The following is a 57,671-nucleotide window of genomic DNA, read 5'->3' as shown; positions in this document are numbered from 1 at the left end:
TTTCATAAGAAACCGCTTACAGTATTTTGGAGTTCCGAATGTTGAAAAAATCGAAAACCTTAATGTCCCTTTTATCATCAATCAAAAAAGGCTGGGAGGAAATGCACGCTCAACAGTGGGAACAGCAACCGATATTTATGCCTCCCTCCGGCTACTTTTTTCCAGGATAGGTAAACCATTTGTGGGATATTCCAATGTGTTTTCTTTCAACAATCCTCAGGGGATGTGTCCTGAATGTGAAGGCCTAGGATATGTGCAGACCGTGAATACGGAAACTCTTTTTGACAGAAACAAATCACTGAATGAAGGCGCGATACGGTTTCCCACATTTCAGCCCGGAGGCTGGCGGCTGACACGTTATATTTATTCCGGGTATTTTGACAATGACAAAAAGCTTAAAGACTTCACAGAAAAAGAATGGGAAATGTTGTTGAATGCCAAAGAACATATTCCCAAAAATCCGACCAAAGAATGGGGAAAAACAGTCCGGTATAAAGGCGTAATTCCCAGAATTGAAAGTTCATTTCTGAAAAAGGATTCTAAAGAGAATATTACGCGAAAAGATACTTTAAAAAAAATCATAATTACTAAACCATGTCCGCTTTGCGAGGGGAAACGGCTCAATTCAAAAGTTCTGTCCTGTAAGATTGAAGATAAAAGCATTGCAGACTGTACCTCACTCTCCATTGATGAACTTCTCCTTTTTATTCAGAGCTTGTCATCTGAAATATATTCTTCTATAATTAATGAGTTGATAAAAAAGCTTCAGAACCTAATTGATATAGGTTTGCAGTATCTGACCCTGGACAGACAAACTGACACGCTATCAGGAGGGGAATCCCAACGGATAAAAATGGTAAAGCAGCTGGGAAACAGCCTTGTGGATCTGCTGTATATTTTTGATGAACCCAGTATCGGCCTCCATCCTAAAGATATTGACCATATTGTAGATATCATCAAAAAAATAAGGGATAAAGGCAATACCGTCTTAATTGTTGAACATGACCCGGATCTCATCAAAATAGCCGATCTTATTGTGGATATGGGACCTGATTCGGGGAAAAACGGCGGTGAAATTATGTATCAGGGAACTTTTAATCATTTAAAAAATGCAAAAGGTAAAACAGCCGATTATTTTAACAAAGCCCGTACTTATAATAACGTCCCTAGATCAGCAAAAGGCTATCTTGAAATTAAAAATGCTCATCTTCATAACTTAAAAAATGTGAGTGTAAAAATACCTACAGGCATCATGAATGTTGTAACCGGTGTGGCAGGATCAGGGAAAAGCACTTTGATCAATAAAGTTTTACCCTTATCCTATCCGGTAACCGTAGTAGATCAATCTGTTTTTACAGCCAGTATCCGTTCAAATCTGTTAACGTATCTCAATCTGTCAAATACTGTCAGAAAACTTTTCTCCAATGCCAATAATGTTTCTGAAAAGCTTTTCAGCCGCAACGGTGAAGGCGCCTGTTCCAATTGCAGGGGATTGGGCGTGGAAAAAATAGACCTTGCTTTTATGGATGATATTGAACAGCCCTGTGAAGTCTGTCACGGATCAGGGTATAAACCTGAAGTTTTACAATATCTATACAGGGGTAAAAATATCGCTGATATCATGAATATGACCGTTCTGGAAGCCCTGCAGTTTTTTCCCGGACCCGGATTTGAGCATGAACTCAGTCTAATGATTAAATTAGGACTGGATTATCTGACTCTGGGGCAGCGGCTGGACAGCTTCTCCGGAGGTGAAAGACAGCGTTTAAAACTGACCAAAGAGCTGAACCGTACAGATAAGATTATTGTTTTGGATGAGCCCAGCACAGGCCTTCATCCTATTGATAATGAAAAGCTGCTTTCTTTCTTTGATGAACTGATACATAATGGGAATACCTTAATCGTTATTGAACATAACCTGGACATCATCGCTCAGGCAGACTGGATTATTGATATCGGTCCTGGAGCCGGAAAACTGGGCGGCAGTATTGTATTTGAAGGAACCGTGAAAGACCTCTTATCAGCACAGCATTCTGCAACTTCCGTATATTTAAAGAAGCACCTTCGAGGTCAATAGAAGCTGAAATGGCTGCTTACTGTTTATTTTGCGATAAAGATTCTCTGATTTTAAGGGAAATTTAAGGGCTTGTTGAAAAAGAAATATTAATTTAGCATTTATATATAAGGCCTATCAGACCCACATCATTAAATATAATAGAGAAGATATTCCCATGCAGAATCCTAACATTACTATTCTTAAAACAGAAATTTTATCAGACAACTGGTATACACTTAATAAAGTCACTTACAACATTATAAAAAAGGACGGAACCACAGAAACCCATAGCAGAGAAGCTTACGACAGAGGAAACGGAGCGGTTATCCTCCTTTATAATAAGATTTCAGGTACTGTGATCTTAACCAGGCAGTTCAGGCTTCCTACTTTCATCAATGGAAATGCCACAGGAATGCTTATTGAAGCCTGCGCCGGCCTTTTGGACAATGATAACCCCGAAGACTGTATAAAAAGAGAAACGGAAGAGGAAACCGGTTATAAAATTTCTAAGGTGGAAAAAGTGTTCGAAGCCTATATGTCTCCTGGCTCCGTAACGGAAATCCTGTATTTCTTTATCGCTGAATATTCTTCTGAAATGAAGATCGCAAACGGTGGAGGACTCGAAGAAGAGGGAGAGCATATTGAAGTTTTAGAACTTCCTTTTAATGATGCCCTTACCATGATAGACAGCGGAGAAATCATGGATGCAAAAACCATCATGCTTCTGCAGCATTTACGCATCAAAAGTATTGTATAGAAATAACAAACGGTGTGAAACATGCTTCTAGCCGCCTATTGCTAAAACTATTTTAAAAGGATGACAATTAGGATCATCAGGATATTTGCTGCCGTAGCCATCTTTATTTTCAGTATTCTGATGCTGAAAACGATCTCCCAATATACAGGTTTTGATAAAAATGTGGGTTTTCTCATGTTTAAACAGAAAGTGGTCAGTAATCCCTATTGGATAACATTTTTTTACATTCACATTTTTTCAGTCACGCTTTGTTTATTGGCTGGACTCACTCAGTTTTCAAACCGGTTTTTAAGTGAAAACACAGCACTTCACAGATGGATAGGAAAGATTTATGTTTACAATATTCTGATCATCAATGTTCCGGCATGTTTTGTATTGGGATTATTTTCAAATGGTGGAATCATCGGGATTACAGGGTTTATGCTTCAGGATATTCTCTGGGCTTATTTTACGATTGCTGCCGTTCTCTTCATTAAAAAAGGGAATATTGCAGGGCACAAAAAATATATGATCCTAAGCTATGCAGTTACCACCACAGCTATCACTTTCAGGATTATAAAGAATCTGTTCTATCAGGAAAATCTGCATGATTATGAGCTGTTTTATGGACTGAATGTCTGGGTTTCCCTGATTCTCAATCTTGCAGCAGCTTATTTTATTATCAGAAGCCAAGCATTATCTCTCAAAACTTACGTTCATCGTCAAAATAATAAATGAGATAAACAGCAACAATGCATAGGACACAATGAAGATCAAACCATTCAAGACTATTCTGTGCTGAGATTTTGATGTCCAACGGTTAAAAAACCGCATCACCAGATAAGATAATCCAGCCAGGATCAGTAAAGTAAAAATAAAAAAAACAAAGCCCGAGTCCATAGATATTAATTTATGTCAAAACTATTATTTTAAAATTAAAAAACATAATAAAATCTCTAGATTAAACTCAGGTTCAGAATATTTCCGAATAAAGCTTATAACAAAATATATGAAAAAATTACTTTTTACACTTTCATTGGCTCTTTCTGCAGCAGTCTTCGGACAGAAAACAAGCAGTAAGAACAACAATCTGGTACTCTACCCTTACCAGACTTTCAACTGCGATAATAAAGGATATTTTGATCCTGGAAAATATAAAAAAGAGGAAATAGACGGGATTTATAAGCTCCTATATCAATTCAACAGTGGTTTGTTCGACAATCATGCGGTCTTTAAACTTTCGGATCTTGAAGATATCCGAAAAAATAAAAACATTTATCTGCAACAATTGGAAAAACAGTATCAGGAAAAGAAAAGCCAGCTGTATAACCTTAAAGTTATTAATCTTCCCGACTGGAAAAAGCTTCACCAGGAAACCATTCAGACTTTTGAAAATGAATATCAACTGAAAAAAGAAGAGCTTATCGCCTACTCTGATCCTGCATCACTTAAAAATAGCAAATATTACAATACCTGCAAACAATATATTGATGCTGTTTCTTCTCCGGACAAACAGAAAATGTACACCGTTTGGAAAAACTTTGTTGAAACCAAAAGCAAAGATAATGCTGATCCACAATCTGTAATAGATAGGTTCAAGGCTCAATTCAACGATCCGAAGAAAGATGATTATGCACTGATTCAATTAATTGGTTTCGGCTTCTACAACTGTGCCAACGGCAGTTTCAGACCAGATCCTAATGATGAGGGAGCGCTCTATGAAAAGTTTGATAAGATCTTTACCAAGCTGAAACAGGACTGTGATGAGCCATAATTTTATTTAAAGATTGAAAAATTTAATGATTTAAAAATCAGTCAGCATTCGTTTTCGGGTGCTTTTTTTTGTTTCCGTAAGAAATTTCTCTTATTGAGCCTGAAAAAAATGATTCGCTTTTATTTCAGACAGCTGTACTGATGTGGAAGGAATTCCAAATTTTAACAGCCTGTCAATAATATGTTCAAGGTGGGCACTGTCTTTTAACACACATTCAGCAATGAGACAGTATTCTCCTGTGATTCTTTTACAGCTGATGATCTCGGGGAAGTGTTTCAGGTGGTCAATAAATATTTTAAACTCATCATTTTTAAACTTCAGATGAATAATGACTCTCAGGCTATATCCGAGACGGCCATAATCAATATCTGCTGTAAAACTTTTGATAACACCGGTATCGGTAAGGTTCTGTACTCTCTCTTTTGTAGCAGACTGAGAAAGGGAGATGTTACGCCCTATTTCAGCATAACTTAACCTGGAATTTTCAGTCAGTAACCGTAAGATTTTATAATCAAAATCGTCTAAAACTATTTTCATTGTATTTTTAGATTAAATCAGTAGAAATAATCAAAATTATAAAATTTAACCATTAAATCCATTTTATAACTACATGAATTTGACAGAAATTTGACATAAAAAAATATGACAACAATTGAATTTTCAGACAATGGAAATACACCATTTGAAAAACTTATTGGCCATAACCCTGAAATACTATACCACTGGAACAGACTTGAAGAGACTTTCTTTAAAAATACAAGTTTAGACTCTGATTTACTGGAACAGATCCGAAGAACACTTGCATTTGGCAATGGCTGTGAATACTGCATGGTAAAAGGCGGAAGACCCGATTTCAGCCAGTCAGATCTTAAAATTTCCGTAACTGTAAGCTTCGCAGAGCTATTCTCTAAAGATCACCGTTCCATACTCAAGAGCCATTTCAGCATGTTGAGAGAATTCTTTTCCGAAAAAGAAATTTCGGAGCTCTGCACCTTTATCAGTTTTATCAGTGCTTCCCAAAAACTGGGGAAAATATTTAATCTGACTGAAGAATATCAACAAAATGCAGTAGTGAGAATGGAGCAGTTAATTTTATTTAAAGATTGAAAAATGTAATGATTTAAAAAATTATAATGGCAGTATCCTATGGGTGCTGCTTTTATTTTTAAATACTTACTCCGTGAATATTTTTAACCTCGGCCATCACAAAAGTGCTGTGTGCACTTCCTATAGAATCTAATGAACCCAGCGTATTGAACACAAAGTCCTGGTAATGTTTCATATCTCTTACCTGAACTTTCAGGAGAAAATCGAAATCTCCTGAAATATTATAGCATTCAGCAATTTCATCAATCTGTAAGATATCTTCAACAAACTGATTTCCTACAGAACGGTCATGGATTTTAAGTTTAATCTGGCAAAAAACAGTAAACCCGCGGTTCAGCTTTTCTGCTTCCAGTACAGCTGCATAATGCTTGATATATCCTTCCTGCTCAAGTCTTTTCATCCGTTCGAAAACAGGTGAAGGTGAAAGATTGACTTCTTTTGCAATCTCTTTTACAGTCAATTTAGCATTCTTTTGCAGGATTCTGAGCAATTGAAGATCCCTTTCGTCAAGTCTTTCCACAGAATAATATTCTTTTTGAGGTTTATGTTTTTCAAATTTACAGAATTTTTAACTTTAAAATAAGACCAAAACAAAATAATATTCCTAATTTTTACAAATTAACCAATCAATTCACTTTAATCAATACCTTTGACATAGATTTTGTTCTTTAACATACTTCATCAAACAGAATAGGTTTTACATAACGTAGATTAATAGGGAATCGTGTGAGAATCACGAGCTGTCGCGCAACTGTAAGTAACACGACAAAGGTTTTTATCCAAGTATATCCACTGCCAGAAGCGGGAAGGATGATAAAAACTGTTACAAGTCAGGAGACCTGCCTATTCTGAATTGACAATGCTTTCGCGGTCTGAAGCTTCAGCTCATATAGATGATACTTTGAACGTCCCTGCATTACCGGGAAATTACGTCCTCACTGTATCCATTTATATCCTAAAATTCTTTCCAAACAGCATTGCGGAGCATCTAAAAGAGCCTTTAAAATCCTAATTGTCTAATTAAAAGTTTAAAAACATGCAAACGCACATTCTTGGCAGCCCGCGTATTGGCCGCCACAGAGAACTCAAAAAAGCCTGCGAACAGTATTGGTCAGGCAAAACATCATTAAACGAATTACTGGAAACCGGGAAAACCATTAGCCGGCAGAACTGGAAAATGCAGCAGGAAGCAGGAATTGACCTTATTCCCTGCAATGACTTTTCTTATTATGATCAGGTTTTGGACATGACTCTAGCTGTGGGAGCAATTCCCGAACGCTATAAAGAAATTGCCTCAAGAGCATCCAATTCTGAGCTTGATCTATATTTTGGCATGGCAAGAGGCTACCAGAAAGACGGCCTCGACATTACCGCCATGGAAATGACAAAATGGTTTGATACCAATTACCATTATATCGTTCCTGAATTTCAGAAGAACCAGCAGTTCGGATTATTTTCCAAAAAGATCATCAGTGAATTCATCAGCGCAAAAGAAGCCGGAATAAATGCCAAGCCTGTGATCTTAGGCCCTCTTACCTATCTTCTTCTGGGAAAAGAGAAAGAAGACGGGTTTGATAAACTGGACCTCATAGAAAATCTGCTTCCGGTATATATCGAAATTTTAAAAGAACTGGAAAACCATGGTGCCACATGGATTCAGCTTGATGAACCTTTTTTAGGTCTGGATCTTACTGAAAAAGCAAGAGAAATCTACCCATCTGTTTATGCTGAAATCAGAAAACAGTTCCCGAATCTTACATTTATTCTTGCTACTTATTTTGAAGGTTTAAAAGACAACCTTTCATTAGCAGCTTCACTTCCTGTAGATGTCCTGCATATCGATCTGGTACGATGTCCTGAACAGCTGGATGAAGTTTTACGTACCATTCCTCAAACATTGAGTCTATCCTTAGGTATTGTAGATGGACGGAACATCTGGAAAAATAATTTTGAAAGATCTTTAGGCTTTATAGAAAAAGCGGTCAGCACCATTGGTTCAGACAGGGTTTTTATTGCCCCTTCATGTTCTCTGCTTCACTCTCCTTTTGATCTTGAATTGGAGACGAATGAAGAAACATTATCTCCTGAAATTAAGCAATGGATGGCTTTTGCCAAACAAAAAGTTGATGAAATTGTTACCTTGAAAAAGCTTGCTTCCGGAAAGGCAGATTACCAGGCTCTGCAACAGTATGCCGAAAATAAAAAAGCAATTGACACCCGTAAAATCTCAGCTTTGATCCACAATCAGGAAGTAAAAGACCGTACGGATGTAACAACTGAAGATGATGCAAAGAGAAACAGCCCGTTCAGCATAAGGAAAGAAGAGCAGCAAAAAGTTCTACAGCTTCCCTTATTTCCTACGACAACGATTGGCTCTTTTCCTCAAACTAAGGAAGTAAGGACATGGAGATCAAAATTTAAAAAAGGGGAACTGACCGCTGAACAATATGATGATCTTCTTAAAAAAGAGACAGAAAGAACCATCCGCTGGCAGGAAGAGATAGGTATTGATGTGCTGGTTCACGGAGAATTTGAGCGAAATGATATGGTAGAATATTTCGGGGAACAGCTTTCCGGATTTGCTTTTACTCAAAACGGATGGGTTCAAAGCTACGGCAGCCGATGCGTAAAACCTCCGGTGATTTATGGTGACGTTCACCGTCCGCATCCAATGACGGTTTACTGGTCCCAATATGCCCAATCTTTAACTCAAAAATGGGTAAAAGGAATGTTGACCGGCCCCGTAACGATTCTTCAATGGTCTTTTGTACGTGATGACCAGCCTCGTTCTCTTACCTGTAAACAGATTGCACTGGCAATCCGTGATGAGGTGAATGATCTGGAAAAAGCAGGGATCAGAATCATACAGATTGATGAACCGGCTATCAGAGAAGGGCTTCCGCTCAGGAGATCCGATTGGCAGCAATATCTTGAATGGGCTGTAGAAGCCTTCAGGATTTCATCTTCCGGTGTGGAGAATGCAACACAGATTCATACGCATATGTGCTATTCTGAATTTAATGATATCATCGAGAATATTGCCGATATGGATGCCGATGTGATTACGATAGAATGCTCCAGAAGCCAGATGGAACTGTTGAATGCTTTCGCAGATTTCAAATATCCGAATGAGATTGGTCCGGGGGTTTACGATATTCATTCACCCAGGGTTCCGTCAAAAGAAGAAATGGTTGAATTGCTGAAAAAAGCGCAAGCCGTTATTCCAGCACAGCAGCTTTGGGTAAACCCTGACTGTGGTTTGAAAACCCGCCATTGGGATGAAACAGAAAAGGCGTTGATTGCCATGGTGGAAGCTTCAAAAGAAGCAGCAGAAACTTTTGATAAAGAAGGAAATTTAGTTAAATAATAGGATTTGTGCAGGAGTTTTTAAGCTCCTGCTTTTTTTTGTTTTGCTCAAAAAAATTATAGCATCTTTATGACTACTTTTCCTTTTGCACGGCCACTTTCTACATATTTCACTGCTTCATTTGTATTTTCGAACGAAAAAACTTTGTCGATGACAGGTTTTATTTTTCCTGCTTCTATCAATTTTGTAATTTCTGCTAATTGCTTTCCATCAGCTTTCATGAAAAGAAAAGAATAATTAATATTTTGCTTATCCGCCTTTTTTCTGATTTTACGGCTCAACAATTTTGTCACCAATTTTATATACCAAGGCAGGTTAAGTTCATCTGCAAATGCAGGTGTTGGCGGACCGGAAATTGAAATAATTTTTCCTTTTGATTTCAGGATATTGAATGATTTTTCCAGGGTTTTGCTGTCCTGGCTATTCAGCACTGCATCATAATCCATCAGAATATCTTCAAAATTTTGTGTTTTATAATCGATTAGTACATCTGCACCAAGGCTCTTCAAAAGTTCGAAGCTTTTTTCACTGGCAGTAGTAGCAACCGTTGCCCCTAGATATTTTGCCAGCTGTATAGCAAAAGTCCCTACACCACCGGATCCGGCCTGAATAAAAACTTTCTGACCGGCCTGAACATTAGATTTCTCAATCAAAGCCTGCCAAGCCGTTAAACCCACCAAAGGAATTGAGGCCGCCTCTTCCATTGTCAGGTTTTTAGGTTTTAAAGCCACATCCTTTTCATTAATAGAAATAAATTCTGTAAAAGTCCCTATATGAAAATCTGCTACCCTTGCATAAATCTCATCCCCTACTTTAAAGCTTTTTACTTTTGAACCTACTTTTGTGATGACTCCTGCCACATCATGACCTAAAATCAACGGCATTTTATAAGGTAAAATGAGTTTAAATTCACCGCTTTTTATTTTAGAATCCAGGAGATTGACACTTGCTGCATAAATCTGAACTAAAACCTCATTTTCTTTGACAACGGGTTCAGGCAGATCGATAAGTTGAAGCGCACTGTCTTTTTTATAACGATTGATACCGTATGATTTCATAATTTGAGCTTATTTATGGTTTAAGGTATTGTTCTGATCTCTTAGGGTTTACTAAACCAAATGTGAATTTAGGAAAAAATCTGTGCAGAAAATAAACCAGTTTTGTATCACCTATCCGAATTGTATATTGATCTTTCTGTAATCCTAAAATCAAACCTTTTACGAGTTCTTCCGGTGTCATTTTCTTATCTTTCCTTGCGGCAGTCATTTCCGTATCCACAACCGGAGGAAGTAATTCAAATATCCTGATTTTGCTATCGATAATCCGTAAATGTTCTCTGAGTGATTGGGTGTAAAATGCCAGCGCCGTTTTAGAAGCCGAATAGGTAGCTTCAAGAAATGACGGTACATAGCTCAGGATGGAAGTGGTATTGATAATAGCACTTTCTTTTCTTGATTTCAGCATCTCCAGAAAAAGATTATTTAAACGTATTACCCCTAAATAATTAACTTCCATTTCGTATACAGCATTTTCGATATGTTTTTCGGTGGGAATTCCCAAATTGATGGGCGCCGCACCAACGCCGGCATTGTTGTACAAAATATCAATCCCACCCATTTCTGAAACTTTATCAAAAAGTAGTTTAGCATCTTCAGCAACAGATACATCACTTTGGATGGCAATGAGATTTGGAAACTGTTTTTTTGCAGCATCAAGTTTATCCTTACTTCTGCCTGTAATAATAACCTTCGCACCTATTTTTAAAAACTGCTTCGCTGCTTCCAGCCCTATTCCTGAAGCTCCTCCTGTTATCAGAATTGTTTTTCCTTTTAATTCCATGATACTCTATTTAAAATGAAACCCCTCTTTTTGTCAGACGATCTGCTCTTCTTATTATCAGAAGATTGTTTCGATCTAAATGGATATTACTATAAGAGTTAAAAAGAGTATTTTTCATTGTATTGTAAAATTAATTTGTTAAATTCGCTTGCATTTTACAAGTACAAATTTATACAATAACTTTTAAAATGCAAGTTATTTTTTTTTAATTATTAAATTTATTTTATGTCAATTTCAAAAAAGAGATCAGATTGTCCTATCAGCTGCTCACTGGATATCTGGGGAGATAAATGGTCACTGCTTATTATAAGAGACTTGATGTATGCCAAACAGTGCACTTATGGAGATTTCTTAAAATCCGAAGAAAAAATAGCAACCAATATTCTGGCTTCCCGCCTTCTCATGCTGGAAGAAAACAAGCTCATCATCAAACTGGACCATCCGGAAAGTAAGGCTAAAGTGTTATACAAACTCACCCAAAAAGGTATTGATCTACTCCCTGTCCTGATTGAAGTTAATCTATGGGCCGAAAAATATTCTGACATTCCGGAAGACCAGAAAATGATGTTAAAAGAAGTAAAAAAGGATAAAGAAGCTTTTATAAATAAACATATTAAGGGGCTGAGTGGACTATAAGCTTCGGAGGATTTCATGTACAACTTGAGGCTCCTGTGCTGATCACGTTGGCGGATGATCTAAGAATTGCCTGTTAATATAGCGGACGAGAAACTGAAGAATCATTAACTATAAATCTACTATTCTTAAATCCCAACTTTCTTTCTAATAAATAATCGCATTAAACGCAATTAATTGATAATATTCATAGCATTTGCTATTAATTAAAAAAAAATTTAGTTTAGACAAAAAAATGAATGACTAAATATTTTAATCAAATTTGCGAATTTCGTCAAAAAAATCCTATAATCAAAGGTTCTGCTATTAGAACTGACAATCCGATTCTACATGATGTTAAAATTGCTCTTAGTAATTTAAAAGATGAACTGCATAAAAGGTATAAAAAATTTGAAGGTATTGATTTTACAGTAGAAATATCTAAGGGAGCTGCTAATTTTCCAAATATAACTCATGTTTGCATTCTTCCTCCAGGGCAAAAAGTATCGGACGGAATATATGTTGCGATTTGCTTTGATAAACTAGGGAAAGGAGCTGTAGTTGGTTGTGCAGAATCAAAAACTAATTCTAGAAGTTTAAATATTGTGGTTAGAAAAAAAGGAAAATATATTCCGATTTTAGACATTGACGGAGGAAGTGAAAAAACCAAATATAATAATGTGTATGAAAATCCAAAAGATTTTTATTACAAGTTAGAAAACGAAGTCGAATTAGAAAATCATATTAAAACATCATTGAGTCTATGTCTATATAATCTAAAATTGACAAAACACTCACAACATCTTCAAATTAAAAATTATTTGAACTCTACAATTAATGAAAATGAAATAGAATATTTTAATTTAAATAATATTCAAGACGACAGAAAAAAAATTGCTATTCAAATTCATGCGAGGAGAGGTCAAAAACTGTTTAGGAAAAAACTTATTGATACTTATAATAAAAAATGTGCCGTAACAAATTGTGAAATTGTAGAAATGTTAGAAGCAGCGCATATATATTCTTTTAGAGGCTCCGATACTGATAAAATACCTAATGGGCTTTTATTACGCTCAGATATTCATACGTTATTTGATTTGGGACTAATTAGTATTAATCCTAATAATTATCTTATTCAAGTTAGCAACAAAATAATTAACGATGAATATTATGCTAAATTACATGGAGTAAAAATTAATTTGCCTAAGAGAAGTGAAGATTATCCAAATCAAGATTCCCTTAAACACCATTTTGAAAATGTTTTTGATATATAAAACGGCCACAAGATTATACCGATAGTATAATATTTATTTTAGTTCTTTATGTAATTTATTCCAACCGATTGCCTTCAAAACAAATTACTAATCAAAAACTTACAGTTTCTCAATTAAAAACCTTAATTTTGCACCCCGAAATAAGGATTCTACAGTTATGAAAAAATTAGGCGAATACAGAAAGCTTCTTGAAGTTGATAAAACCGTTACTTTAAAGGAATTAAAGACCATTTACAGGAATACAATGAAAGATACGCATCCTGATAAATTTGCCAATGACGAAGCCGGAAAGTTGGAAGCAGAGGAAAAAAGCAAGTCTATCATTGAAGCCTATCACTTTCTGGTGAGCATCAACCCGGAAACACAGGAAAAATATAAGGAAGAATATACTGAAACGATTACAAAATCCAATATTCAGGATTTTTACCTTGAAAAAGCAGTTTTGAAAGTTCAACACCTGAATGGAAACATGTATGAATACCTTGGAGTTCCGAAAAATACATATATTAAAATGGTGAATTCCGATTCTCCAAGCCGTTTTGCAAGAAGACATATCTACGGTAGTTTTATCTACAGAAAGGCTGGCGAAGCTATGGCAGATTAATTTTCTGTATAACAATAAATAAGCGAAGGCTTTCAGTTCATTCTGGAAGCCTTTTTTTATGATTAAAGAAATTAAACGATCATCTTTTTGAAATGTATACTTTCAGGATTTTTTTGACGCAAAGGATTAATTATTATACTTCATAAGAAGGATGCAAAGAAGGAATCAATCAAAGATTGATTTGATTAAGGAAACGTAAAGCGCATCAGAAATCTAATGCGCTTTAATTAATTGAGATCCGGACTCCCGAAAAGATACTTTCAGTTTTATAGTGTGACCACTATTTTACCTACTACCCTTTTTGTTTCCATTTCCAGATGGGCTTTAGCCATTTCCTCAAAAGAAAAAGTTCGATGGATATGAGGAATCAGGGATTTATTCTCAAGTAAGCCAGCAATGGACTGAATCGTTTCTTTTTTGGAGGCCACCATCATGAATTCAAGATTAATATCCTGTTTTTCCGCTTTATCCTGAGTTTTTTGAGGAATTTCAGGCGAAGGCAATGTTACAATAATTCCTCCGGAACGCACCACATCAATTGATTTCAACAGGGTTTCTCCCTGAATGGTATCGATAACAATATCTATATCATTAGCAATATCGAGGCTGTCTTTTTGGGTATAATCAATATGCTCATCCGCACCCATTGACAGAACAAATTCCTTATTATTTGCGGAGGAAGTTCCTATCACATAAGCTCCAAAATATTTAGCGATCTGTACTGCAAAATGGCCAACTCCTCCTGACGCAGCATGGATCAGAACCCTGTCGTTTTTCTTAATTTTAGCAACATCCACCAAGGCCTGGTAAGCTGTTACCGCTGCTAAAGTAGCTGCTGCAGCCTCTTCAAATGTATGATTGTCAGGAATCAGGGCCAGATGACTTTCAGGAGCAGCCACATATTCTGCATAGGCTTTTCCGTTCCCGAAAAAGTTTACCATTCCGAAAACTCTGTCCCCAATTTTAAAATCGGTTATATTTTCTCCTATCTCACTCACTTCACCTGCAATATCCCAGCCTAAGACCACCGGTCTTATATCACCATATATCCAACTGAGAACACCATCATATGCTCTGGCATTTACATCAACCGGGTTGATTCCTATTGCTTTTACTTTTACTAATACTTCGTTACTTTTTATTTGGGGTTTTTCTGTATCAGTCAGCTGAAGCTTATCAACACCTCCTGCTTCATTTAAAATAATTGTTTTCATTATATTTTTACTTTAAGGTCAAAACAAAAGTAAATTAATGCTATATTACAGGCAAGTATGCACTTTTTTGTACTCTACAAACCAAAAGTATACTATTGCTGATTATCAATATATTAATTTTAATAAAAATCATGAAAAAATATTTAATCGACGAGCCTTCCTGTCCTGTAGATTATGCATTTAGAAGAATTGGCGGAAAATATAAAGGAAGAATCTTATGGTATCTGCACGTAAAAGCTATTATGCGTTACGGCGAATTGCGGAAAACGCTCTCAGATATTACCCCGAAAATGCTTACCCAGACTTTGCGTGAACTGGAGGATGACAGCCTTATCAACAGGAAAGTATATCACGAAGTTCCGCCAAAAGTAGAATATTCTTTAACAGAAGTTGGCCAGCAGCTCATCCCTTTCATTGACTATTTAAGAATCTGGGGAAATGAGCAAATAGAAAAACACAAAGCTAAACAGATAATTTAATATAAGGTAATTGTCCTAAAATTAAAAAGCGCCTCAGAGATCTGAGGCGCTTTTCGGTTAATTAAGGCTAATATCTTAGTCTATGTGTTTAGGAGTATATCCGTCTTCACTTAGTTCTTTGTGTACATAGTCAGCTTTCATTTCAGCTTCGTAGTCTACTTTTTCATGTTTACCCATTCTTCTGAGAATTGAATCAAATAATGAATATACTACCGGTACAATGATCAGCGTCAGGAATAATGATGATGTCAAACCACCGATAATAACCCAGGCTAATCCGTTGTTCATCTCTGCTCCTGCTCCTTTTGCAATTGCAATCGGGATCATCCCGAAGATCATCGCAATCGTTGTCATCAGGATCGGACGAAGACGTGCGTGGTTCGCCTGAATCAGTGCATCATGCGTATTCGCACCTGCTGCTTTTCTCATATTCGCAAAGTCGACAATCATAATCGCGTTCTTCGCTACCAAACCAATCAACATGATCATCCCCAGCATCGTAAAGATGTTTAATGAATTTCCGGTGATGGCAAGAATAACCATTACCCCGATCAATGCCAGCGGAATGGAGAATAATACCACGAACGGATATACAAATGAATCATACAATGAAACCATTACCAGGTATACCAATACGATAGCCGCCATCAATGCAATTCCTAGGGTACCGAAACCTTCGGTCTGGTTTTCCATATCACCACTCCAGATATAGCTTACGCCTGCCGGTTTGGTTTTTTCGTTATCCATAAACTGAGCGGCCCATTCGTTGGCAACATCTCCTACAGGACGACCTACTACTTTAGATTTTACCTTTACAGAAGGCGATTTATCCCTACGTTCCAATAAACTCGGTCCTGAACCCATTTTTACGTCAGCAAACTGACTCAATCTGATCTGCTCTCCCTGAGGGTTTGTAAACATCAGGTTTCTTACATCATCAATGGATTGTCTGTTGGCATCACCAAAACGGATGTTGATGTCATATTCATATTCTCCGGCTCTGAATTTTCCGTCTGTATTTCCACTGAATGCAGTCTGCATCGTTTGTCCTACGCTGGAAAGATTTAAGCCTAAAGATGACATTTTATCTCTGTCGATATTCACCTGAACTTCCGGATTTCCAGAGTCAGTTGATAATTCTGCATCTACAGAACCAGGAACTTTTTTAAGCAATTCAAGAATTCTGTTCGCTTCCTTATTGGCTGTTTCGTTATCCTGAGCCGTTACCACCATTTCAATAGGTGCATTATCTGCTCCCATTAATCCGATCGGTGCCGTTTTAAATTCAACTCCTGTGAATTTTTCTTCCAGCGCTCTCTTGATTTTTGCAGACTTGATATCTGTGCTTTCATTACGCTCAGATTTATCTACAAGAATCACCTGAATTTCTGACTGATACAAGGTAGCCTGCGCTCCACCAAATCCTGATGACTGCTGACCAACTGTGGTGATCATATCTACAACATCTTTATCATTTCTAAGGTACCTTTCAACCGCTAACGTAATCTGATTGGTTTTTTCTACGGAAGCATCTTTTGGTAATTCCATCTGAACAAGGAACTGTCCTCTGTCCATTTTAGGGAAAAATTCACCCCCGATAAACCCAAATGCTACCAACATGAATGAAGAAATCAAGATAATGAACGTTACGATCACGGTCATGATTCTTCTTAATGAAGATTTCAGCACCCACTCCAAAATTCCTGTGATCCAGTGCGTGAATTTTTCCAATTGCTTTTCAAACCAAAGGATAAATTTCTCAAAAGGATTTTTACCCGTTAAATGTACCAACTTACCATATCTTGAAGATAACCAAGGAATGATAGTGAATGAAGCTAATAATGAGAATAATGTTGCAATAACCACGGTGACACAGAACTGCGCCAGGATATCAGATACCAGCCCCGAACTCATCGCGATTGGCAAGAATACCACTACAATTACCAGGGTAATAGCCGTTACGGTAAATCCAATTTCTGAAGCACCATCATACGCTGCACGGATTCTGCTTTTACCCATCTCCATGTGACGGTAAACGTTCTCCAAAACTACAATCGCATCATCCACAAGAATACCAACCACCAATGAAAGTCCTAGTAAACTCATCAGGTTTAAGGTATATCCCATCAGATACATCCCGATTACCGTTGCAATCAATGACATCGGGATAGAAACCATTACAATGAATGCATTCCTGATGTTATGAAGGAACAATAACATAACTACTGCTACCAGGATAATTGCTAGGAATAAATCGAAAATTACGTGGTCTGCAGCTTCAAGTGTAAAGTCTGTGGTATCATCTACAATATTGATTTTAATTGCCTGGGTTTTATAGTTGTTCTGAACATCAGCAATTGTTTTCTGAATAGCTTCTGAAACGGAGACCGCATTGGCATCAGACTGTTTTTTAACCTGAAGTAAAATCGTTGAATTCTGATTGTATCTTGCCACTTTCTCCACATCTTTTTGAGTATCGAAAACGGTTGCAATATCTGACAAACGAACCTGAGCTCCATCTTTATTGGAAACCACAAGGTTATTCATCTCATCTACACTTTTATACTTCCCGGAAAGTCTGATCGTAGATCTTGACGTTCTGGTCTTCAAAGCCCCCGTCGGGAAATCCAGGTTGGATGAAAGAATGGCCTGCTGGACATCTGCAATGGCAATACCATAACCCTGCATTTTCTTTTCATCTAAGTTGACCTGAATCTCTCTCTCCTGGCCTCCTACAAGATCAACCTGAGCCACACCATTTACACGGGAAAAAATAGGCTCTATTTTTTTATCTAAAAGGTCATAAAGATCTTTATTATTAAGCTTGTCACTGGAAATACTCAAAGTCATGATCGGAAGATCATCCAGTGAGAATTTTTGCAAAGAAGGTGGATCTGCATCGTCCGGAAGGTCTGCCAGAATAGCATTTACCTTTCTCTGTGCATCATTCAAAGCATAGTTTACATCGGCACCGGTATTCAGCTGAACCATAATAACCGATAAACTTTCGTAAGATGAAGATTCAACTTTTTTTACGTTTTCCAGGGAACCCACAGCATCTTCAATTTTTCGGGTTACCGAAGTTTCCACCTCAGCAGGCGAAGCTCCCGGATATACCGTAGAAATGGTTACCATATTGGTTTCAAACTTTGGAATCAACTCGTACCCCATCATGGAGTAACTTAATAAACCACCCAGTGTAAGTATCGTAAACAATACGATAACAAGGGACGGCCTTTTAATGGATATTTCTGCTAACTTCATCTTCTGTTACTTTACGATATTGATTTTTGAACCGTTATCAAGGTTGATTTGTCCGCTGGTAACTACCTGTTCACCACCATTCAGTCCGCTTAAGATCTGAACTTTGTCACCGTATACTTTTCCGGTTTGTACTTTGATCAGTTTAGCCGTTCCGTTACTTACGATAAATAATTGTCCTGAACTTACTCCGTTCACAAAAGCTTCTGCAGGAACGGTCAGCATATTCTGGGTTTCAGCACCATGATTGGTTTTGAACAAAGCTGTTGCATACATACCCGCTTTCAGGTTTCCTCTGTTCTGAACTTCAATTTCAACAGGGAAATTTAAAGAAGCATCACTTTTAGGAGCAATGAAGGTAATTCTTCCGCTGAAAGATTCTCCAGGTAAAACATTTACATTAATTGGAACTTCCTGGCCCAACTGAATTCTTCCAACCTGGCTTTCATCCACCAATACAGAAAGTTTCAAGCTGTTGATATTAACAATTTCAAACATGGAAGTTCCCACGGAAACCACTGTTCCCGGCTCTACCATCTTTTTATTGATTGTTCCGCTGATCCCTGCACGAATACTGGTATCATTTACTCTTACTCCCTGAGCTCTTACGGCTGCCTGTGCATTTTTCAGCTGCAGCCTTGAGTTATCAACCTGCTGTTTGGTAACACCTCCGGTTTTGAAAGCATTTTCGTAACGTTGGTTATCAATAATCGCATTTTGCAAATTATTTTGAGCCTGAGAAACATCCACTTCGATTGCGTCTTTTTTGATCACAGCCAAAGTCTGTCCTGCAGAAACTCTTGATCCTTCTTTTACCAGAACGCTTACAATACGTCCGGCGATTTCGGAAGACTGATTCATTTCCTGCTTTGGAATGAAAGTTCCGTTGGCAGTATAGTCTGTGTCAATATTTTCTCTTGCAACAGTGACAACATTTACGTTGATTTTATCCACCTGTTTAGCAACTTCTTTTACTTCTGTTTCCTGTTTCTTCTTATTATCAGCGATTTTATATGCGGCTAAACCAATAAGTACTGCTGCGACGATGATATATATTAAGGTTTTTTTCATAGTTTATTACGGGTTTTGTAGTGTGTTTAATTCTCCTTTAGCCTTGATTAATTTTATTTCCGCCTGTTTGTAATCTAATAAAGCATTTGCATAGTTCTGTTTCGCCTGGGTAAGAGCATTTTCAGCATCTAAAACCTCTGTAAGCGTTGCCAGACCATACTGATAGTTGGCCTGAGTATTTTTCTGAACTCTTTCTGCCAATCCTACATTATCTTTCATACTCTCAATATTGATTAATGCATTTTCCATATTGGTAATTGCATTTTTATAATCTAAACTTAAGCTCAGCTGGGTATTTTGGATATCTAAATCTAAATCCTGGATATCAATTTCTGCCTGATTGATTTTAGCTTTGGTAGCTCCCCCGGTGAAAATAGGAATGTTCACATTCAAACCTATCGCTGAATAATCGCTCCAAAGAACTCCGTTGTTAATCCCATTGGTAAGAGGGAATTTTCTACCTTGTCCTCCCCAGCCGTAATTGGCAACCAGATTCACTGTCGGGTATAAATAAGCTTCCGTAGCTTTTTTGTTAAACTGCAGAAGTTCTCTGTTTTTGTTTAAGACTTTGATTTCTGTACGGTCGTCCAGGTTTACATTGCTTGCTATCAATTCAGGTCTTGGCTCGATTGTTTTCTCTTCAAGCTCGATATCCGTAGAAATCGGAATTCCCATATAAAACTTCAAAGCATTTTTTGAAAGTTCAACGGAATTGATTAGCTGCTGCTTATTTGAACCGATATTTGTCAACTGAACATTGGTACGATCTAAATCGATGGCTTTTGCTAAACCATTATCAACCAGGCTCTTGATTACATTTCTCGTTTTTTCCGTATTGGCGTAGCTGGCTTCAACCGTTTTAAGATTCTCTTCCTGAACAAAAACCTGATAATAAGCTGTTGCTACATTTTCAATAATTTGTTCGTTCGTTAACTGAGCATTTAAAACATAGAATTCTCTGGTAGATTTTGCCGCTTTAAGACCGGTAAAAACTCTTTGATCAAATACTGCCTGCTGAAGCTGTACAGAAGCCGTTGAGCTCCATGGCTGTCCCAGCTGTGCTCTGATTCTCTCACCGCCAAATTCAAGCAAAGATTCCTGAATAACCGGATTGTAAGTTAGCCCTGCAGTAGCACTTATCTGCGGTAAAGCTCCAGCTCTGGCCTCATCAATTTTATATTCAGCTTTTTTGATCTGTAATGCCGCTTTTTTGGCTTCTGCCTTATTTTGCAGTGCCTGCTTGATGGCTTCCTGTAAAGAAACCTGCTGCTGGGCAGATACGGATGAAAAGCCGAAAATCATAAATGCTGCAGCTATCCCAATTTTTAGCTTTTTAGCAGTTATACGTTTTCTTTTCATAATTTTATACTTCGTTTATTTTTTTAATGTAATTTTTCTCGTCAATGTTTTTATTTCTAAAGGACGAATCATTTCTTAAAATACTTTAACATTTTTTTAATTTTTGAAAAGCATGTTGATAATGATCTCTTTTCTTTCGGAAATGATTTTATCATATTCTTCATCGCTAATCATCAGATTCTCCATAAATAAAGGTCTTATAGCACTTGGAAATACAAGTAATGAAACCATATTCAGAATAAACTGAACGGGAGCCATTTTTTCAATATTTCCCAGTTCCATCTCTTTTTCGATGTCTTTATAAAGAGTTTCCAGTACATCTTCTTCTATCTCTCTCTGATGGCAGTTCCCTTTATTAATCTGTGAAACAATATAAGTTTCCAGATATGGATATTGAAGACTGGTGGCAAGGCTTCCTTCTATAAACTTGCTGATCTTCACTTTAAAAGGAAGATCTGCATTTTGAATAATCTTTGATTTTTCCTGTTCCACCCGTTGGGCTTCATCAAAAATAATCTGAATCAGATTATCCCTTGATCGGAAATAATAATTAATCAATGTTCTGTTCACTCCGGCTGCATCTGCAATCTCCTGGGTAGTAGCATCAAACTTCCCTTTCACAAAGAATAAATTCTTCGCTGTCTCTTTTATTAATTCCTGTGTTTGGTCTTTTTTTGCTTGATTTGACATTATTGTTAAACAATTTTGTGCAAATGTAAATCAAATTTTATTTTTGACAAAATTGTTAAACAAAATAATTAAACAAATTTGTTATGATTTACATCATGTTTTGGGAATAAGCGTAAATCAATATAAGATCATGATTCGGAAAGAAATGCCTAACAATTTTGTTTATGGCAAAGGCAAAACAAATAAGTTTTGGAGAAGTATAATAAGAAAAAGGGCATTCATTGAGCAAAGGAATACACTAACTTGTCTGTGGGAAACAATTAAAATCAGGGTGGAAGAACTTATAGTTGTAGCTTCTGGCAAAGAACAAGATGCCAAAACAAAACGGGCAGAAAATTCTGCCCGTTTTTTATTTTACAATAATTTTATTTTATCTTCTGAAATATCGACGATCTTATCTTTATACAGTCCGCCGAGTGCTTTTTTAAAGTTCTTTTTACTCATCTGAAGCTCATCTTTGATCTCTTCAGGAGAAGACTTGTCTGACAGATAGAGAAGTCCGTAGTTTTCTTCCAGTTTGTCAAGAATCTTTTGCTTGAATTCATCTATATTTTCGAAACCTTCCGGCTGTAGGGAAACATCAATTTTACCGTCTTCACGGATAGCTTTGATATAACCGCTTTCTTCCGATAAAGGATACAGCTTTTTGAATACATCTGATGCATAAACAAGTCCAATATATTTTTTATTGATCACCACATTCCAGCCCAGCTCACTTTCATTCATCATCAACAGGTCTACCTTATCTCCTTTTTGGAAAGGAAGGTCCTGGTACTGTGGATTTCTTTTGAATTTTGTAGTTCCGGTAATCAGATCAAGGTCTTCATCCACATATAAATAAACCAAGTATCTTTTTCCTTCAATAATTTTGGATTTCTGCTGTTTGTAAGGAATAAAAAGGTCTTTTATAATCCCCCAATCCATAAAGGCTCCACTCGGAAGGCTCTGTACACAGCTCATTACCGCATACTCTCCTACTTCAGCCAATGGAATTTCAGTGGTTGCCTTTAATTTTCCGTCGTCCTGATAGACAAAAACTTCAACCTCATCATCAATTTCCTTATCATCGCTGGTGAAAACTTTGGGCAAAAAAGCTTTTTCGCCTGCTTCATCCGTTAAGATCCATCCTGAGTAGTTTTTATCTGAAATTTTTAAAGTCTGGGTTTTTCCGAGTTGCATTGAATAATAGAATTAGCCACAAAGGTACGGAAAATTGAAGATTTCAAACTATGTATCCTGTTTTCCTGTTTTATCCTGCTATCGAAATACAATTTTCAGTCCACAAAAAAAGAGAAGCAAATGCTTCTCTTTAATTTTAAATATTTGAATTTTAAATCTTTCAATCAAAAATTACATATGAATTGGTCTCTTCCCTGTTGCATCCAATGCCGCTTCTTTAATAGCTTCTGCATAGGTTGGGTGGGCGTGAGAGCTTCTTGCAATATCTTCAGCACTTGCACGGAATTCCATAGCAATTACTCCTTCTGCGATAAGGTCGGCAGCTCTGGCTCCGATGATATGCATTCCTAAAACTTCGTCCGTTTTTTCGTCTGCAATAATCTTTACAAGACCATCAACATCACCACTTGCACGGCTTCTACCTAACGCTCTCATTGGGAAAGAACCTACTTTGTAAGCTACTCCTTCTTCTTTCAGCTGCTCTTCAGTTTTACCAACTCCGGCAACTTCAGGCCATGTGTACACAACACCAGGAATAAGGTTATAGTTGATGTGAGGTTTCTGACCTGCAAGGATTTCAGCTACCAAAACTCCTTCTTCTTCCGCTTTGTGAGCAAGCATTGCTCCTTTGATCACGTCACCGATCGCATAGATGTTGGCAACGTTAGTCTGTAAGTGGTCGTTTGTTTTTACTCTTCCTCTTTCATCAAGTTCCACACCTGCTTTTTCAAGAGCAAGACCGTCTGTATAAGGTCTTCTACCCACAGATACCAAACAGTAATCTCCTTCTACGGTTACTTCTTCTCCTTTTTTATCTTTAGCTGTGATCTTTACAGTATCTCCGTTTCTTTCAACAGCAGAAACAGCCGTAGAAAGCATAAACTTCATTCCCTGTTTCTTAAGAACTTTAGTCAGTTCCTTGCTTAGAGCTCCATCCATTCCCGGAATGATCTTATCCATGAATTCCACAACAGTTACCTGAGCGCCTAATCTTAAGTATACAGAACCTAATTCAAGACCGATAACTCCTCCACCGATTACTACCAGGTGCTTAGGAATTTCTTTAAGGTTTAATGCTTCTGTAGAGGTAATCACTCTTTCTTTATCCAGAGTAATGAAAGGTAAAGAAGACGGCTTGGAACCGGTTGCAATGATGGTATATTTGGATTCGATGGTTTCAGAAGAACCGTCGTTTTTCGTTACTTTGATCTGAGTGGCAGATTCAAAACTTCCCAATCCTTCAAAAACGGTGATTTTGTTTTTGCTCATCAGGTAGTTGATTCCATCTGTATTCTGTTTCACCACTTCGTTCTTACGCTCGATCATTCTTGCAATATCAGCCTGCGGCTCATTGATAATGATTCCGTGGCCTGCGAAGTTGTGCTTCGCGTTCTCGAAATGTTCAGAGCTGTCTAAAAGCGCTTTTGACGGAATACATCCAACGTTAAGACAAGTTCCGCCTAAAGTTGAATATTTTTCAATAATTGCTGTTTTGAAACCTAACTGTGCCGCACGGATAGCAGCTACATAACCTCCAGGACCGGAACCTATTACGGTAACATCGAATTGACTCATGTTATTGTATGAATTTGTTTATTATTATCTTTCTTAATTCTCACAAATTTACATATAAATTACCAAGCACCAAAGTGAGTTTTATCAATTTTAAGATTGACAATTCAGATGGTTGATTTGCGGAACTTCTATTTCAATAATTTTATATTTTCTTCATTTCCTTCTTTCAGATAGATTGCTGTAAAAACAAGAGGTTTTTCTGCTGATGCATTATCAAAGTGAAGGATCTTTACATTTTTAGGTTCATAGAAAGCGTCTCCTTCATGAAGAATTATTTTTGGCTGACCTTCTATCTGAAAAACCGCTTCTCCGGATTTTATTATGCCTACTACCGGGCAGGGATGCAGGTGCTTTGGAACTTCCAATCCCGGCACTAGCGTTATTTCCTGAATTTCCGTAGTCTTAACTTTCTGGTTAATGGCAGTTTTCAATAATTCTTTTCTGGAGATGGTCTTCTGCTGAGCCAGCATCACAACAGAATTCAGTATCAAAATAACAAATATAAATGGCTTTATGAAATTTCCCATTTTATTTATTCTTAAATTATATGCTAATTCTTTCAAGACTTATGAATCAATCCACATTCAGCTTTCCTTGGCCAAAAGTTCCGGCACTTTCAAAAAACGAACCTCCATACACGTACCATTCAAGATTTTCCAAATAGTCAACTGCATTTTCAGGGGTTATTTGTGTGCGGTCTTTTTTCGAAACAATTCCTTTGTACCATCTTCCTGATTTAGAATAATGTTCAAATTCAACAAAATAATGAATCCATATTCTTTGACAAAGTTTGCACTGCTGAATTGTTACTTCTGCATATCTTCCGTTGGTATGGTCTATGCCTAATTGAGAACTTCTGTATTCAGTATAGTCCGAAGTCGGTTTTTCACAAGCACATCCAATTTTGGGAATTTTATTCATTGATGAATATTGATTTTAAATAAAATTAATGAAGATCAAATGTAAAAAATATGGGTCTATAACGCAAATTCAGCCATTATTTTTTCATCAGATCCAACAACACCTTCTCATATTTATCCAGAATAATATCCTTCGAAAATCTTGACCTTATCGAGTTTTTTATTCCATCACGATTATAATTTCCCTGCAGAACTTTCATTATTTTTTGGGAGAAATCTTCGTAATTTTCAATATTTGAAACTTCTCCGTTCACCTGGTGCTGGATGATCTCATTAATGCCTCCCGGACAGTTATTGGCCAAAGAATAAGTTCCGCAGGCACCTGCCTCCAAAAGAACATTCGGGAAACCTTCGTACCTAGAAGAGAGAATGAAGAGATCTGCATATTTTAGATACTGGTAAGGATTATCCTGTCTGCCATGGAAAATAACATTTTTCAGTCCTAGAAAATCTTTCATCTGAAGCAGTACATCCTTATCCTTGCCGTCACCCAGAATATGAAGCATAATATTTTCGTTTTTAAGTCTTGAAAATACTTTTAGCAAATTGTCAAAACCTTTCCTCGCCGATAGATTTCCTATGGCCACTACATTTTTATAATTGTATTTAAAACTATCCGGCTTGACAGAAACGCCCAGTTTTTCATTGATAAAGTCAAAATCAACTGGGTTGTTTATTTTTACAATTTTCTTTTTCTTAATATTAAAGTTATCTACAAGGTCATGCATCATATCATCACTTTGGGCAATGATCCTCTGATAGTTATTGTAAAAGTTGTAGAAGAATTTGATTTCTTTCCGGGTTACATGCTGTGTTACCACATTCGTTTCCCTGGCAATAAATTTCGTCCTTGGGAAGAGTTTAATGAATAAGGCCAGATAAGCATTTACTTCGCCAAAACCTGAAAACACAATATCCGGTTTTCTGCGGTAAATTTCGCCTAAAATAGGCTTTAGGGAATGCCTGATCCTTTCGGTGTTGATGTCAATGATTTCAACATCTTTTTTCAGAAAATTAAGATATCCGCCCTGTTTGCGAAGCAAAAGGATTTTGGGTTCAAACCGGTCTCTGGAAAGATGATTGGCGATAGTGGTAACAATTCTTTCTGCACCACCGGTTTCCAGATCCGGCAGAATAAATATGACAGATATTTTTTTCATCAGTTAAAGTTAGTAAAAAGTTTTATTAAGTTTCAAATATTGATATCCGGAACATTTCAATAAAAGTTAATAAACACAAGTTATTATCTAAAAAAAGCCCTTCCAAAGAAGAGCTTAGATATTAAATATATTGGATTTTTTAATTCGCTACATCGCTGATAAATTTTATCCTCAACATTCTTACTTCTTCATCAGAAAGTTCATCTCCGAACTCATCGAGAAGCACTTTCATGCTGTCGCTTTCAGATTCAGTCATGAATTCCATGAAGCCATCTACGATATCTTCATCAAAATTATCTTCAATATAATAGTCAATATTCAGTTTTGTCCCCTGATAGACAATACTTTCCATTTCTTTTAAAAGTTCATTCATGGAAAGGTTCTTCGCCCTTGCAATATCTTCAAGGTCAATTTTTTTATCGGTACTCTGGATAATAAAAACTTTATGGCTGGATTTATTAGCCACCTGTTTCAATACCATATCCTGGGTACGTTCGATATTATTTTCTTCTACGTAAGCTTTAATAAAGTCTGCGAATTCTTTACCATATTTTTTTGCCTTTCCTTCTCCTACCCCGTAAATCTTGGCAATTTCTTCCAATGAAATAGGATACTGAACGGTCATATCCTCCAGACTTGGATCCATGAAAACCGTGTAAGGTGGAATTCCATGTTTTTTGGCTACTTTTTTTCTAAGATCTTTTAACTGGCTGAAGAGATTCTGATCCAGACCTGTACTGGCCTGCATTTGTACCTGTTCATTCTCTGCCTTGGTTTGGGAAAGATCAAACTCTCTGTCTTCCGCAATTAAGAATGGTTCTTTAGATTGTTTTTCTAAGAAGTTTCTTGCCTTATCAGACATTTTCAAAACGCCGTAGGTTTCAATATCTTTCTGCAGAAATCCCTGAACCGTTGCCTGTCTCAAAATAGTTTTCCAGTAGTTATCTTTTTCATCTTTTCCGAAACCGAAATGAGAAGTCTGTTCTAATTTATATGATTTTGTAACTGCATTTTCTTTTCCAACAATTACCGAGATCAGATCCTTAGACTTGAACTTTTCACCGGTATCTTTAATAAGTGTCAGAACTTTTTTAAGGTCCGATGTTGCTTCTTTTAATTTTGGAGGGTTAGAGGAATTGTCACACATATTGGCTCCATCCCCTTTCACCGGATCAAAATTTTCTCCGAAATAATAGAGAATATACTGCCTTCTGCTCATTGAAGTTTCAGCGTAGCCCACCACTTCATTTAAAAGCTGTAACCCGATTTCTCTTTCGGAAACTGGTTTTTGTGCAAGGAATTTTTCCAGTTTCTCAATATCCTTAGGATCATAAAATGCAAGGCAATGACCTTCGCCACCGTCTCTTCCTGCTCTTCCTGTTTCCTGATAATAGCTTTCCAAAGATTTAGGAAAATCATAATGGATTACAAAACGTACATCCGGCTTGTCGATTCCCATTCCGAAGGCTATTGTAGCGACAATAACATCTACTTCCTCCATCAGAAATTTATCCTGATTAGCCACTCTCACTTTCTGGTCAAGACCTGCGTGGTACGGAAGCGCATTGATCCCGTTTACCTGCAGCAGCTGGGCAAACTCTTCCACTTTTCTTCTGCTTAAACAGTAAACAATCCCCGACTTTCCTTTATGCTGATTGATAAATCGTACGATTTCTTTGTCTACATTGACTTTCGGACGTACTTCGTAATAGAGGTTCGGACGGTTGAAACTTTCTTTAAAAACTAATGCATCGCTCATTCCTAAAGTTTTCTGGATGTCATCCTGAACTTTTGGTGTTGCAGTAGCTGTCAAAGCGATCACCGGAACCTCAGCAATCCTGTCAATAATCGATTTCAGGTTCCTGTATTCCGGCCGGAAATCATGGCCCCATTCTGAAATACAGTGTGCTTCATCAATAGCTACAAAAGAAATCTTAACTTCTTTAAGGAAATCCAGATAATCGTCTTTGATTAACGATTCCGGAGCTACATACAAAAGCTTGGTTTTGCCACTCCTGATGTCATCAAAAACCTGTTTTGTCTGTGTCTTATTTAATGATGAATTTAAAACGTGCGCTACCCCGTCATCAGATGAAAGGCCGTTTACCGCATCTACCTGATTCTTCATTAACGCTATTAAGGGCGAAACTACTATTGCCGTACCTTCTGAAATAAGTGCCGGAAGCTGGTAACATAATGATTTACCTCCTCCTGTCGGCATTAAGACAAATATATCCTTCCCACTAAGTAGGTTTTCTATAATTTGTTCCTGCTGGCCTTTAAATGTAGAAAACCCGAAATACTTTTTCAATTCGCCTGATAAATTGGCTTTTTTTGCGTTCATCTAATTTTCTATTGCTAAATTTGCATCCAACCCAAAGTTATAAAAATTCTGCTTAAAATAAAAGCGAACGAATTTATAAAAAATAAAACTTATATTAAATATTCTTTTTTAAATATAACGTTTTTTAATGGATTTTTTGTATACCTTAAAATTATAAAATGGAAAGAGCCGACCTTATTTCAATTGCAAAGAGCACTTTAGAGATAGAAATTTCAGAACTTGAAAAATTAAAGAACAGGATAGGTGAAGATTTTGCCAGAGCAGTGGAAATTATTCATTCGGCAAAAGGGAAATTAATTGTTGTGGGAATCGGGAAATCTGCCCATGTAGGTAATAAAATTGTTGCTACTTTAAATTCTACGGGTACACCGTCGCAATTTCTTCATGCTTCTGAAGCGATCCATGGAGATCTTGGTGTAATCCAGAAGCAGGATGTGGTTTTATGCATCTCAAATTCCGGAAATTCACCTGAAATAGCTAATCTTGTTCCTTATTTAAGAGATTATTCTTCTGCCCTGATCGGGATGACAGGGAATAAAAACAGTAAACTCGCCGAATTCTCCGAAATTGTTCTGGATACTCACGTAGATGTGGAAGCCTGTCCTAATAAACTGGCCCCGACCAGCTCTACCACCATCCAGATGGCACTTGGAGATGCTATGGCTGTTGCTTTAATGGAGCTGAATGATTTCAGAGAGAACGATTTTGCTAAATTTCATCCGGGAGGAAGCTTAGGAAAGAATCTGGTTTCAAAAGTAGATCAGTTCTTATCCCCTCAAAAGCCGCAGGTTGAGGAAAATGCACCGGTAAGGGACGTCATTATTTCAATCAGTGCATCAAGCCACGGGATTACAGTAGTGACACAGGACGAAAAAATAATTGGCGTGATCACCGACGGGGACTTGAGAAGAATGCTGATGAAAGGTGATGATATTACCAAAATTCAGGCAAAAAACATCATGTCTGCCCATCCTAAAACCATTGAAAGAGATACTCTGGCCAAGGAAGCTATGAAAATCCTGAAAGAAAATAATATCGGCCAGCTTATCGTTACAGAAAATGGAAAATATTTCGGGATCATTGATCTTCATACATTGCTTGATGAAGGAATTAATTGATTCTATTTAAAATCATTTTATTAATCACAATAAATCAGCAGACGGTATCTACAAAATACCGTCTGCTTTTTTCTGAAAACCAAACATACAAGTATTTCCCTATAAACTTAGACAAAATCACATTCAATAATTCTAAATACTGATTATTATTTCATAATTTCGCAGACTTAAACGGCTTACCTTTTACGGGTTGGCTATTTTAGAGAGACTTAGTATATGGACGAAAAAAAAGAAATGTCCTTTTTGGGACATATTGGAGAATTAAGAGGTCACCTTGTCCGCTCAATTATTGCTATTATAATTGTTGCTGTGGCTGTAGGATTCAATATCAACTGGATCATGGACCATATCTTTTTTGGTCCGACCAGAAATGATTTTCCAACTTTCAGGGTAGTCAATCATTTTTCAAGAATGCTTTTAGGTGAAGACAGTATTCATCTTCCGAAAGATTTTCCGGTTCGTGTACAGCGGCTTTATCAGCAGTTCAATGTGATGATGGCTGTTTCTGTTTTCGGAGGTCTGGTAGGGGCTTTTCCTTATATCGTATGGGAGTTATGGAGGTTTATAGGCCCTGCCCTTCATCCTAAGGAAAGAAAGAACTCTATCTTTATTATCAATGCAGTATGGATCCTGTTTATGACAGGAGTTTTATGCGGTTATTTTTTAATCCTTCCATTCGCTGTAAATTTCGGGGTTATCTTTAAGATTTCCGATATTATCATTCCATTGTATGACTTAAGTGATTATACCACATTATTTTTACAGGTAATTTTAGGTATGGGAGTTATTTTCCTATTCCCTATTCTTATCTATTTCCTGACAAGCATAGGAATTCTGACCCCAATGTTTATGAAAACTTATCGCCGCCATGCTATTGTTCTGATCATGGTCGTTGCTGCGATTATTACGCCGGCAGATGTTTTAAGTATGCTGATGGCTGCTTTTCCACTGCTTATACTATATGAATTCAGTATCGTAATGTGTTCCTTCACTTACAAAAAAGTACAGAAAAATGCAGCAAATCTTCCGGCAGTGCAGGAATAATACGGATTAGATACTTATTGCAAAATCATTGATAAAACTTTATTGTTATTATACCTGAGCCCGGTTTTAGCCGGGCTTTTTTTATGCCGCTATTCTATTCTTCATACAGCCCATTTTATATTTTTTCTCTTATGCATTCCATTATGCCATTAATTTTTCTATTTTTGATAGAATTTAATTTGATTTTAAATGAAAAAGCTGACGTATACACTTTTATTTGCTTCGGGACTTGTTTTTGGGCAATTCTTTGAAAAAGATAAGGTTTTCACAAAACAAGATACACTGAAAGGTTCTGATACCCAGTTCAGGAATTTCTGGGATGTCAAAAAATATGATCTTTCTGTAGAGCCGGATTTTGCACAGAAAAGTATTAAGGGATATAATAAAATCAGCTTTGAGATCACCAAAGACATTACCGACCCTGTTTTCCAGATCGATTTGCAGAAGCCGATGAAGGCAGATAAAGTGGAAGGTAATTTCCCGATTGCCAACTATAAGCAGGATGGAGATTTTATTTTCATCACAGCCAAAAAGAAATTCAAAAAGGGTGAAAAATATACGATTGATGTAACCTATTCCGGAAAACCAACGATTGCAAAAAATGCACCCTGGGACGGAGGCTGGGTTTTCGCTAAAGACGAGAAAGGAAATCCGTGGATGAGTGTAGCCGATGAAGGAATCGGAGCTTCCATATGGCTTCCGACAAAAGATATCTGGAGTGATGAACCGGAAAATGGTATTGTTATGAAGATCATTACTCCCAATGATCTTGTAGGTGTAGGAAACGGAAGACTGACCAGTAAAAAAACGGAAGGTAACAAAACAGCTTATACCTGGGAAGTAAAGAATCCGATCAATGCTTATTCTATCATTCCGAATATTGGCAAATATGTCAATTTTAAAGATACATTTAATGGAGAGAAAGGAAAGCTCGACCTGGATTACTGGGTACTGGATTACAATCTTGAAAAAGCAAAAAAACAGTTCCAGCAGGTAAAACCAATGCTTTCTGCATTTGAATACTGGTTTGGGCCGTATCCTTTTTATGAAGATTCTTACAAGCTGGTTGATTCTCCCTATCTGGGTATGGAGCACCAGAGCAATGTAGCTTATGGGAATGATTACCAAAACGGTTACCGAGGCAGAGACCTTTCCGGAACAGGCGTAGGTCTTAAATGGGATTATATCATCATTCATGAAAGCGGCCACGAATGGTTTGCCAATAATATTACGGCAAAAGATCAGGCGGATATGTGGATCCATGAAAGTTTCACCATGTATTCTGAGGTTCTTTTCGTGGAAAAATATATGGATAAAAAATCGGCGGACATATATGCTGTAGGCATCCGTAACAATATCGATAATGATATTCCGATTATTGGAAAGTATGGCGTGAGAAATGAAGGCAGCGGTGATATGTATCCGAAAGGGGCCAATATGCTTCATACCATACGGCAGATGATCAATAATGATGAAAAATTCAGACAGATCCTGAGAGGCCTGGGTAAAGATTTCTACCATCAGACTGTTACCACAAAACAGATCGAAGATTATATGTCATCTAGATCAGGAATTGATCTGTCGAGTATCTTTAATCAATATTTAAGAACAATAAAAATCCCTAATCTTGAATATTCTCAAAACGGAGACTCCTTAAAGTTCCGGTACACAGATGGGGTTAAGGATCTTAAACTTCCCATAATCATTAACGGTGACCAGACCATCAATCCTACCGAAAACTGGCAGACTGTAAAACTTAAAAAGGCTACACCGGTAGAATTTAACAAGAACTATTATATCCATTATAACCAGGTTCAGTAAATAAAAAAAATCAAAAAAGGCAAATCGTTACAGTACAGGTTTGTCTTTTTTAATTTCAGCTATGAAGCTTTTCTTCGGATCATAAGATCAGTAAGGTTCTTTTAAAATTTTAAGAAAAGTTTAATACTGAACACCGTAACAAAATGATCAAATAAACTACTATTTAACTATAAAGATTTAAACCTAATGAGAAAAACAGCAATCAGTCTGGGTCTTTTCGCCGCTTTTTTGGCTAATGCCCAATCTATAAAAACAACGATTGATCTTGTGAATGTAAAAGACGACAAGGTAGCCGTTACCATGGAGTTTCCGAAAATGAAATCCGGAGATATCAAGTTCCATTTCCCGAAAACCGTTCCCGGTACGTATTCTGTAGATGATTACGGCAGATTTGTGGAAGGGATCAAGTTTTATGATAACAAAGGAAAAGAATTAACCTACACAAAAGTTAATGACAATACATACTCATTAAAAAATGCTAAAGATCTTAGCAAGGTAACCTATCTGGTAAATGACAGCTTTGATGATGAAATGGACAATTCAAAACATAAAGCTGTATTTTCCCCATCAGGAACCGATATCGAGGAAGGCAAGATATACATGATCAATACCCATGGCTTCATTGGGTATATCGACAATATGCAGGATGTTCCGTACCAGCTTATCGTTCAGAAACCTGCGGGCTTCTATGGAACAACAGCTTTAGTGGATCAGGATAAGTCTGATGCTACAGATACGTTTACACTGGCCAATTATGCTAAAGTGACGGATTCTCCGCTGATGTACACGAAACCTGATTATATTACCTTCAATGCAGGAGGTATGGATCTGGTGCTGGGCGTTTATTCACCAACCGGAAAGTATAAAGCAGCAGACTTTAAAGATAATCTTGAAAAAATGGTACTGGCTCAGAAGAAATTCCTGGGGGATATGAATACCAATAAAAAATATGCGATCATGCTTTATCTTTCGGGGGGCGAGGGACCGCAGATCAAAGGTTTCGGGGCATTGGAGCACCATGAATCCACCAGTGTTGTGCTTCCTGAGATGATGCCTAAAGAAGCAATCGATAAAACAATTACCGATGTCGTTTCCCACGAGTTTTTCCATACCGTAAATCCTTTGAAAACACATTCTGAAGAGATCCATTATTTTGATTATGCAGATCCCAAAATGTCTCAGCACTTATGGATGTATGAAGGCGGAACGGAATATTTTGCCAATCTTTTCCAGATTCAGGAAGGTCTGATCAATAAGGATGAATTTCTTCATAGAATCAATGAGAAGATCACCAATTCAAAGAATTATGATGATACAATGCCGTTTACGGTCATGAGTAAAAATGTTCTGAAGGATGAATACAAAGATCAGTACAGAAACGTTTATGAAAAAGGAACATTGCTGACTATGTGTCTGGATATTGAGCTGAGAAAACTGTCTAACGGAGAGATGGGCTATCGTGATATGATCAGAAAGCTGTCCCAAAGATTTGGGGAAAACAAACCTTTCAAAGACGACAAGCTGATTGATGAATTGGTAACAGTAACCGGTTATCCGCAGGTAAAGGATTTCTACAATAAATATATCGCAGGAAACCAGCCGACACCTTATGCCGAATATCTGAATATGGTAGGCATAGAAGCAAAAAAGAAGGACACACCTCCCCTTTTCTGGTTCATTAAAGACCCGAATCAGACAGGCTATAATGATAAAAATAACACTTTTGTATTTGATGAAAGTTCTGCACTATCTCCTTTTGCAAAGAGCGTAGGATTTAAGATCACTGACGAAATTGTTGCTCTGGATGGAAAAACAATTGATATTCAGAAGGTGCAGGAGTTTATAGGATATACCAAAACAATTAAGGAAGGACAGGATGTTACTGTTACTATTCTCAGAAAAAATGGTGATAAAACCGATAAGATGGATCTTAAAGGAAAAGCTATTTTAGACAAAATGACGATTGAAAGTCTACAGTATAAAGCCAACCCAACTCCGGCAGAACTAAAGCTGCAAACTCAGTGGCTGACAGGAAAGAAATAATACAGTAAGAAATTAATGGTTATAAAAAAAGCGGAGAAAATTTCTCCGCTTTTTTAGTATTTCTTATTTACCGCCTTGCTTTTCTAACAGTTCCAGCGTATGCTTCACATGGTCGTTGCCTTTCCATTCATCATGGCCAGGAATAACCTTAGCACCGGAAGGATATTTAGTCTGCAGGTTTTTCATCGTCAATGGCCATTGCTCTACATTGGCTTCTCCAGTGTAGCCAAGATCAACGGCAGAGCTGCTTTTTACCAGGCAGCCTCCATCCAGAACATTATATTTTGGAAACCAAACCACTACATTATCTGCTGTGTGGCCTTCACCCAGAAAGTCTACAATAAATTCTTCTCCTCCTATTTTATATTTCTTTCCTACTTTTATTAAATTATTTGAAGTTGCTTTTCCTTCTTTTTTCAATAATTCGTTGGTTTTAGCAGTAGCATAAGTTTTGATTCCTTTATTATTGTAAAAGCTAAGGTCTCCAGCCCTGTCAGCATGTGAATGTGTGGCAAATACAGCAATCACCGGTAAATTATGTCTCTTTTTTATAGTATCCATAAGGCTCTGGTACTGGGTTTTCTGCCACGGAACATCAAACAGAACGACTCCTTTTTTGGTGATCAGATAAAGAGCGTTGGTTGAATATTCTTTACCTCCAAAAACCCCGAATGTCTTATACAGATAGAGCTTTGAGCTAAGAGGCGGTTCAATAACAAAATCGCGTACCTGTGCATAAAAAAAATTAGTCAGGAATAAAAACAACACTGCAAAAGCCTTAACACTTTTCTTCATAATTTTTTATAGTATTTAATTATTAATCAAAATATAGATTGGGGTGAATAATTGGAATCAATTTGTACCCTGAAGAACTACAAATTTATTTATTATTTATTGAAACCGGTTCACATCGGAAGGGTTTAACTTTTTTTAATTAAAAGAACAATGTCTTGTATTTAAAAACAAAGCATTTTACCCCCTCTCTCTCGGACTCCTTCTGAAAGCTTTTGTTGTTTAGGAGATTCTCAGAGCGTTAGTTTACCTTTTGAGACGGCATCTCTAATGTCAGATTCTGAATGATCACCATTATGATTGGCTGTCATTTAGATGCTCACAAAACATTTAAGTAAATGGACGTAACATCATTTAATTTCCCAAAATAAATATTTTGTAAACAAAATAGCTAGTTCGTTCTAAGACTACTTCTACGTCCTCTAGCCGACACTACATATTCCATCCTATTTCCTTGGTCCCTTGTAAACATATACATAGACCGGTCATCTACATAATTCATAAAGTTCATTGTCATTGCTACTCTTCTAGCCCCCCCACATAATGTATAAAAAGGAAAATTAGGGTTTCCATAAATAGCATTCTTTTGCTGAGGTGTGTCATTGATGTTATCTGTTCCACACGCAGTATCTCCCCAAATATGTTTCAAACCTAGATAGTGTCCAACCTCATGAACGGCTGTTCTACCAAGTCCATACATAGCATTTTTGTTAGTTACACCAAAATTTACAGCACGAATCACAACACCATCATACCATCTTCCATGCTCAAAAGGCAAAGATGAATACCCTGTAGAATTTTGATCTAAATTATCAACAACCCAAATATTCAAATATTTGTTGGGGTTTGTAGCCGCTATTCCATATTGTTTCGTTTTCATTAAATCCTTATCTGCCTGCCAGATTTGCGCTGGCACTTTTCTTCTCTTAAAATCTACTACAGTAAATCTAATTTTAATATTTCCAGCTTTCACAGGCTTGAATAAATTAGGAATCTTTCCAATATCAAAATTTGTTGAGGCAAATGTATTATTTAGTACTTCCTCTTGAGACAATATTCTATCAATACTAACATTATTGACAGGATTACTATATACAACATTTACTATTACAGGAATTACTACCGTTTCATTATTTATTAACTTACCACTTTCTAAATTTTTCTCTATTAATTCTTCTTCATGGAGATCTTTAGTATACATATTCTTCAATTCAGGAGACGACCTCAATCTCTGTTCTAGTGCCTCAGAACTTGAGCATTTCCTTTCTAAATTGAAAGAGCTGATTTCAATTTGAGACATATCTGTCTGCTCTTCATTTCTACAAGAAGAAAGAATAGAAAGAATAAATAATAAAAATAAATTTCTTTTTTTCATTTGTTTTTAATTGATGTTATTAATTGATTTTTTATTAAATTTCAAATATTACACAAAGCATTATTTAATAAGTGCGAACTTGCAACTATTTTTGGGACAAAATTTAAATACTTGTAAAAGCTACTGTAAATGACACAGAAAATGGTAAAAGAAATTTTGAGTTAACCGCAACTCGGAAATTTAAACGAATTCACGAACTATCTCAAGCTTTCTTCAGACCATACAGAGTTATCGTACCAATCAATATTGTTGCCTTTTTCTTGGTAGCTTACAACTAAACCAGGAATGTCTTCTTCCATTTGATAACGGTATTTCTACTAAGTTTAAAATGAACTGCTAACTGGCTATTATTCAAATTGCATTTTTTTTGGTAATCTAAAATATAGACAATTGTAGATTTATTAAAAGAGTGATGTCTTGCATTTGCAAGCAAAACACTTTTACTTTTTTCACCAAAAATTCGTTGATTAATATCTAAAACATCCAACTCAGAAAATTTATCTTTACTTAGTATTTTCTTACACTCATCTAATTTGTGAGGATATTTATAAGTGATGATATCTGAATATATTTTATGATAGTTTGGTTTATCCATAATTTGTATTTTTAAAAATTTATTGTTTTTTTAATATATTATAAATCTTCATCTAATTAAAAATTAATAAGAAATCCTAAATTAAGATAACAACTACTTTTTCATTTTCAAAAATTAAAATCAAACTGGTATTGTAATTCAGATATTTTTAATGTTATATTTCCATATTTCTTTGTCATAATCTGTATTTACCACCCCCATCCTACCTTGTACCTATATATTGATTCATTTTTTGTACTTATTTATCCATTTATATAAGGTAGTTTTTGGTATTCTGTAATCTTCCATAATCTGAAGTTTTGTTTTTACTCCTGTATTAATTAATTCTAGTATGAAATCAATCACCTCTTTAGTATAAATGTTCTTTCTAAATCGCGGAAGTGTAGGCTTTTTATTGTTTAAAGAATGTTCGGTCTTCTGGATTGCAGACGGTGGAGCATACAGAATAAGATGTTGGCAAAAAAGTCTAAAGAAATCATATTCCAATAGTTTACTCCATTTCAGTAAGAGTTCTGTATCCATGCTTTTTTGCTGATACATTTCTTCAATTTCCTTCTCTGTGCATTTAAAAAAATTACAGATGCGGGATATTTCTATCCCGCTTTCTGTAACAGCTTTGTTGATTAGAGTGCCAATATGGATATGCTTAAAATTCATAATACACTATACAAGTTAATTTAGTTAGAGGGTAAATAGGTTACCATAATACTGGAACCAGGTGCTGTTTGATATGTTTGGCTACCATTTCTTATACATCTGGTGCTTACAGAAAATATCTCCCCATTTTGTAAACGTTTTGTTCTTGTAAATCCATTAGTTCCTGTATTATCAGCCCATCTGTCACCAACTTTTTGTACAGCCCCTCCACTTGGGATATCTAATTTCATTGAGCATCCTCTGGTTACGTCCCCACCAGGACCATCAGCAGGAGGAATATTGCTGTAATACGCCCATACTTCAATGGTATAAATACCATCTTTTTCCGCTCTAAAAGTATTTCCATTTATTCTTGTTACATAGATAGAATTGATTCGGGTATAATCATTTATTACCAAGGGCCTAGCCACATTGTCAGCATATCGTGTTACAGTTGAGTTAGATTGTGCATAAAGACCAAATGCAGGTAAATCTATATCTACTTTCTTTAGATTCCCGTTGCCATCTATAGCAACGTAGCGGTCCGGGACATTCAGGTTGCCATTAGGAACATTGCGTAATCTCGCATTGCCATCTACATCTAACTTCTGGCTGGGTGTAATATTCCCAACCCCTAAATTTCCATCTTTATTCAAAATAAGTTCAGTACTTGTTTCTCCGCCTACAGAAAACCGCAATTCTGAGGCTGTAGTAGTTCCGTTTCCTTGGTAGGCAGCACGAATACTGGCTAAATATGTATTAACACCTCCCACTTTACCACTGAAATTCAATTTACCTATATATTGGCCAGCAGGAATATTAGTTCCGTTATTATCTCTGTGAAGGAATATTTCGGAAGCATTGGCACTGGTAGATCTGAAACCTATTATTGGATCAGGTCCATCGAAATTTAGAATCTTACCATTTAATCCAACAGTTCGATTGCTGTTTAAAGTCCCATTGGCATTGTAAATATTGGTGTTATTATCTGGACCTATCGCTGTTTTTAAATCAGCTAAGCTCAATCTTTTTCCTACTCCAAATTCACCTAATAACATAAATCTGTCAGTAGCTGCAATGGAAGATGTTTCTGTAACTCCTCTAAATCTTACATTACCGTTCACATCTAGCTCTTCTGTAGGTGAAGATGTTTTTATACCTATCCTCGTATTTGCAAATAATCTTTGATTGTCAAGCGACAGTTGATTGTTACTTTCTCCGTTCACAGAAAAACGTAATTCTGAATCTTGTGTTGTTCCATTTCCTTGATATACCGAACTAATACCGGCCAAATATCTATTGACACCTTCCACTTTACCACTGAAGTTCAGTTTACCTATATATTGTCCAGCTGGAATGTTAGTTCCGTTATTATCTCTGTGAAGGAATATTTCAGAAGCATTGGCACTGGTAGATCTGAAACCTATTATTGGATCGGGTCCTTCGAAATTTAAAATTTTACCACCTAATCCAACTGTTCTGTTGCTGTTTAAAGTCCCATTGGCATTGTAAATGCTGGTATCAGAAGTATTGCCTGGATTTTCTCCAAGAGGTTTCCAAGTACCACCATTAATGGTTTTAGATTTGTTATCATAATACCAAAAGCCGGCAGTAAGCGTACCTTGAGTAGCTCCTACTCCTGCTGTATCACCAACTTTGGTGTTGTATACCACGAAACCGTCATAGAATGTAGGGTAGGAATTGGGAATCCCCACAGGACTACCGCCAAAGGCAGTAAATGTACTAAGATCTGTTCTGGGGTAGAGCAATCCTTTCCCTACATTGGAGGTAGCATTGTTGTTAACGGCGGATGAGGCATCTATAAATGCAGAGCTATTAATAGAGGAACTATTAGCATCTCTATTCGTAAACCGAACTTGTGCTGTAGCTGTATGAAACGTGAATAGTGCGGCCCCTATGGACACACGAAAGATTATATTTTTCATCATTTGAAATAATTTAATTAATAATTTGTGAGTTTTATATTTAAAGAATACTCCTTAGGCTTTGCCTTGGGAGGAAGTGAGAGAAGTTTGAAAAAATGGATAGTTCTCATAAAACTAATAATAAACTCTCTTCCGTTGAATACTTCGGGGCTCAGTCCCGGGGATTATTCTTAAAAAGCAGACTGGTTTGACCATCCACCTATAGGCCCTAAATACATTATAGTATATCCAGCTCCTGCAGTTATATGTTGTGTAGCAGTTTCTTTTACAGCTACTTGAGGTGTTAAAACCATTCTAGTTCCTTGGTTTGAGATGTAATATTTTTTTCCTATAGGTGCTCCAGCTGGAAAGTTTAGAGTAACATCAACGGCGGTAGGTTTCATTAAAATAATATCATCAGTAAGAAGGGCATTATAGCTAGCATCTAAGATATAATTGCCATTATTAGCAACAACCAAAGGAGCGCTACCTCCAATGGTAGCCCATTTTGCTGGCATACCCGGTCCTTGTGAAGTAATTACATCTCCAGCATTACCAGCATTACCATCGGAGGTAGCGGTTCCACCTAAACGGATTTCCGGATCTATCTGTATGGCAGTCCCTGCTGCTACATGGAGTTTTGCCCTTGGCTGGGTAGTACCTATTCCTAATTGTCCTGAAGTGGTCACTGCGATATCATTGGCTTGTTGTGTCGCAGTTGGAACTCCTGTAGTGTTGTTGTCTTTACCCCCATCAATATTGAAAACTCCTTGGGGGTTGGCAGTGTTGATACCCACTTGAGAAAAAGCCACTGCTGAAACCAACAGGGCAACTAATGTTAATACATTTTTTTTCATTGTATTTTTGATTTTAAGTTAGTAAACGTTGTGTACTTTTTTAATTTTCATATACTGTCACATAGTTCAGTTTTCATTGTATATAAATTCTACTTCCAAAATGTTTGAAACAATTGTTTCTTTTAAGATGTAAACAGAATCTATATTCCCTGTTGTGTAAGTAAAAGGGTTTGTATACAAGTGTATACTATCTGATAAAAAAAATTCGTATTCTTCTTCAATTTGAATTTGAGTAGATAGAAAAACAAAAGAAAAGACACAAAAACATGAACAGTAATTGTTTACTATTCTGAGGAAAGATATTCCCTGTTTTTATGCCTTTTTTTCTCATCATTTGTTTTTTTTAAAATTGTAGGGCAAATATCCCTTCATGATATTAGATTACAAAAAATAGACATGTTACAAAGTTATTACATTTTATAACACGCTTATATACAACACATTAAAACCATTCCATTACACAAATGTTACATGAATATTACCAAAAAAATTATACCTTTGTGTTTCACAAATGTTAGCCTAATCAAATATTTTCAATTTATGAAGTCTATTTTTATGTTTTTTTTCCTTTTCTCGTTTATGGGGTATTCTCAGAGTAAAGAAGTAAAAAAAATAGATTCTTTACTTCAATTGTCTTCAGAGTATAAGTTTAAAGATATGCTCAAAGTTCTTTCTTATACTAGACAAGCTGTCAGTATTGCTGAAAAAATAAACAACAATGAGCTTATTTATAAATGCTACCTTGAAATAGCTGATAATCTTTACACTTTAAACTTAAATGATAAAAGCTTGCAGTATGCTTCAAAAGCCGATAAAATATTGCCTAAGAAAAGTAAAGTGCAACAAGCTAGACTAAATGAAATCAAAATAATAAACTTTGCTGCATTAGGATTGGAAGAACTTGAATTGGAAACAGCTAATAAAAATTTATCAATCCTTTTAACTGAAAACTCAAACAAATCAAAAGAAATAAAAGCTAGGACATTTGCGTATTTAGCAAACTATTATGAACGTAAAGAAGATTACGAAAAAGCCAATCAATTTATAGATAAAACAATTAAGTTAAATAACGAAATCTCTGATCCCAAACCTATAGATACTTATATCCAGAAAGCTGATATATTAATGAAAACCCAACAATGGGATTCTTCATTCATTTATCTACAGAAAGCTTTTGATGAACATAAAAGCAAAAAAAATCAATCTAGTCAATACAATCTTCTATGGGCTTTAGGAGACTATTACTATCTATCAGGAAAATATTTAAAGGCTTTGGATAGCTATAGAAAATCCTTGGAAGATATGAATAAGTTTAAAGTAGTTGATATTGAATGTGCAATGTCAATAAAAGAAAATATCTACCGTATTTACGAAGCCTTAGGCGATGAGAAAAACAGGGAAAAATATTATACTGAATATCAAAAAGATTACGCTCAATATAATAAGGTAAACAATAAGGGGCTTTTAAAAGCAGTTGATTTAATATTGGATGAAAAAAAAGGAGAAGATAGAATTGCAAAAGAAAGGGCTATAAAAGTTGCTTTCATTGCTAGTGGAACTTTTCTCATTCTTCTTATTTTTCTGATCTACTTTTATTCCAGAAACAAAAAGATGAAGAAAAAGAAGTTAAAGCTTGTCCTTCAAAAAGATATTTTAATTAAGGAAAAGCAAAGATTAGAATCGGAAAAAATAAGTATTAGCAAAAAGGCCAACGAAAATCAATTCAATGAATTATTTTCTCTAGCTAAAAATAACAGCCCTGAATTTTTAATATTATTTGAAGAACTCTATCCCAATTTTGTGAAAAACTTAAAAAAAATAAATCCAAAAATCCGCAATTCGGAACTCTACTTCTGTGCACTTGCATTTCTTAATTTTTCCACGAAAGAAATCTCTCATTTTACTTTTGTTTCTGTTGCAGCAGTACAATTAAGAAAATACAGAATCCGAAAAAAATATAACATTTCATCAGAAGAAAACTTTAATATATGGATGAAAGCCTTAAATGATTAACCTTAATGTTGGAATGCCTGAACAATACATTTATTGTTTTGTAATTACTAAGTATTCAACTATCTTGTTGTAATAAATTTTTTAGCGAATCCATGTCTTCATTTTAATACTATAAAACCATTGAACATTCGTTCTATTCTGTTTTGGAAAAAGAAAAAGGTTGAAAGTTCGAAAATAAAGACTGTTGCTAAAACTGCCATTTTTAGCAATAAAGTTTATGATTTACGCTTTCCTGATTGTTATTCTGAATGTAGTTCCCTTTCCTACTTCAGTTTGGGAAATTTTAATATCACCTTTATGATATTCGTGAATAACTCTTCTCGCCAGTGAAAGTCCCAGCCCCCAACCTCTTTTTTTAGTGGAATAACCCGGTTTAAAAGCATTTCTTGCCTGTTGTTTTGTCATTCCGCTTCCGGAATCTTTAACCTCGATCAGGATATTTTTATTTCTTTCAAAAACGTACATCTCCAATGTGCCTTCTCCTTTCATAGCATCTACTGCATTTTTCACCAGATTTTCGATGACCCAGCTCATCAGGATCTTATTGTGGGGAATAAGAATAGTATAGGTCGGAAGATGCAGGCTAAAATTTATTTTCTTAGAGATCCTTGTTTTTAGGTAATTATAATTCTCCACAATCGTCTCATTGAAATTCATATCATTCAGCTCAGGAACGGATCCTATTTTAGAAAAACGCTCGGAAATAGTCCTCAGCCTTTCAATATCTTTCTCAATTTCGTATACCCCTTCAGACTCCGGATTATCCAGCTTCATAATTTCCATCCAACCAATCATAGATGATAAAGGGGTTCCGATCTGATGGGCAGTTTCTTTGGCCAGTCCGGCCCAGAGATACCCTTCATCTGTTTTCTTAATCGTTCGTAGGAACCAGAATGAAAACAGAAAATAGCATAAAATAAAAAAGCCCAGTATAAAAGGAGAATATCTTAAATCATTAAGCAACCGTGAGTTATCATAATAAACAAACTGATTATTTCCGTCAGGTATTTTTATTTCAATAGGCGGATAGCTTTTTGCCATTTTTTTGGCCAGAAGAGTTATCTGAACCGGGTCATTCTCTATTTCCTGCGGAATATTTTTATGAACCATAGGCCGGTCATCCCTATCCAGCACAATCATTGGAATCGTGTTATTAGAACTGTATATTTTGAGAATCAGCTCCTGAACTTCCAGGCTGGGAGTTACTTCCTGCTGGAATTTCAGCGCACTTACCAGGATATCTACACGCTTGATTTCCTCTTTCCTGAGAAAATTAATAAGAACTGTTGAGGCCACCACGATAGTGACAACTACTAAAGTCATCAGTAAAAATATAATCCAGTTATTCAGTCTGGTAAGTATGGATTTCCTCAAGCTGTTTTTATTTTAAGACATTCAGAATTTTTTGCAGTTCTGTATTTCCACTTCCCTGATAGTTATTAATAATGATTGAAAATACATATTTTTTTCCGTCTTTGGCTGTATGATATCCTGCAAAAGATTTGGTATCCCTCATTGTTCCGCTTTTCATCTTCATTCCATTATCCTGAACAGGAAAGCCATCATAATAAGCATCAAACCAGCTCTGTTTCTTTGCATATAGCAAGGCCTGAACTTCAGCTTTGGCGGCAACATAATTTTGCGGGGAAAGTCCGCTTCCATCGGCAAAATTGATCATATTCGGATTGATTCCTTTAGATTTCCAGAATTCTTTTAAATAAGCAACCCCGTTCTTAAAACTGGAATTGCCGTTCTTTTCTTTTCCTAAAGTTTTAATTAAAGCTTCCCCGTAAAGATTGATACTTTTTCGGAGAAACCAATAGACTATTTTATCCAAAGTTGGAGATGCATAGGTAAGAATTATATTCTTCGGAGCTCCCGGTATTGCTTTCCCTTCCAGTTCGAGCTCTGAACTGGTGGTTATTTTTCCCGAGAGTTCAATGCCTGACTCTTTAAGCCATTGCTGTACTTCTGTTCCAAGCTGCATCGGCGGATTGGGAACAGCACCCGAAACCGTGACTGTTTTCCCTGCTGGCAGCGTACCATTGATTAAGGCTACATCAGAATGTGGTGCAGTAAAGATAAGACTCTGATCAGAGCTGCCTCCTGCCTTCAGATCATTGAGCCATTTTACATGTTCAAGTGGATAGGAAAAGCCTTTAAACTCTGTCCCGTTAATATTGATATCAAACTGGTTTTCTCTCCAGTTTATTCCCCAAACTCCGGCTCCGTAATAGTTGCCGAGGTCATCCCAGGGCCATCCGCCTGGAATCGTCTGATGGTCAAAATAAGAATCATCAATCACCAGATTACCGGAGATCTTTGCAATTCCTGAGCTTTTAAAGGCATCAATGAGCTTCTTTTTAAAGTTTTCAGGTTTGTAGGCATCATACCGCCAGCTCCCCAAAGTAGGGTCGCCATTGGAACTGATCACAAAATCCCCGTTCAGAATTCCTGCAGATACATTTCCGGAATAACCGGCTGTTGTTTTATAGGTATAATTTTTTCCCAATGTTTCAAGAGCTGCACCGGCAGTGAAAATTTTCTGCGTAGAAGCTGTTGACAGGCCTTTACTACCCTGATATTCGTAAATGAATGTCCCGTTTTCATCGGTAACATAAAATGATAAACCGGATGACACTGCTCCCGAAGAATCCATAAGATCTTTGGTGGCTTTATCCAGCTTCTGCGCAATATTCTGGGCAGACAGTACCTGAACCGACAGTATAAGAACTGCAAGTGTTTTCTTCATTGCAAGGCTTTTATAAATCTAAACTTATAGTAGACTGCACAAAGCACCTACTATTCAATTCCTGATCAAATATAATAAAAATAACAGCTAGTTTTCATGGCTTAAAGGATACTGCCCGCCTCTATTTCATAAGGTTCTTTGCCTTTTTCAAAGATCCTTGTCATTTCACTGCCCTCTACTGTAATCTTATCTCCGGTTCTTCTGATCCAGTTTCCTTCACGAAGTCCGATTACTTTTGTATCATTTTGGGTAAGGAATTCTCTGATCCTGGTTTCTCTTGTTTCCCCGTTATGCTTTAAATCGGGATTTGGGTCCAGATAATGCGGATTGAGGTTGAACGGAACAAGACCCATACAGTCGAAACTTGGCGGATAAACAATAGGCATGTCATTCGTGGTTTTCATATTCTGACCTCCGATATTGCTCCCGGCACTGCAGCCCAGATAGGCTTTTCCTGATTCAACATTTTTCTTCAGAACAGACATCAGGCCTTCTTCATGCAGTGTTTTTACCAGTAAGAAGGTATTTCCTCCGCCTGTAAAATATCCCTGTGCATTATTCAACGCTTCTGCTTTATTTTCAAATTCGTGAAGACCTTTTACTTTAATGTTGATGGTTTCAAAGAAAGAACGTGCCTTTGCTGTATAATCATCATGGGAAATTCCGCCGGGTCTGGCAAAAGGAACAAAAATGATTTCATCAACTCCTTTATATAATTTAATTAATTCTTCTCTTAAGTATTCTAAATATTCTCCTCCAAAAAGTGTGGAAGTGGATGCTAATATGATATTCATACAGGGAAATTATATTGATTATTAAAAAAATTGTTGAGTTACAAAGATAACTCAATCCCTGACGAATCAAAAATTAAGCTAAAAAAAACATTTTATCCGTTAATATTCTCTAAAAAAACTTAAAGGCTCTAAAATTTAAGTTTTTGTGGAATTATTATTGAATTTTAAAGAATAGAATTTTAAAAATGTAAGATTATGAAAATGGCTAAAATTAATATTAAAAATTTGTTTTTAGGTTTAATAATTGCAGGAAGTGCAAGTCTTGTCAATGCGCAAACTACTAAAGTGGATAGTGCAAATAACACATCGAATACAGCTGCTACAGCTCAGGCAGGAAGCAATTCCACTATCGATGGTCTTAAGAAACAAATTGAAACCAATCCAAAGGATACAGAAGCTCTCTCAAAATTAGCTACAGCTTATCAGGAGGCTTCAGACTGGACCAATGCAGTTGAAACATGGAAAAAAATATCTGTTTTGTTACCGGACTGGGCCCCGTCTTATTACAGCCAGGCTTATGCCTATCAGTCTGCTAAAGATGATGCCAATGCCAAAATTGCTTATGAAAAGTATATTGCCACTGTAAAACCTGCTGAAATAGAGCAAAATAAGAAAAACCTGGCTTATGCTTATTTTTATCTTGCTTTTACAGAACAGAAAAGTGACCCTAACAAAGCAAAAGAACATATTGCTAAGTCTATAGAATATGATCCTACCAATCAGGACGCTGTAAAGCTTAGCAAAGTTTTAAATTCATAATAAAAAAATAAAATCCGGAAAATTTTCCGGATTTTATTTTTCCTATTGGTCTTATGATCTCAAAAGGTTTATTTTCAATCAATTTTTTTACCGAAGAAATCCGTTTCCCCATGGAGATGCCTGATGATCTTTTCAATATTCCTTTCGATACTAGCATCAGTTTTCAGATTATTGATATACCGGATCAGTTCGTTTCTTCTTGATGGGATCAGGCTTTCAAAATTACGGGTTGCTACAGCACTTCCTTTAATGGCTGCATCCAGTTTAGGATGAATAGAAACGGTTCGGTCTGAATCATCAAATTCAATAGAAACTTCAATCATTTCACCTATTCTTTTGGGAGAATTTTTAAGCATTAAAAGATTCACATATAGCCTCCATTCCCCTAGATATCTCATCAGGTTCTGTCTAAATTCTTTTCCGTTTATCGTTCCTTTCACAGGAATAGGGCTTTTATCCTTTCCTGCTGCCCTGAAAATTTCAGTTAAGACCTCTTCAGGAACAAAAACAAAAGGATTGATACCGATAATTTCGAGTACGGCTGTAAAACTGCTGTTTTTCATGTTTAACAAAGATAATATTTTATATGAAATGAGTTGTGGGATATGTGATACGAGGTCCTGAGATTCAGTTAGAGTTTATAAATTATAAGTTACAAACATTCTTCAGCTCTTCTACCCTAACTTCTAACTTCTACCAAAATTAAAATTTTCCACTCACAAAGGGAATCATTATCTTTGCATGAATAAATCTAAACGAACGAAATGAAATTTTTTATTGACACAGCCAATTTAGAGCAGATCAAAGAAGCAAGAGACCTTGGAATTTTAGATGGGGTAACGACCAATCCTTCATTAATGGCCAAAGAAGGAATCCAGGGGAATGAAGCGATCAAAAATCATTACAAAACGATCTGTGAACTTGTAGACGGAGATATTTCTGCTGAAGTATTATCTACTACGTATGAAGAAATGATCAAGGAAGGTGATGAGTTGGCCGCTATCCACCCGAATATTGTGGTAAAGATCCCAATGATCAAAGACGGAATCAAAGCTTTAAAATATTTTTCCGATAAAGGAATCAAGACAAACTGTACGCTTATTTTCTCTGCGGGACAGGCTCTTTTAGCCGCTAAAGCAGGGGCTACTTATGTTTCTCCTTTCCTTGGAAGATTAGATGATATCTCAACGGACGGATTAAACCTTATCCAGGAAATCAGATTAATTTTTGATAACTATATGTATGACACTGAAATTCTGGCAGCATCTATCCGTCACTCTATGCATATCATCGACTGTGCTAAAATCGGAGCAGATGTGATCACGTCTCCACTTCCTCCAATCTTGAGCTTGTTGAAGCATCCTTTAACAGACAGCGGATTGGCTCAGTTTGTAGCAGATTCTCAAAAATTAGCTTAATAATTGGCAACAATTTTCAGATATAAAATCCCGAAACTTTCGTTCCGGGATTTTCTTTTATTTCAACAGATCAAGTTCCAGAATATTATTTTCCTTTTTAATTTGATTAATCAATTGCGTTTCTCTATCATTTCTCTTCGCATTAGAAGTTTTTACCAATTTTCCCGAATCATCAATTTCCAAAACATCACGGCTTTGTGCCTGCATCAGCTTTTCACTTTTCATTGGATCTTTACAGTAGTCTTTAAAAGCTTGTTTATATTTTGTTTCATTCAATTTAATAAGGGGGTCAAGACCATGCTTATTCTCTCTGGAACTCTTCCATTCATCTCCTTCCGGAAGCTTTTTAATTCCTTTTAGTTCGAATGAATGCGTCTGACTGGAATCCTCTAACTTTACAATTAATCCGGGAAGCCCATAGAATTTATAGGGTCCGTCCTGAATGAGTACCTCTGTGGTAAACCATGCAATCCATTTTCTGCCAACAAATTCGCAAACAGCTTTCTGAACAGCCAGTTCTCCGATCTTTGCTTTGTCAGGAAGAATTTTCCATTCTTGCTTTCTTCCCTCCTCTACCATATACATATCAATACCCAGAGAATTGAAAAAATTTACCGAATAATCAGGATATGACTTTTCAACACTATAACGAATTTTACCTTTGAACTTAATTTTTGAAAAATCCATTTCTATTCCACGCTTAACATGTATATCCATAGCAGCTGCCCAGATAGAATCTGATTCAGATACATCTTTACTGTAAAACTTAGATCCTTTCGGAATAACATCCAGAAACATTATTTCAGTCTCCTGGACATCTTTTGCTGTAGAATCAATGCTAAACTTATACTCATAAATGAATCTTTGATTCTGAGCACCGACTGAAAGGGTTAATAGGAGAATGAATAAGGTGATTACTTTTTTCATGATAATGATTAATATGATTTTAAATTTTCTTCAACATTTTTAATAACCTTACATGGATTTCCCACAGCAACCGCATAATCAGGAATATTTTTGGTCACAACACTTCCCGCACCTATTACTGCATTATTTCCGATAGAAACTCCGGGCAGAACCACGACGTTTCCTCCCAGCCACACATTATCTCCTACGGTAATCGGATGGGCATATTCCAGGCCTTCATTTCGCTGTTTTGCATCCAGCGGGTGTCCTGCGGTGTAGAAGCTGCAATTCGGGCCGATAAAAACATTGTTCCCGAACTTCACCTTTGCACAGTCCAGAATAGTCAGATTATGGTTGGCGTAAAAATTCTCTCCCACTTCAATATTATAGCCGTAATCGCACCAGAAATTGGGTTCAATACAAATATGTTCTTTTGTACTTCCTAGAATTCTTTTGATCTGTTCGTTTCTGTTCCGGGTGTTGGAATTTTTCAGCTGGTTATACTCCAGGCACAGGTCTTTGCATGTCATACGTTCACTGATCAGCTGTTCGTCATAATTGGCATTATATAGAAGTCCGGCCTCGCATTTTTCCTTTTCTGTCATAGTATTTAGATTCAAGGTTTAAGGTTTAAGGTTTAAAGATACGGACAATAACAAAAAAACAGAATAGTCATTAATAACTATCCTGTTCTCTATTAAAAAATTATGTAGATTACTTCACCAGATCAGGTTCGATCGGGTTGTTATTTTTCTGAAGTGTTTCTTTAGTTCTTTTTTCCATTTCCTTGAAAACCTGGTTTGGGTCTGACAACTCTTTTCCATCCGGGGTTTTCATTTTAAATGCCACTTTTGCATTTGAGTCACCCCCACTTCTCATCAACATTTCTCTCATATTCTTGGTGGGATCATTTACATAGGCTTTCCATACTTTTTTGTACTGTTCTTTTGTGATTTCCAGTTCTTTTCCACCCATTCCCAATATTCTGACATTACCAGGCAGTTGGGTTTCCTTTTCCTCTGCAGGATCCTGTATTGTTTTATTTCCTGCCAGTGTCATGATGTGTGAACCTGTTGCATCTTCCATCTTTACGATAAGACCCGGAAGACCGTAGAATTTATAAGGCCCGTCCTGAAAAGGAATATCTGATGAAAACCATGCGGTCCATTCTCTTCCGCCATAGCTTGTAACAGCTTTCTGAGTATTGTATTCCCCAATTTTTTGTTTATCCGGAAGAATTTTCCATTCTGGCTTTTTATCTTCCAATATCTTATATTTGTCCGTACTGACCGTTGTGAAAAGATAAGTTTTGAAATCGGGGTAGCTTTTTGTTACTTTATAAGATACCTGACCGGGCTTTTCTCTTCTGTTGATGCTAATATTACCGCTGCCTGAGCTTATCTGTTTCTGGACCTCTGCCGCAGAAGTAGAATCTGAAACAAATTTGTCGTGGCTGTAATAGGACGATCCGGTTTTACTGATATCCAGAAGCATCATTTCCTTTTTCACATCTTCTTTATTATTGGAATCGGGAATAAATTTGTATTCATAAAAAAACCTGTTGGTCTGGGCCTGGGATAGTATGCCCAGAAGTAAAAAAAATAAAATTTTAGTTTTCATCATACATTTGAATTTAATAATAAAAAAGCTCTGCCAATATAGCATTGACAAAGCTAATGGTACTTATTTCTTTGTCTGAATTCTTATTTCGCCACGTCTAATATTCGCTCCGTTTTCTTTATTAATGGTAATACTTGCGATATTTTCAGGTTTTATTGCATCCATTTCACTTTTGGTGATCTCTCTCCCATCCAGGAAAATCTTAGTATCATCCAAGCCATTCACCCTGAACTTTTTCACGCCATTCATGGCAATCATTCCGTTGGCATCTTTCTTAATGTAATCTGCTTCCAGCTCCATAGTTCTGTTTACTGAACCTGGCTTATCAGTATTCGTACTTTTATAAAAATAGACATTTCCTTTGGCTCCTTCCGAAATTCTTTTTAATGCCTCCAATCGGACTTTTTCACCTGCTTTTCTTGCTTTTTCTCCTTCAAGCCTTGCTCTTTCACCGGCTATTCTGATCTGCTCTCCAGCTATTCTGACTGCTTCACCCTGTATTCTTCCCATCTCTCCGGCTTTCATCCCCTCAATTCTGGCTTTCTCTCCCATTTCTCTGGCCTTTTCACTTAACTTCATGGCTTCAATTCTCGCTTTTTCTGCTCTTTTGCTGGCCGCTTTTCTTTCTCTGATGGCTTTCCTTGATACCTTTGTATCCCCTGAGTCCCAATTCTGAAACTTCATGACTCTTACTCTCGGAGCATTCGGAGCTGAAGGGGGTACCGGAACATCCGGAAAGTCGATATCCAGATCAGAAAGATCAGGCATTTCCACACCAAGATCTTCAAGAGCTTTAGTCCTGTTTTTCCATTCATCAGATTTGAAGAAATCATTTATTCTTTTTGATTCTGTACCAGGAATGGTAAAAGCCATTTTAAAATCATCAGAATTGGTAATTCTACCTATTTCTCCTGAAAGTTCACCAATCTCATCCACCTTCTGCTGAAATTCTTTACTTTCCGGCTTCAGATTTTTTAAAGCTTTACTTTTTTCTTCTATTTTCTTTCCGAGTTCTGCTATTTCTTTCTTACTTGAAGATTCTTTGAAGAATTTCGGACTTATAATTTCTCTTTTTTCAGTTTGCTGTGGGGTAATGGTATCTCTTTTAATCTGAGAAACTGCTTCCTTAATCGCTATATTCGTTTCTTTAATCTCTTTGTTCTTGGCATTTACCATATAGGCAAAAGCTACTGAAAATAAAACCGGTAATGCAAAAATTCTACGCGCATATCCGAATTTGGTTTTTGGTTTTTGTAACATTTTGAGTCGTTTTTTTAGATTTGAACTTAGAAACGGACTGGCAGCAGGCAACTGTGTTCCGGAAAAGTGGCTTGCTAAAAGCATCTGCGCAAATGCTTTGGTATCCGATTGTTTTACGGCCTTTTTATCGGCCAGGTATTCGTGGATCAGACTGATCTCTTTTTTAATGATATGAAAAAACGGATTGAACCAGAAAACAGAGGTAATAATCTCAATAAAGATTTTATCGAAGGAATGTTTCTGCTCAATATGAACCATTTCATGTTTTAAAATCTGTTCTCCTATATCGGAATCCAAGGTGATGGTATTTTTCCAGAAAAGATTTTTAAAATATGAAAACGGAGCTTCTGTCAGGTTTGTACGGTAAAAATTGATCCCGTCAAAACTTTCTTTTTGAAACTGATTTTTAAGCTTCTGGATCTTGAGGACCCCGAAAATTAACTTCCCTAAAAAATAGAGAGAAACCAGTCCCAAAGCTGAAAAAATAATTCTAAAATAAATGTGGCCATTGTCTATGTTTTTATCAGTATTAAAATTCTGTATTTTGTCAAGAAGCATATACATATCACTATTCACTTCTATTGTAAAGTCATCTACCCTGATCAGGGGCAGCAACAGGGATACGACCATTGCAAACAGGAGATAAAATCTGTTATAATGATGAAATGTCTTGTCTTTTAAAGACAACTGGTAATATAAAAACATTACACCGGAGCATACAATTACTTTTCCCAAGTATAAAAACACAGTTTCCATGATCAGTTAGTTTTTCTTTTTGAGTTCGTTCAGGAGCATTTCCAGGTCTTCCACGCTCATCTCATTCTTTTCTACAAGGAAGGAAACGGCGCTTTTATAAGAGCCTTTGAAATAATTTTTCACAAGACTTTTCATAGTTTTCCCGGAATACTGTTCTTTGGTAATTAACGGGAAATATTCATGCTGCCTGCCATATACATGATAATCTACAAATTCTTTGTCCTTCAGTACTTTTAAAATGGTAGAAACAGTATTGGTATGGGGCTTCGGTTCCGGAAAAAGATCCAGAATATCTTTCAGGAATCCTTTCTCGAGTTTCCATAAATACTGCATCACCTGTTCTTCTGCTTTTGTCAAATTCTGAATTTTCATATCCTTTTCATTTATCAATTAAGTGATAGATCTTTTTATAAATTCTATATCACTAAGAAATTAGTTATACAAATGTAGAAATAAAATTGAATCTAACAACTAATTTTCTAGTGATAAAAAACAAAACAATGTAATCGACTGATAATCAGCACGGTAATTTATATTAAAATATGTTAAATTTTTAATATACCTTATTTATTGCCTGTTTAATATGCATAAAAACTTAATATTAAGCCCCAAATTCTTAAAACTTGTTAATTTTTATTAAATAAAATTAAAATGTATTTGTTTAAAGTGAGAAAATATATTTATTTTAGTGCTTTAAAAATTTCTCATGAAAAGATATAACTTATTGATTGTACTATTACTGCTTATTTTTAATGTTACTACAGCTCAAAAGAAAAATTCTCCGGCTGCAGATCTCAGTATCTTAAAGGAAACCAAAACGAAGATCGAAAACACCGTTCCATTGGTAATCAAGCACCTGCAGGCTATTGCTGATAAGGAAGGGAATAACAATATCGTTACCAACGGAAAGACTGCTTTAGGAAAAGAATATGGTATTTTGGAATCCGAATGGTTCCTGTACAGAAATAATATGAAGAACTGTATTCTTAACAATTCATCCAAAAAAGCTAAAAAATGTATGGAATACCATACACAATACTTAAGAAATACATTCATCAACTACAACAATTATATCTCAAACCTTACAAGAAAGAACGGATACCTTGGTGTGGAAGGCGATACAAAATTCGATTTCAAGCCGGCAGAAATCAGTACAAAACTAAGTGAAGCCTATTTCGGTGCCAGTGATGCCGCAGGAAGAATGAAAGGTGGCCAGAAAAAAGAGTTTTTGGAACAGACCATGTCTGATGATAACAAGCTTACTCCTTACAGTCAATTGGCTCAGTAAATATTAACTAACAATAGTAAATCCTGCTTTTTGAAGCAGGATTTTTATTTTAATGCAATTCATTATTTTCGATCTTTCGTTGATAATCTTCACAAATTTTAAGTATTGTATTGGGATGTTCTTCAAATTTCCCCAGCCCGATAGAGTAATAATTTCTTCTGGACCTTTCAAAATCAAATGGCCCTCTTTCCTTATTCTTCATCTTAACCATAAGGCTGTACTTCGTTAAAGTAGTATAACCGCCACCTTCAGTCGGTTCCCTACGTTCGTAGGCATCAATCTGAAATCCTGTTATTTCTGTCCAGAGAATTTCATTATCAGGAGGTATGGAAAAACTTCCTTCAAAATGCATAATATCAACAAAATTTCGCCCGTAGCAAAGCCTTATCCCATCTTTGGATATCATTATTTTCTGCTTTACATCCCAAATATAGCCGGAAATAACCACTACAGGCAGAAACAGGGTTACTATGATTAAAAAAATGATAAATATTCTCCCTTCTTCTGCTAAAATCAGCCATTTGATAAGAAAAAATAGGGGGACTGCGCAGAATATGATGAGTATTATGGAATCAGTTACTATTGATTTTTTCTTTTCTGTAATAATAATGGTTTCCATAGGCCCGGAATTTATAATGAAATAATATAAAAATAAACTTTAGGTTTCACTGTACCAAGTTAATCTAAAAACAGTATACCTATTTAAAAATGATAAAAGAGAACTACAGATGCAGTTCTCTTTTTAGTTAGAATATGATATACATTAATCATTATTATATCCTAATGAAAAATTAAGGCCCGTTATTAAAAAAGATCTCCGCCGGAAGGCTGTTATGTATTAATCATAAAAACATTCAAAAAAAGTAGAAAATGAAGGCGGAGATCATTAAAAACATAAATAGACTCTTTAACCAGTTTTCTGGCTATTGAGCGATACAAAAGTAAGCTTCAGATCTGTTCCGGTAAAAAATATATTGTAGAATTAAATAAAACATTTTGTAGAAGTAATACTACTTTCGAGACAATAAAAGGAAAAGTCAAATTTTATTTAAACAATTCATTTGATTTATCCTGCCCATAAAAACAACATGTTTCGGATTTTATAAAAGCAATCAGCTTCAGAAATTTGCATTATAAATGTAAAATAATGAATAACATCATCCAGAAAATTGAAAATACAGACTGGCAAACGATCATTGAAAATATGCATCAAAATGGATATGCCATAATATCCGGTTTGCTATCAGACAATGAATGCGAAGCTTTAAAATCAGATTACGATAACCCGACTTTATATCGTAAAACAGTTGTAATGGCCCGTCACCGGTTTGGGCTGGGCGAATATAAATACTTCAATTATCCGCTGCCTGATCTTATTCAAGCCATAAGAACAAATATATATCCGCATCTTGTTCCTGTTGCTAATGCATGGTTTAAGGCATTGAAGATAGATATTGATTTTCCATTGGAACACACAACCTTACTGCAACAATGTTATGATAACGGCCAGCGGAAAGCGACTCCATTAATCTTAAAATACGGGAAAGGAGGTTTTAACACTCTACATCAGGACCTCTATGGAGATATATACTTTCCAATTCAGCTCGTTTTGATGTTGAGTGAACCTGAAAAAGATTTCACAGGCGGAGAGTTTGTACTTACCCAGCAGATTCCCAGAGCACAGTCCAAAGCCATAGTTATTAATCCAAAGAAAGGCGACATGCTGATTTTCACCACCCATTTTAAACCTGAAAAAGGAACTAAAGGATATTACAGAGTAAATATGAAGCATGGTGTAAGTGAGATAAAAGAAGGTAACCGCTGTACATTGGGAATTATTTTTCATGATGCCGTCAGTTAACAAATGAAACAGCATATTGAACTCTCACCCAATGTCTTAAAGAGCCAGATCAGAAGCGGGGAAATTAAATTCGGAGGGAACCGCAAACTAAAAATTTACGGGCTACTCCACTGCTCCTCTGGTAAAAGGATGAAACAGGAAAACAGGGTCTTTTTTAAATCTGAAAAAGAAGCATTAGAAAATAATTACCGGCCGTGTGGACACTGCATGAAGGAAAAATACAAACAATGGAAAATAAAGGAAAATTGCCTGCATCCATAAAAAATATATAGAAATTCGGGAATCCTGTAATGATACGTCACATTTTTTTAATACCATTGTATTATTAGAATGTACAGTCATGAAAATTAAAACATTTGGATTTCTCGTTTTAGGTTTTATTTCAATGTATGGCCAAACAGCTGTGATTGAAGTGAATTATGAGACTAAAATCATTCAGGACAGCATCAATAAAAGCCAGATTAATATTTATTCCTCCACTTTATTGTGCAATAATCTGGAATCGTCCTATTACAGCCGGGAAGCTAAAGCCTTTTACAACAGAAATTCTAATGAAACCAAAACTACAGGTACAATCAATACAAATTACGGAGCCATTCCCAAATATCCCAAGTCGGTAAGCAGTGTTTACAAGAACAGAAAAAATTTAATAGTATCCATGCCTGTTGGCAGATATATTTTCACTTACGAGGAACCTCTGCTGAAATGGGAAATACTGAATGATAAAAAAGAAATAAAAGGTTTTAAAAGCCAGCTCGCAAAAGCCACAACTGATACCGGCGATACTTTTTTTGCCTGGTTTACGGACGAAATAGCAATTCCTGACGGACCTTTCAGATTCAAAGGCTTATCCGGTCTGGTACTGGAAGTATACAATAAAAATAGAACCATTGAAATTTACGCCACGGATATTAAGAAATCTGAAGAAATAATAGAACCCTTACATTATATAACCAATGTCAAGACAAAATCTAAAAATCAATTCTTGGAAGCACGAAAAACCTATCAGGAAAACCCATCCATCTACAATGGAAATATGAGAATATTTGACGAAAACGGAAATGAAACCACTAAAAAGATGACCGATCGTATAAAAAGTCACACAACTTTCCTGGATTAAGTAAATTCAAAGAATGAAATCAGGCAAAATTAATTCTACTAAACACATACTTTATCCGGCAACTTAATCTGTGGCCATGCCACCATTTTTGCCTGTCTAAAATAAAGTCTCCTATTAAAAAATATACTTTTTCGAATCCTTTACTTTCAATAACGTCCGGATTATTTAATGAAGAATATAAAAACAAAAAAGAAGCAATAAGGTATTGCTTCTTTTGTCCTAGTAGCGGGAACCGGACTCGAACCGATGACCTTCGGGTTATGAGCCCGACGAGCTACCTACTGCTCCATCCCGCGG

At 36.2% G+C, this 57,671-nt stretch carries 52 protein-coding genes, 1 tRNA gene and 1 riboswitch (1 of these 54 cut by a window edge); of the genes, 21 read left to right on the top strand and 32 right to left on the bottom strand.

Features of this window, described 5'->3' with window-relative positions; all coding sequences use genetic code 11:
• The 4 genes from V6R96_RS08180 to V6R96_RS08165 all read left to right on the top strand — a co-directional run.
• Positions 1 to 2,077, top strand: the 3' portion of a protein-coding gene (locus V6R96_RS08180; protein ID WP_336378619.1) for an excinuclease ABC subunit UvrA. The gene continues 176 nt to the left of window position 1, outside the view; only the last 2,077 of its 2,253 coding nucleotides appear in the window; its start codon lies off the left edge, out of view; the stop codon is at positions 2,075 to 2,077.
• Positions 2,078 to 2,231: 154 nt separating this feature from the next.
• On the top strand, positions 2,232 to 2,813 hold the full coding sequence (gene nudK, locus V6R96_RS08175; RefSeq protein ID WP_111958193.1) for a GDP-mannose pyrophosphatase NudK: 582 nt from the start codon (positions 2,232 to 2,234) through the stop codon (positions 2,811 to 2,813).
• A gap of 60 nt (positions 2,814 to 2,873) precedes the next feature.
• Positions 2,874 to 3,530, top strand: coding sequence for a DUF2306 domain-containing protein (locus V6R96_RS08170; protein WP_111958195.1), 657 nt, complete (start codon positions 2,874 to 2,876; stop codon positions 3,528 to 3,530).
• 271 nt (positions 3,531 to 3,801) lie between these two features.
• Positions 3,802 to 4,566: a hypothetical protein gene (locus tag V6R96_RS08165; RefSeq protein ID WP_336378618.1), complete on the top strand. Its 765-nt coding sequence runs from the start codon at positions 3,802 to 3,804 to the stop codon at positions 4,564 to 4,566.
• Positions 4,567 to 4,656: 90 nt separating this feature from the next.
• Here the strand turns inward: V6R96_RS08165 and V6R96_RS08160 are convergent, their stop codons facing one another.
• Entirely contained in the window at positions 4,657 to 5,103 is a 447-nt protein-coding gene (locus tag V6R96_RS08160; RefSeq protein WP_336378617.1) for an Lrp/AsnC family transcriptional regulator, read from the bottom strand.
• A gap of 105 nt (positions 5,104 to 5,208) precedes the next feature.
• Between V6R96_RS08160 and V6R96_RS08155 the strand changes: the two genes are divergently transcribed.
• Positions 5,209 to 5,673, top strand: a complete 465-nt coding sequence (locus tag V6R96_RS08155) for a carboxymuconolactone decarboxylase family protein (protein ID WP_336378616.1) — start codon at positions 5,209 to 5,211, stop codon at positions 5,671 to 5,673.
• Positions 5,674 to 5,731: 58 nt separating this feature from the next.
• Here V6R96_RS08155 and V6R96_RS08150 read toward each other — a convergent pair whose 3' ends face one another.
• Entirely contained in the window at positions 5,732 to 6,193 is a 462-nt protein-coding gene (locus V6R96_RS08150; protein ID WP_111958203.1) for an Lrp/AsnC family transcriptional regulator, read from the bottom strand.
• Positions 6,194 to 6,348: 155 nt separating this feature from the next.
• A riboswitch (cobalamin riboswitch) is annotated at positions 6,349 to 6,535 on the top strand.
• A gap of 174 nt (positions 6,536 to 6,709) precedes the next feature.
• Between V6R96_RS08150 and metE the strand changes: the two genes are divergently transcribed.
• Positions 6,710 to 9,040, top strand: a complete 2,331-nt coding sequence (metE, locus tag V6R96_RS08145; RefSeq protein WP_336378615.1) for a 5-methyltetrahydropteroyltriglutamate--homocysteine S-methyltransferase — start codon at positions 6,710 to 6,712, stop codon at positions 9,038 to 9,040.
• Between the two features lie 56 nt (positions 9,041 to 9,096).
• Here the strand turns inward: metE and V6R96_RS08140 are convergent, their stop codons facing one another.
• Both V6R96_RS08140 and V6R96_RS08135 read right to left on the bottom strand, forming a co-directional pair.
• Complete coding sequence (locus V6R96_RS08140; protein WP_336378614.1) at positions 9,097 to 10,098, bottom strand: NADP-dependent oxidoreductase; 1,002 nt, start codon at positions 10,096 to 10,098, stop codon at positions 9,097 to 9,099.
• Between the two features lie 13 nt (positions 10,099 to 10,111).
• Positions 10,112 to 10,879, bottom strand: coding sequence for an SDR family NAD(P)-dependent oxidoreductase (locus V6R96_RS08135; RefSeq protein ID WP_336378613.1), 768 nt, complete (start codon positions 10,877 to 10,879; stop codon positions 10,112 to 10,114).
• A gap of 225 nt (positions 10,880 to 11,104) precedes the next feature.
• Here V6R96_RS08135 and V6R96_RS08130 point away from each other — a divergent pair, with 225 nt between their 5' ends.
• From V6R96_RS08130 to V6R96_RS08120, 3 genes are all read left to right on the top strand, one after another.
• Positions 11,105 to 11,515, top strand: coding sequence for a helix-turn-helix domain-containing protein (locus V6R96_RS08130; protein WP_336378612.1), 411 nt, complete (start codon positions 11,105 to 11,107; stop codon positions 11,513 to 11,515).
• A 236-nt stretch (positions 11,516 to 11,751) separates the two neighbouring features.
• Complete coding sequence (locus V6R96_RS08125; protein ID WP_336378611.1) at positions 11,752 to 12,765, top strand: HNH endonuclease; 1,014 nt, start codon at positions 11,752 to 11,754, stop codon at positions 12,763 to 12,765.
• Positions 12,766 to 12,922: 157 nt separating this feature from the next.
• Complete coding sequence (locus V6R96_RS08120; protein ID WP_111958213.1) at positions 12,923 to 13,369, top strand: KTSC domain-containing protein; 447 nt, start codon at positions 12,923 to 12,925, stop codon at positions 13,367 to 13,369.
• A 266-nt stretch (positions 13,370 to 13,635) separates the two neighbouring features.
• On the opposite strand, the gene V6R96_RS08115 is transcribed toward V6R96_RS08120, so the two are convergent.
• Positions 13,636 to 14,583: an NADP-dependent oxidoreductase gene (locus V6R96_RS08115; RefSeq protein WP_336378610.1), complete on the bottom strand. Its 948-nt coding sequence runs from the start codon at positions 14,581 to 14,583 to the stop codon at positions 13,636 to 13,638.
• Positions 14,584 to 14,714: 131 nt separating this feature from the next.
• Between V6R96_RS08115 and V6R96_RS08110 the strand changes: the two genes are divergently transcribed.
• On the top strand, positions 14,715 to 15,062 hold the full coding sequence (locus V6R96_RS08110; RefSeq protein ID WP_111958402.1) for a helix-turn-helix domain-containing protein: 348 nt from the start codon (positions 14,715 to 14,717) through the stop codon (positions 15,060 to 15,062).
• 75 nt (positions 15,063 to 15,137) lie between these two features.
• Here the strand turns inward: V6R96_RS08110 and V6R96_RS08105 are convergent, their stop codons facing one another.
• From V6R96_RS08105 to recQ, 10 genes are all read right to left on the bottom strand, one after another.
• Entirely contained in the window at positions 15,138 to 18,326 is a 3,189-nt protein-coding gene (locus V6R96_RS08105) for an efflux RND transporter permease subunit (RefSeq protein ID WP_111958217.1), read from the bottom strand.
• Positions 18,327 to 18,332: 6 nt separating this feature from the next.
• Positions 18,333 to 19,394: an efflux RND transporter periplasmic adaptor subunit gene (locus tag V6R96_RS08100; RefSeq protein ID WP_111958219.1), complete on the bottom strand. Its 1,062-nt coding sequence runs from the start codon at positions 19,392 to 19,394 to the stop codon at positions 18,333 to 18,335.
• 6 nt (positions 19,395 to 19,400) lie between these two features.
• Positions 19,401 to 20,753 (bottom strand): TolC family protein, encoded by a 1,353-nt coding sequence (locus tag V6R96_RS08095; protein WP_111958221.1) that lies wholly within the window; start codon positions 20,751 to 20,753, stop codon positions 19,401 to 19,403.
• A gap of 96 nt (positions 20,754 to 20,849) precedes the next feature.
• On the bottom strand, positions 20,850 to 21,443 hold the full coding sequence (locus tag V6R96_RS08090; protein WP_111958223.1) for a TetR/AcrR family transcriptional regulator: 594 nt from the start codon (positions 21,441 to 21,443) through the stop codon (positions 20,850 to 20,852).
• A gap of 354 nt (positions 21,444 to 21,797) precedes the next feature.
• Positions 21,798 to 22,622, bottom strand: coding sequence for a S1-like domain-containing RNA-binding protein (locus tag V6R96_RS08085; RefSeq protein ID WP_336378609.1), 825 nt, complete (start codon positions 22,620 to 22,622; stop codon positions 21,798 to 21,800).
• Positions 22,623 to 22,793: 171 nt separating this feature from the next.
• Complete coding sequence (gene lpdA, locus V6R96_RS08080) at positions 22,794 to 24,197, bottom strand: dihydrolipoyl dehydrogenase (protein ID WP_111958227.1); 1,404 nt, start codon at positions 24,195 to 24,197, stop codon at positions 22,794 to 22,796.
• Positions 24,198 to 24,325: 128 nt separating this feature from the next.
• Positions 24,326 to 24,724 carry a cupin domain-containing protein gene (locus V6R96_RS08075; protein ID WP_336378608.1) on the bottom strand — a complete coding sequence of 133 codons (399 nt, stop codon included), beginning with the start codon at positions 24,722 to 24,724 and terminating at the stop codon, positions 24,326 to 24,328.
• 46 nt (positions 24,725 to 24,770) lie between these two features.
• Complete coding sequence (locus tag V6R96_RS08070) at positions 24,771 to 25,118, bottom strand: hypothetical protein (protein WP_336378607.1); 348 nt, start codon at positions 25,116 to 25,118, stop codon at positions 24,771 to 24,773.
• Between the two features lie 76 nt (positions 25,119 to 25,194).
• Complete coding sequence (locus tag V6R96_RS08065) at positions 25,195 to 26,277, bottom strand: glycosyltransferase (RefSeq protein WP_111958233.1); 1,083 nt, start codon at positions 26,275 to 26,277, stop codon at positions 25,195 to 25,197.
• A 139-nt stretch (positions 26,278 to 26,416) separates the two neighbouring features.
• Positions 26,417 to 28,621 (bottom strand): DNA helicase RecQ, encoded by a 2,205-nt coding sequence (gene recQ, locus V6R96_RS08060; RefSeq protein ID WP_336378606.1) that lies wholly within the window; start codon positions 28,619 to 28,621, stop codon positions 26,417 to 26,419.
• A gap of 158 nt (positions 28,622 to 28,779) precedes the next feature.
• Between recQ and V6R96_RS08055 the strand changes: the two genes are divergently transcribed.
• The 4 genes from V6R96_RS08055 (at position 28,780) to V6R96_RS08040 (ending at position 34,647) form a co-directional block, all read left to right on the top strand.
• On the top strand, positions 28,780 to 29,739 hold the full coding sequence (locus V6R96_RS08055; protein ID WP_223559309.1) for an SIS domain-containing protein: 960 nt from the start codon (positions 28,780 to 28,782) through the stop codon (positions 29,737 to 29,739).
• 216 nt (positions 29,740 to 29,955) lie between these two features.
• Positions 29,956 to 30,783 carry a twin-arginine translocase subunit TatC gene (locus V6R96_RS08050; protein ID WP_336378605.1) on the top strand — a complete coding sequence of 276 codons (828 nt, stop codon included), beginning with the start codon at positions 29,956 to 29,958 and terminating at the stop codon, positions 30,781 to 30,783.
• A gap of 189 nt (positions 30,784 to 30,972) precedes the next feature.
• Positions 30,973 to 32,604: a M1 family metallopeptidase gene (locus V6R96_RS08045; RefSeq protein ID WP_336378604.1), complete on the top strand. Its 1,632-nt coding sequence runs from the start codon at positions 30,973 to 30,975 to the stop codon at positions 32,602 to 32,604.
• Between the two features lie 186 nt (positions 32,605 to 32,790).
• The gene (locus V6R96_RS08040; RefSeq protein WP_111958251.1) at positions 32,791 to 34,647 is read left to right on the top strand and encodes a PDZ domain-containing protein; all 1,857 of its coding nucleotides are present in this window, start codon (positions 32,791 to 32,793) and stop codon (positions 34,645 to 34,647) included.
• A 63-nt stretch (positions 34,648 to 34,710) separates the two neighbouring features.
• Here V6R96_RS08040 and blaIND read toward each other — a convergent pair whose 3' ends face one another.
• The 6 genes from blaIND to V6R96_RS08010 form a co-directional block, all read right to left on the bottom strand.
• On the bottom strand, positions 34,711 to 35,442 hold the full coding sequence (gene blaIND, locus V6R96_RS08035; protein ID WP_111958253.1) for an IND family subclass B1 metallo-beta-lactamase: 732 nt from the start codon (positions 35,440 to 35,442) through the stop codon (positions 34,711 to 34,713).
• A 388-nt stretch (positions 35,443 to 35,830) separates the two neighbouring features.
• Positions 35,831 to 36,814 (bottom strand): M43 family zinc metalloprotease, encoded by a 984-nt coding sequence (locus V6R96_RS08030; RefSeq protein WP_336378603.1) that lies wholly within the window; start codon positions 36,812 to 36,814, stop codon positions 35,831 to 35,833.
• Positions 36,815 to 37,088: 274 nt separating this feature from the next.
• Positions 37,089 to 37,409: a helix-turn-helix domain-containing protein gene (locus tag V6R96_RS08025; protein WP_111958257.1), complete on the bottom strand. Its 321-nt coding sequence runs from the start codon at positions 37,407 to 37,409 to the stop codon at positions 37,089 to 37,091.
• A gap of 225 nt (positions 37,410 to 37,634) precedes the next feature.
• Positions 37,635 to 38,066 carry a transposase gene (locus V6R96_RS08020; protein ID WP_336380189.1) on the bottom strand — a complete coding sequence of 144 codons (432 nt, stop codon included), beginning with the start codon at positions 38,064 to 38,066 and terminating at the stop codon, positions 37,635 to 37,637.
• 20 nt (positions 38,067 to 38,086) lie between these two features.
• Positions 38,087 to 39,970 (bottom strand): hypothetical protein, encoded by a 1,884-nt coding sequence (locus V6R96_RS08015; RefSeq protein WP_336378601.1) that lies wholly within the window; start codon positions 39,968 to 39,970, stop codon positions 38,087 to 38,089.
• A 191-nt stretch (positions 39,971 to 40,161) separates the two neighbouring features.
• A complete protein-coding gene (locus V6R96_RS08010) occupies positions 40,162 to 40,782 on the bottom strand; it encodes a hypothetical protein (protein WP_336378600.1) in 621 nt (206 codons plus the stop codon).
• Between the two features lie 585 nt (positions 40,783 to 41,367).
• Here V6R96_RS08010 and V6R96_RS08005 point away from each other — a divergent pair.
• Positions 41,368 to 42,840 (top strand): tetratricopeptide repeat protein, encoded by a 1,473-nt coding sequence (locus V6R96_RS08005; protein ID WP_336378599.1) that lies wholly within the window; start codon positions 41,368 to 41,370, stop codon positions 42,838 to 42,840.
• A gap of 222 nt (positions 42,841 to 43,062) precedes the next feature.
• Here the strand turns inward: V6R96_RS08005 and V6R96_RS08000 are convergent, their stop codons facing one another.
• From V6R96_RS08000 to pepE, 3 genes are all read right to left on the bottom strand, one after another.
• Positions 43,063 to 44,214: a HAMP domain-containing sensor histidine kinase gene (locus tag V6R96_RS08000; protein WP_111958264.1), complete on the bottom strand. Its 1,152-nt coding sequence runs from the start codon at positions 44,212 to 44,214 to the stop codon at positions 43,063 to 43,065.
• Between the two features lie 7 nt (positions 44,215 to 44,221).
• On the bottom strand, positions 44,222 to 45,592 hold the full coding sequence (dacB, locus tag V6R96_RS07995; RefSeq protein ID WP_336378598.1) for a D-alanyl-D-alanine carboxypeptidase/D-alanyl-D-alanine-endopeptidase: 1,371 nt from the start codon (positions 45,590 to 45,592) through the stop codon (positions 44,222 to 44,224).
• A 101-nt stretch (positions 45,593 to 45,693) separates the two neighbouring features.
• The gene (gene pepE, locus V6R96_RS07990) at positions 45,694 to 46,386 is read right to left on the bottom strand and encodes a dipeptidase PepE (RefSeq protein ID WP_336378597.1); all 693 of its coding nucleotides are present in this window, start codon (positions 46,384 to 46,386) and stop codon (positions 45,694 to 45,696) included.
• A 195-nt stretch (positions 46,387 to 46,581) separates the two neighbouring features.
• Here pepE and V6R96_RS07985 point away from each other — a divergent pair, with 195 nt between their 5' ends.
• Positions 46,582 to 47,145, top strand: coding sequence for a tetratricopeptide repeat protein (locus tag V6R96_RS07985; RefSeq protein ID WP_336378596.1), 564 nt, complete (start codon positions 46,582 to 46,584; stop codon positions 47,143 to 47,145).
• 74 nt (positions 47,146 to 47,219) lie between these two features.
• Here V6R96_RS07985 and V6R96_RS07980 read toward each other — a convergent pair whose 3' ends face one another.
• The gene (locus V6R96_RS07980; RefSeq protein WP_111958272.1) at positions 47,220 to 47,708 is read right to left on the bottom strand and encodes a YdeI/OmpD-associated family protein; all 489 of its coding nucleotides are present in this window, start codon (positions 47,706 to 47,708) and stop codon (positions 47,220 to 47,222) included.
• A 201-nt stretch (positions 47,709 to 47,909) separates the two neighbouring features.
• On the opposite strand from V6R96_RS07980, the gene fsa reads away from it, so the two are divergent.
• Positions 47,910 to 48,563, top strand: coding sequence for a fructose-6-phosphate aldolase (gene fsa / locus V6R96_RS07975; protein ID WP_111958274.1), 654 nt, complete (start codon positions 47,910 to 47,912; stop codon positions 48,561 to 48,563).
• A 57-nt stretch (positions 48,564 to 48,620) separates the two neighbouring features.
• On the opposite strand, the gene V6R96_RS07970 is transcribed toward fsa, so the two are convergent.
• The 5 genes from V6R96_RS07970 to V6R96_RS07950 all read right to left on the bottom strand — a co-directional run bounded on the left by V6R96_RS07970 (position 48,621) and on the right by V6R96_RS07950 (position 53,477).
• The gene (locus tag V6R96_RS07970) at positions 48,621 to 49,490 is read right to left on the bottom strand and encodes a GLPGLI family protein (RefSeq protein WP_336378595.1); all 870 of its coding nucleotides are present in this window, start codon (positions 49,488 to 49,490) and stop codon (positions 48,621 to 48,623) included.
• A gap of 8 nt (positions 49,491 to 49,498) precedes the next feature.
• Positions 49,499 to 50,074: a sugar O-acetyltransferase gene (locus tag V6R96_RS07965; protein WP_336378594.1), complete on the bottom strand. Its 576-nt coding sequence runs from the start codon at positions 50,072 to 50,074 to the stop codon at positions 49,499 to 49,501.
• A 109-nt stretch (positions 50,075 to 50,183) separates the two neighbouring features.
• A complete protein-coding gene (locus V6R96_RS07960) occupies positions 50,184 to 51,092 on the bottom strand; it encodes a GLPGLI family protein (RefSeq protein ID WP_336378593.1) in 909 nt (302 codons plus the stop codon).
• Positions 51,093 to 51,152: 60 nt separating this feature from the next.
• Positions 51,153 to 53,105 carry a M56 family metallopeptidase gene (locus V6R96_RS07955; RefSeq protein WP_336378592.1) on the bottom strand — a complete coding sequence of 651 codons (1,953 nt, stop codon included), beginning with the start codon at positions 53,103 to 53,105 and terminating at the stop codon, positions 51,153 to 51,155.
• A gap of 6 nt (positions 53,106 to 53,111) precedes the next feature.
• The gene (locus V6R96_RS07950; RefSeq protein WP_111958406.1) at positions 53,112 to 53,477 is read right to left on the bottom strand and encodes a BlaI/MecI/CopY family transcriptional regulator; all 366 of its coding nucleotides are present in this window, start codon (positions 53,475 to 53,477) and stop codon (positions 53,112 to 53,114) included.
• A gap of 334 nt (positions 53,478 to 53,811) precedes the next feature.
• Here V6R96_RS07950 and V6R96_RS07945 point away from each other — a divergent pair, with 334 nt between their 5' ends.
• The gene (locus tag V6R96_RS07945; protein WP_111958282.1) at positions 53,812 to 54,393 is read left to right on the top strand and encodes a hypothetical protein; all 582 of its coding nucleotides are present in this window, start codon (positions 53,812 to 53,814) and stop codon (positions 54,391 to 54,393) included.
• Positions 54,394 to 54,442: 49 nt separating this feature from the next.
• Here V6R96_RS07945 and V6R96_RS07940 read toward each other — a convergent pair whose 3' ends face one another.
• Positions 54,443 to 55,012: a hypothetical protein gene (locus V6R96_RS07940; RefSeq protein ID WP_111958284.1), complete on the bottom strand. Its 570-nt coding sequence runs from the start codon at positions 55,010 to 55,012 to the stop codon at positions 54,443 to 54,445.
• 528 nt (positions 55,013 to 55,540) lie between these two features.
• On the opposite strand from V6R96_RS07940, the gene V6R96_RS07935 reads away from it, so the two are divergent.
• From V6R96_RS07935 to V6R96_RS07925, 3 genes are all read left to right on the top strand, one after another.
• Positions 55,541 to 56,254 (top strand): 2OG-Fe(II) oxygenase, encoded by a 714-nt coding sequence (locus V6R96_RS07935; RefSeq protein ID WP_336378591.1) that lies wholly within the window; start codon positions 55,541 to 55,543, stop codon positions 56,252 to 56,254.
• A 3-nt stretch (positions 56,255 to 56,257) separates the two neighbouring features.
• Positions 56,258 to 56,515: an Ada metal-binding domain-containing protein gene (locus V6R96_RS07930; protein ID WP_336378590.1), complete on the top strand. Its 258-nt coding sequence runs from the start codon at positions 56,258 to 56,260 to the stop codon at positions 56,513 to 56,515.
• A 79-nt stretch (positions 56,516 to 56,594) separates the two neighbouring features.
• On the top strand, positions 56,595 to 57,374 hold the full coding sequence (locus V6R96_RS07925; RefSeq protein ID WP_336378589.1) for a GLPGLI family protein: 780 nt from the start codon (positions 56,595 to 56,597) through the stop codon (positions 57,372 to 57,374).
• Positions 57,375 to 57,597: 223 nt separating this feature from the next.
• On the opposite strand, the gene V6R96_RS07920 is transcribed toward V6R96_RS07925, so the two are convergent.
• Positions 57,598 to 57,670 (bottom strand) — tRNA-Met (locus V6R96_RS07920).
• Position 57,671 lies beyond the last annotated feature (1 nt).

This window comes from Chryseobacterium sp. CCNWLW53, assembly GCF_037083525.1.
Classification (GTDB): Bacteria; Bacteroidota; Bacteroidia; order Flavobacteriales; family Weeksellaceae; genus Chryseobacterium; species Chryseobacterium lathyri.
The sequence above is the reverse complement of the archived record's forward strand: the minus strand, read 5'-3'. Positions and strand labels throughout refer to the sequence as shown.

What these genes read in the sequence shown, in the direction of transcription:
- V6R96_RS08130 (WP_336378612.1), top strand. Translation starts at nt 11,105, where the DNA reads ATGTCAATTTCAAAAAAGAGATCAGATTGTCCTATCAGCTGCTCACTG.
- blaIND (WP_111958253.1), bottom strand. Translation starts at nt 35,442, where the DNA reads ATGAAGAAAAGTGTTAAGGCTTTTGCAGTGTTGTTTTTATTCCTGACT.
- V6R96_RS08110 (WP_111958402.1), top strand. Translation starts at nt 14,715, where the DNA reads ATGAAAAAATATTTAATCGACGAGCCTTCCTGTCCTGTAGATTATGCA.
- pepE (WP_336378597.1), bottom strand. Translation starts at nt 46,386, where the DNA reads ATGAATATCATATTAGCATCCACTTCCACACTTTTTGGAGGAGAATAT.
- V6R96_RS07980 (WP_111958272.1), bottom strand. Translation starts at nt 47,708, where the DNA reads ATGAAAAACAGCAGTTTTACAGCCGTACTCGAAATTATCGGTATCAAT.
- V6R96_RS08075 (WP_336378608.1), bottom strand. Translation starts at nt 24,724, where the DNA reads ATGGGAAATTTCATAAAGCCATTTATATTTGTTATTTTGATACTGAAT.
- V6R96_RS08140 (WP_336378614.1), bottom strand. Translation starts at nt 10,098, where the DNA reads ATGAAATCATACGGTATCAATCGTTATAAAAAAGACAGTGCGCTTCAA.
- recQ (WP_336378606.1), bottom strand. Translation starts at nt 28,621, where the DNA reads ATGAACGCAAAAAAAGCCAATTTATCAGGCGAATTGAAAAAGTATTTC.
- V6R96_RS07940 (WP_111958284.1), bottom strand. Translation starts at nt 55,012, where the DNA reads ATGGAAACCATTATTATTACAGAAAAGAAAAAATCAATAGTAACTGAT.
- V6R96_RS08085 (WP_336378609.1), bottom strand. Translation starts at nt 22,622, where the DNA reads ATGCAACTCGGAAAAACCCAGACTTTAAAAATTTCAGATAAAAACTAC.
- V6R96_RS08025 (WP_111958257.1), bottom strand. Translation starts at nt 37,409, where the DNA reads ATGGATAAACCAAACTATCATAAAATATATTCAGATATCATCACTTAT.
- V6R96_RS08055 (WP_223559309.1), top strand. Translation starts at nt 28,780, where the DNA reads ATGGAAAGAGCCGACCTTATTTCAATTGCAAAGAGCACTTTAGAGATA.
- V6R96_RS07960 (WP_336378593.1), bottom strand. Translation starts at nt 51,092, where the DNA reads ATGATGAAAACTAAAATTTTATTTTTTTTACTTCTGGGCATACTATCC.
- V6R96_RS08030 (WP_336378603.1), bottom strand. Translation starts at nt 36,814, where the DNA reads ATGAAAAAAAGAAATTTATTTTTATTATTTATTCTTTCTATTCTTTCT.
- V6R96_RS07985 (WP_336378596.1), top strand. Translation starts at nt 46,582, where the DNA reads ATGAAAATGGCTAAAATTAATATTAAAAATTTGTTTTTAGGTTTAATA.
- V6R96_RS07965 (WP_336378594.1), bottom strand. Translation starts at nt 50,074, where the DNA reads ATGACAGAAAAGGAAAAATGCGAGGCCGGACTTCTATATAATGCCAAT.
- V6R96_RS08125 (WP_336378611.1), top strand. Translation starts at nt 11,752, where the DNA reads ATGACTAAATATTTTAATCAAATTTGCGAATTTCGTCAAAAAAATCCT.
- V6R96_RS08095 (WP_111958221.1), bottom strand. Translation starts at nt 20,753, where the DNA reads ATGAAAAGAAAACGTATAACTGCTAAAAAGCTAAAAATTGGGATAGCT.
- V6R96_RS07970 (WP_336378595.1), bottom strand. Translation starts at nt 49,490, where the DNA reads ATGAAAAAAGTAATCACCTTATTCATTCTCCTATTAACCCTTTCAGTC.
- V6R96_RS07930 (WP_336378590.1), top strand. Translation starts at nt 56,258, where the DNA reads ATGAAACAGCATATTGAACTCTCACCCAATGTCTTAAAGAGCCAGATC.
- V6R96_RS08120 (WP_111958213.1), top strand. Translation starts at nt 12,923, where the DNA reads ATGAAAAAATTAGGCGAATACAGAAAGCTTCTTGAAGTTGATAAAACC.
- lpdA (WP_111958227.1), bottom strand. Translation starts at nt 24,197, where the DNA reads ATGAGTCAATTCGATGTTACCGTAATAGGTTCCGGTCCTGGAGGTTAT.
- V6R96_RS08020 (WP_336380189.1), bottom strand. Translation starts at nt 38,066, where the DNA reads ATGAATTTTAAGCATATCCATATTGGCACTCTAATCAACAAAGCTGTT.
- V6R96_RS07950 (WP_111958406.1), bottom strand. Translation starts at nt 53,477, where the DNA reads ATGAAAATTCAGAATTTGACAAAAGCAGAAGAACAGGTGATGCAGTAT.
- V6R96_RS07945 (WP_111958282.1), top strand. Translation starts at nt 53,812, where the DNA reads ATGAAAAGATATAACTTATTGATTGTACTATTACTGCTTATTTTTAAT.
- V6R96_RS08050 (WP_336378605.1), top strand. Translation starts at nt 29,956, where the DNA reads ATGGACGAAAAAAAAGAAATGTCCTTTTTGGGACATATTGGAGAATTA.
- V6R96_RS08170 (WP_111958195.1), top strand. Translation starts at nt 2,874, where the DNA reads ATGACAATTAGGATCATCAGGATATTTGCTGCCGTAGCCATCTTTATT.
- V6R96_RS08045 (WP_336378604.1), top strand. Translation starts at nt 30,973, where the DNA reads ATGAAAAAGCTGACGTATACACTTTTATTTGCTTCGGGACTTGTTTTT.
- V6R96_RS08135 (WP_336378613.1), bottom strand. Translation starts at nt 10,879, where the DNA reads ATGGAATTAAAAGGAAAAACAATTCTGATAACAGGAGGAGCTTCAGGA.
- V6R96_RS07925 (WP_336378589.1), top strand. Translation starts at nt 56,595, where the DNA reads ATGAAAATTAAAACATTTGGATTTCTCGTTTTAGGTTTTATTTCAATG.
- metE (WP_336378615.1), top strand. Translation starts at nt 6,710, where the DNA reads ATGCAAACGCACATTCTTGGCAGCCCGCGTATTGGCCGCCACAGAGAA.
- V6R96_RS08160 (WP_336378617.1), bottom strand. Translation starts at nt 5,103, where the DNA reads ATGAAAATAGTTTTAGACGATTTTGATTATAAAATCTTACGGTTACTG.
- V6R96_RS08065 (WP_111958233.1), bottom strand. Translation starts at nt 26,277, where the DNA reads ATGAAAAAAATATCTGTCATATTTATTCTGCCGGATCTGGAAACCGGT.
- V6R96_RS08090 (WP_111958223.1), bottom strand. Translation starts at nt 21,443, where the DNA reads ATGTCAAATCAAGCAAAAAAAGACCAAACACAGGAATTAATAAAAGAG.
- V6R96_RS08105 (WP_111958217.1), bottom strand. Translation starts at nt 18,326, where the DNA reads ATGAAGTTAGCAGAAATATCCATTAAAAGGCCGTCCCTTGTTATCGTA.
- V6R96_RS07935 (WP_336378591.1), top strand. Translation starts at nt 55,541, where the DNA reads ATGAATAACATCATCCAGAAAATTGAAAATACAGACTGGCAAACGATC.
- V6R96_RS08165 (WP_336378618.1), top strand. Translation starts at nt 3,802, where the DNA reads ATGAAAAAATTACTTTTTACACTTTCATTGGCTCTTTCTGCAGCAGTC.
- fsa (WP_111958274.1), top strand. Translation starts at nt 47,910, where the DNA reads ATGAAATTTTTTATTGACACAGCCAATTTAGAGCAGATCAAAGAAGCA.
- nudK (WP_111958193.1), top strand. Translation starts at nt 2,232, where the DNA reads ATGCAGAATCCTAACATTACTATTCTTAAAACAGAAATTTTATCAGAC.
- V6R96_RS08100 (WP_111958219.1), bottom strand. Translation starts at nt 19,394, where the DNA reads ATGAAAAAAACCTTAATATATATCATCGTCGCAGCAGTACTTATTGGT.
- V6R96_RS08005 (WP_336378599.1), top strand. Translation starts at nt 41,368, where the DNA reads ATGAAGTCTATTTTTATGTTTTTTTTCCTTTTCTCGTTTATGGGGTAT.
- V6R96_RS08040 (WP_111958251.1), top strand. Translation starts at nt 32,791, where the DNA reads ATGAGAAAAACAGCAATCAGTCTGGGTCTTTTCGCCGCTTTTTTGGCT.
- V6R96_RS08115 (WP_336378610.1), bottom strand. Translation starts at nt 14,583, where the DNA reads ATGAAAACAATTATTTTAAATGAAGCAGGAGGTGTTGATAAGCTTCAG.
- V6R96_RS07955 (WP_336378592.1), bottom strand. Translation starts at nt 53,105, where the DNA reads ATGGAAACTGTGTTTTTATACTTGGGAAAAGTAATTGTATGCTCCGGT.
- V6R96_RS08070 (WP_336378607.1), bottom strand. Translation starts at nt 25,118, where the DNA reads ATGAATAAAATTCCCAAAATTGGATGTGCTTGTGAAAAACCGACTTCG.
- V6R96_RS08155 (WP_336378616.1), top strand. Translation starts at nt 5,209, where the DNA reads ATGACAACAATTGAATTTTCAGACAATGGAAATACACCATTTGAAAAA.
- dacB (WP_336378598.1), bottom strand. Translation starts at nt 45,592, where the DNA reads ATGAAGAAAACACTTGCAGTTCTTATACTGTCGGTTCAGGTACTGTCT.